The following is a 55,291-nucleotide window of genomic DNA, read 5'->3' on the forward strand; positions in this document are numbered from 1 at the left end:
CTTCTCCTGCAGCCACGTCCAACCTCTCTTTGCGCGCATGAATCGGCGCACTCAGGCCAGGCAGGGTGACTGCCCGGCGTACATACGCCGTGTGCGACGTATCGGTTACAACAGCCCGGGCATGTGTGCCGGGCAGCTTCCTAGCGCTCCTATGTCTGCATGGAGTCACAAGGTTGTCGTCCTGCAGGCATAGTTGTCACCAGCCACTCTAGCCCTGACCGCAAGACGATGCGTAGCTGCGGCCGGGTCCTGCGGTTGTATTTCGTTCGTCATACTGATTGTGTGACGAAAAGCCCCTGCGACGGGCCGTCCGCAGTGCGGTGTGACGCAGAATATGCGCAATACCGGGGGCGGCAGCTTGAAGCGCAGGCACAAAGGGTGTTGGCTTGGGAGTAATGGAAATCACTATGCGCACCGCATATATGAGGTATTGGAGGAACACGTGAGCGAGGCCGACGCCGCCACTTCGGTAAATGTGGCGGAAAAATTGGGTTTCAAGAACGGGGATCTGATTCAGGAGTTCGGTTACGACGATGATGTCGATTTCGACTTGCGTGACGATATTGAGGACCTCACCGGTTCCGAATTGCTGGACGAGGACGACCATGAGGTAGCGGATGCCGTGATCCTCTGGTGGCGCGACGGCGACGGGGACCTGGTGGACAGCCTTGTTGATTCCCTCACCACCCTTGGCGAAAACGGCGTCGTATGGGTCCTCACCCCCAAGTCGGGTCGTGATGGCTACGTTTCGCCCGCGGACATCCAGGAAGCGGCACCCACGGCCGGCCTGCACGTCACCACTTCCGCCGGGGTATCCAAGGACTGGAGCGCCACCCGCCTGGTCAGCAGGAAGAACAAATGACGGCAGCGGTCGAGGCCGCGTCCGCCGCTGTTCCCGGGCTGGGTTCGCTGGCGCCCGATTTCGAGCTGGCCAACCAGTACGGCGAGCCGGTGAAGCTGTCATCCTTCCGCGGCCGGAACGTGGCGCTGGTCTTCTACCCGTTCGCATTCTCGGGAATCTGCACGGGTGAGCTCTGCGAGATCCGGGACAACCTGGGCATGTTCGAGGATTCCAATGCGGTGGTCCTGGCCGTGTCCGTGGACAGCAAGTTCAGCCTTCGCGCCTATGCGGAACAGGAAGGCTACGGCTTCGACCTCCTTGCGGACTTCTGGCCGCACGGGGCCGTTGCCGACTCCTACGGCGTGTTCGATGCCGGCAGCGGCATGGCAAAGCGGGCCACCTTCATCATTGATGCCGGTGGAAGGGTCCGTTACAGCGTGGTCAATCCGCGGGGGCAGGCGCGGGACTTCAACGAATACCGCAGCGTCCTGGCGGAGCTGGGACGGGCCTGAAGCACCATGGCTGAGCAGCGGCGGGGGACGGGTCTTACCGGCTTCGCCAGCATGCCGCCGGTGGCCCCGGCCCCGCTGTCGCCGCACGAGCTGGAAGTACTGGCCCGGATCCGTGACCTGCTCGCCGGTGGCCGCTTTGCGCTGTTGACAGGAGCCGGCCTGAGCACGGATTCGGGGATACCGGATTACCGCGGTCCGGACTCGCCGCCCCGGTCGCCCATGACCTACCAGGAATTCGTCAGGAACGCGGCCAACCGGCAGCGCTACTGGGCCAGGAACCACATTGGCTGGTCGCATATGCGGCACGCCGATCCCAATCCGGGGCATTTCTCCGCCGCCGAACTTGAGCGCCGGGGCTACCTCACGGGGCTCATCACCCAGAATGTCGACAGGCTGCACCAGGATGCGGGCAGCTCAAACGTCGTTGATCTCCATGGCAGGTATGACCAGGTCATCTGCCTGGACTGTGGCCGCACCTACTCCCGCCGCCTGCTGGCAGGTGTTTTCGAGGAGCTCAATCCCGGGTTCCTGGAGCGGGCAGCAGCCAGCGGGCTGGTGGAGATGGCCCCGGATGCCGACGCCACCGTGGAGGACCAGGCCCTCATCGGCAGTTTCGTTGTGGCTGTTTGTCCTGCCTGCGGTGGCACCCTGAAGCCTGATTTTGTCTATTTCGGGGAAAACGTGCCAAAGGACCGGGTGGAGCGGTCATATGCAATGGTGGACCGGGCCGAAGCGCTGGTGGTTGCGGGCTCATCGCTGACCGTTATGAGCGGCCTTCGGTTTGTCAGGCACGCAGCCAAGGAGGCCAAGCCGGTGGTCATCATCAACCGTGGCGCCACCCGCGGCGACGACAAGGCAACCATCAAGCTTGAGGCAGGCGTCAGCCAGGCGCTGGCCTACCTCGCGGCCGAACTCCCGGCACTGTAGCGGACCTGCGTACCGTTCGTGGATTGGCGTTTACCGTCCTTGGTCGGGTAGAGTCTATGTTCGTTGGTTGCGGCGGATTGGCCGTCAACAGCGCACATCAGGGTCTTTAGCTCAGCTGGTAGAGCGCCACGTTTACACCGTGGATGTCATCGGTTCGATCCCGGTAGGACCCACGAACGGAAAACCCCGTTGCCCACGCCTCCTGGCCAGGGCAGCGGGGTTTTTGCGTTCCGCCACCAATGTCAGTGCCCTGCCATAGCCTGCCGGAATGGAACACGTCATAGTGCGCACGGACAGTGAGGGACGGCCGACGGCGGTCGTGGGCAAGGGCAGGGAATGGGCCGTGGGTGCGCCCCCGGTGCGCTGGTTCGAACGCATCAATTGGTGGGAAAGCAGCCGCCGCATGCCCAAGGGCAGGGGCGGCGTCGACGTCGAAGTTCTGCAGATCCAGGTCAGGCTTGGTGCCAACACCAGGTCCGCGCTGACCACCATGTACCTGGAACGCGACGGGGTGGGCGGCAGTTGGCGTCTTCGGGAGTCCGTGGCGGGTGCGGCCTGACAGCGTGGCGCCTGCTCCCGGCTCCGGGCTGCTCCGCCTGCTTCCTGGCCCGGCCACTTCACGGGCATTGGAAAACCCTCCACCGCGACTATTGGGGGATGCCGCGGTGGAGGGCCTGCGACGAATATACCGTGAACTTCCGGAAACAAAAAGTCATGCCGCGGCTGAGGCCTTCCGCTGTGGTCCCCCCGCGTAATGACCCGCAAAACAGCCATTATGATGGTTTGTGTTCAGCAGAATGGACAGCACAGCGACGAAGCGCAAGCGCCTTATTAAGGAGAATCATGGCCGATTCCCGTACCCCACGCTCCTCCGACGGACAGGGGAGCGCTTCGCCGGCGCCGGCGGTCACCCGCGCTGCGGCAGTGCTCGAAGCGCTGGCTGCCTCCCCAGGTGGAAGGCTCACGCTCAGCGACCTGGCGCGCGAACTGGGAATTCCGAAATCCTCAACGTCGAACCTGCTGCTGGCGCTGGAGGAAGCGCGCCTTATTAACCGGCAGGGCGCCGAATTCACGTTGGGGCGCAAGCTTGTCGAACTCGGCGCCGCCTACCTGAGCCGGATGGACGAGGTCCAGGAGTTCTATCGGTACTGTGAGCAGGCCCCCACCCTTTCCGGCGAGACGGTTCGGATCGCCATGCTGGACGGGACCAATGTCATCTATCTGGCCCGCTATGAAGGCCACCCCGCTGTCCGGTTGACGTCCAATATCGGCGACAAGATGCCGGTCTCGCTCTGCGCGGTAGGCAAGGCCCTGATCGCCAGGCTCCACGACCATGACATTGAAGACATGTTCCCGGACGACGCCGAACTGCCCGTCCTGACGCCCAAATCCCTACGGACGGGACGTGAGCTGAAGGACCAGCTCCAGGCCATCAGGGAACAGGGCTACGCCTTCGAAGATGAAGAATCAACCACCGGAGTGGTTTGCCTCGGGGTTGCCGTGCCCACCAGGGGCTCGCACGGGCCCAGCCTGGGATTGTCCGTGACGGCGCTCAAGGCCACCTATACGGAGGAGCAGGGCGCCCGGATGGTGAAGGAACTCCAGGAGCTTGCCCGGTCCCTCGGCAACCCCATGGGCTAGGAGGAGCTTCCAGGAAGACGGCCTTGGCGCATTTTCCGCAAAGTGCTATTGCCGGTTGTCCATTATGTTGTACTCTGTTCAACATGGTGATCGGCACTACTGGTGCTGTCGCTGACCCGCCAGGCCAACGGGGGCCTGGTGCGTGAAGAGGGAGTTCTTGTGACAACTCGTACTAATGCACCGCATGCCGCGGACGGCACCATCGTCGACGCGGACCAGTTGCGGAGGGCAACTCTTGCCAGTTCCGTCGGCTCCGCCCTGGAGTACTACGACTTCTATATCTACGGCCTGGCGTCGGCCCTGATTTTCGGACCGCTGTTCTTCGCGCCACTGGGCGAGAGCGGCGCCGTCATCGCTTCCTTTGCCACCTACGGAGTGGGCTTTGCCGCCCGGCCCTTCGGCGGCGTGGTCTTTGGCCACATCGGTGACCGGTTTGGCCGCAAGATGGTCCTGATCCTCACCATCGGCCTGATGGGCATGTCCAGCTTCGCCATCGGCCTCCTGCCCACATTCGAACAGGCCGGAATGCTGGGAGCAGTCCTGCTGGTCACCCTCCGCATCCTCCAGGGCCTCGGCGCCGGAGCCGAGCAGGCGGGCGCTACAACCCTTATCTCCGAGGTGGCACCGCGCCGCCGTCGTGGTTTCTTCGCCTCCCTGCCGTTCGTCGGCATCCAGCTGGGCACCCTGCTCGGAGCCGGTACGTTCGCGCTCATGGCGCTGGCGGACAAGGCCGTCCTGCAGGGCTGGTTGTGGCGCGTGCCCTTCCTGGCCAGCGTCATCCTGATCGCCATCGCGGTCTTTATCCGCCTGCGCCTGAAGGAGACCCCGGTCTTCCAGGAACTGGAAAAGCACAAGGCGGTTGTGAAGAATCCCGTAGGCCAGATTTGGAAGCATTCCCGGAAAAACGTCCTGGTGGGCATCGGGCTGCGCATGGGCGAGAACGGAAATTCCTCCATCTACTCGGCCCTGCTGGTCTCCTTCATCAGCCTGCCTGCCGGCGTCTTTGCCGGTGACAAGTTCGTTGGCCCCACCGGGCTGCTCATTGCTGCCGCCTTCGCCGCCGTCATGGTGGTCGCCTTCGGTGCCCTTTCCGACCGCTACGGACGCGTTCCGGTCTACCGCTACGGAGCCCTGTTCCAGGCGGTCATCGCGCTGCCGGCCTTCTACCTGGTGACCCTCGGCAACGCCACGCTCGTGTGGGTGGTCATGGTGGTCGGTATTGCCCTGGGTGTGCAGGCCATGCTTGGGCCCCAGTGTGCCCTCCTGCCTGAACTGTTCGGGTCCCAGCACCGCTTCACCGGCGTCGCCCTGAGCCGGGAGATCTCCGCGGTCTTCGCCGGTGGGTTCGCGCCGATGATCGGTGTGGCGCTGCTGGCTGCCACCAACCACTCCTGGCTGGTTCCGGCGATCTACTCGCTGGTGCTCGCGTTGATTTCGTTCGTCACCACCTTCTTCACCCCGGAAACCGTAGGGCGTGACCTCGTCCTCATCGAGGACGCCAGCTAGCCTTACGCCCAAGGCCCGGCCGGTCCATCCGGCCGGGCCTTTGCCATGCCCAGGGACTGTCCCCCGGCCCGCCTCGGGCCGGGCTGCCGGAATGCCGGAATGCCGCCGGCAGGGCCCTGGCAACGGCGGCGTTAAAGCAAAGGACGGCCGCGGCCCCTGCAGGGGGAGCCGCGGCCGTCCGGTGCCGGGCCGGCGGGCCCGGAACGGCAGGCGTTGCTTAGTAGAAGTGGACGGTGTCCACCAGGTGCGGCAGCTCGCCACCGTCAAGGAAGGTGCGCAGGTTGCTGCAGAACCGCTCGGCGATGAGCCGGTTCTCCGCGGCGCTGAGCGCCGACGTGTGCGGTGAGACCAGGACCCGGGGGTGGCTCCACAGTGGGCTGTCGAGGGGGAGCGGCTCCACCGCGAACACGTCCAGGCAGGCGTAGGATACCTGGCCGTTGTCCAGGGCCTCCAGCAGCGCCTCCTCGTCCACCACGGTGCCACGTCCGACGTTGACGAATACCGTTCCCGGCTTCATGGCTGCGAAGACGGCGCGGTTGAAGAGCTTGTCGGTGTATGGCGTGCCGGGCAGGGTGTTCACCACCGCGTCGGCGCTCGCCAGGAGCCCGGCGAGGCCGTCATTGTCCGTCACTGCTTCGATTCCCGCCAAAGGCTCCACGGTCCGTTTGGTTCCGCTCACTGTCATGCCGAGGGCGCGGGCAAGGCGGGCCGTCTCCAGGCCAATCTCCCCGAGGCCGGCCACCACCAGCTTTGAGCCGCTGACCAGCCGGGTGAGGGTGCGCAGTTCCGGCCAGGATTTTGCCTGCTGGTCGCGCACCAGTTCGCCGGTCCGCTTGAAACCATTGAGTATTCCCATGGCGGCGAACTCTGCCAGCGGGAGGGCGTGGACACCGGCGGAGGTTGTGATCTGGAATTTCTGCAGGGTCTTCCGGTCCAGGCCCGATGCCTTCACGGCACCTCCCGCCCCGGCAGCCATGGCATGGACCCACTGCAGGTGCCCGTTCTCTTTTGCGACCCGGGCCAGGCCTGCCGGGCTTTCATTGGGGAAGCCGTACAGTACCTGGGCGCTGTTGAGCATGTGCCAATAGCGCTCCTCCTGTTCGGGGGTCCGTTGGAATCCGGGATCCCCTGCGTGGTCGGCCGGAAAACGTTCCGGCGGCAGCAGGTCCGGCTGGTACAGGACGGTTACGGACGGGTCGACGGCCCGGATCTGGTCCACAAGCTCTGCTTCGAGCGGGACAGCGATGGCCACGGTAAGTGCAGATGTCATAGTGTTCATCATACTGAATGACGGCTAGGATATTGAACAGCTCGGATGAATTACGACGACGTGAGGCTGGACATGGAGGACAAGCAGGCGGGCTTTGCAGGCCTGGGGCTGATGGGGAGCCTGATGGCGGAAAATGCCGTCAGGCAGGGATGGCGCATCACCGGCTGGAACCGGTCCCCGGGCGCCGTGGCCCGGCTGCTGGATCAGGGTGGTACTGCGGCCGCCACCGTGGCGGACATGCGCGACCTGCCTGTCATCATCTTCATGCTGCCGGACCTGCCCCACATCGAGGAAGCGGCGGCAGGCCTTCTGCTCAGCTGGCAGCAGCGGCTCCCGGCTCCCGGCACCGTCCTGCTGGTAATGAGCAGTGTCTCGCCAACGGGCATTCGGGATTTTGGGCAGCATGTCCGTCTCGCCAGCGGCGGCAACGCGCAGGTGGTCGATGCCCCGGTCAGCGGCGGCACCAAGGGCGCTGCCGACGGCACCCTGGCAATCATGGCCGGCGCCGACGACGCGGCAGCGTTCCAGCATGTTGAGCCCCTCCTTGGGACCATGGGCACCACAGTCCGCCACCTCGGCCCCCTGGGGGCAGGGTCGCTGGCCAAGGCGTGCAACCAGCTGGTGGTGGGAACCACGACGGCGGCCCTCGCCGAAGCTGCCGAACTCGCCGAGTGTTCCGGGCTCGATCCCGCAGCCTTGTTTGACGTGCTGGCCGGTGGCCTGGCGGGAAGCCGGGTCCTGGACATCGTCGGGCCCCGGCTGGCCCGCAAGGACTACACCCCCACCGGCCCGGCCAAGTTCATGCACAAAGACCTGTCCTTCGTGCTGGACGCCGCCAACGCGGCAGGAACAGCGACACCCATGGCGGCAGCCGCCGTCGAACTGTACGCAGAACTGAAGCGGCAGGGCCTGGGCGACCGGGACCTCGCCGTGGTACGCGAAACCATTGCCAACCTCAGCCAGCAAGCCGCTGCAGCGGCGGAAGGAACAGTTGCACCATGACATCGCTTTTTGATTTGACCGGCCGGGTTGCGTTGGTAACTGGGTCGAGCCGGGGGATTGGTTCTTCCCTGGCGCGGGCGTTGGCGGACGCTGGCGCCACGGTGGTGCTGAACGGGGTGAACGTGGAACGGCTCAAGGAAGCAGCCGCTGCGATGGCGGCGGATTTCCCGCCGGGCCGGGTGCACTGCGTGGCGTTCGATGTCACCGATGGCGGGGCCGCGGCGCGCAGCATTGCGTGGATCGAAGAGAACGTGGGTTCGCTGGAGATCCTGGTGAACAACGCCGGGATACAGCACCGCGTGCCGATGCTGGACCTGGACGTCGCTGACTGGGAACGGGTGCTCTCCACGGACCTGACCAGCGCGTTCCTGGTTGGCCGCGAGGCCGCCCGGCGCATGATTCCCCGGGGCCGGGGCAAGATCATTAATATCTGCTCGGTGCAGGCGGACCTGGCCCGGCCAACGATCGCCCCTTATGTGGCGGCGAAGGGCGGTCTGCGGAACCTGACCCGGGCCATGACCGCGGAGTGGGCGGCCTCCGGGCTGCAGGTCAACGCGATCGCGCCGGGCTATATCCATACCGAGATGACGCAGAACCTGGTGGACGACGGGGAGTTCAACTCCTGGATCCTGGGCCGGACCCCGGCGCACCGGTGGGGCACCGTCCAGGACCTCGCGGGCCCTGTGGTGTGGCTGGCATCTGAGGGGTCAAACTTCGTGAACGGGCAAACCATCTTTATCGATGGCGGAATGACGGTGGTGGTCTGATGCTTGCAACCACAGGAGAACTCCCCGCAACCGGGCCGGCCCTGGTGGCGCACGCCGCCGGGGACCTGCGCATCGACGAGGTCCCGCTGCCCCAGCCCGCACCGAACGAAGCCGTGGTGGAGGTCGCGTTCGGCGGGATCTGCGGCTCGGACCTGCACTACTGGCTGCACGGGGCTGCGGGGGAGTCGATCCTGAAGGCCCCGCTGGTCCTGGGCCACGAAATCTCCGGCGTGGTGGTCCGCGCGGCAGCGGACGGGTCAGGGCCGGAGGCCGGGACCGCCGTCGCCGTCCACCCGGCAACCCCGGGCCCGGGCGCCGCCCGGTATCCGGCGGACCGGCCGAACCTGTCCCCGGGCTGCACCTACCTGGGCAGCGCGGCCCGCTACCCGCACACGGACGGGGCGTTCAGCCGGTACGTCACCCTGCCGGTGCGGATGCTCCGGCCCCTCCCGGTAGGCATGAGCCTTCGGACTGCGGCACTGATCGAACCGGCGTCCGTCGCCTGGCATGCCGTCGCACGCGCCGGTGACGTCCACGGAAAGACTGCGCTGGTCATCGGTTCCGGGCCCATCGGAGCCCTCGCCGTCGCCGCCCTGAAGCATGCCGGCGCCGCCCGCATCACCGCCGTCGACCTGCACCCCAGGCCCCTGGAGATCGCCAAGGCCGTAGGGGCAGACCAAGTGATCAACGCGGCCGACGCCGCAGCGATCGCCGCCGTCGAGGCCGACGTCGTGATCGAATCCTCCGGCAACCACCACGGCCTCGCCTCCGCCATCAACGGCGCGGTCCGCGGCGGCACCGTGGTGATGGTGGGCCTGCTGCCCACCGGCGCCCAGCCGGTCCCCATCTCGCTGGCCATCACCCGCGAACTGGACCTCAAAGGCTCCTTCCGCTTCAACGACGAGATCGACCAGGTCATCGCCGCCCTCGCGGACGGCTCCCTGCACATCGACCCCGTCATCACCCACGAATACGCCCTCGCAGACGCATTGCACGCCTTCGAAACCGCCAAAGACTCCACCACCTCCGGCAAAGTCCTCCTCAGCTTCGGGGCTGGGGCCTGACGGTTACTGCCTCACGGGGATGAAGACGCGGGGCTGCTCGGTCCACGTGTCGGCCATCTGGGACATGGTGCGGCGCATGATCCGGTCGGAGGCCTCGCGGGCGGACGCGGCGTCACCCCTGGCAATTGCCTCGGCCACGTCCTGGTGCCACTGCAGGGCGGCCTGGTGCGGGTGGTCGGGCATCAGGCCGTGGACGGTTCGGCCGGTCAGGGTTTCGGCCACCTGTCCCATCAGGTTGGCGAACATTTCGTTGCCGGAGCCGGAAAGCAGCAGCGAGTGGAAACGGATGTCCAGTTCCAGGAAGCGTGCAACTTCGCCGTTGTTGCCGGCTTCCCGCATGGCCCGGGCCACGTCCACCAGTTCCATCCGCAGCGGCGCCGGCGCGTTTTGCGCTGCCAGCTCCGCGGCTGCGGGCTCGACGGCGGCACGCAGCTCGGCAAGGGACCGCAGCTGGGCGCCGCGGGCGTCACTGGCCAGCCGCCAGCGGATCACCTGCGGATCGAAGGGGTTCCAGCGGCTGGCGGGAAGGACCCGGATGCCCACCCGTTTGGTGGTTTCCACCAGTCCCAGGGACTGCAGGACGCGCACCGCCTCGCGGATCACCGACCGTGACACCTGGAGTTCGTCCTCCAGCTGTTCGGCGAGCATCACGTGGCCCGCGGGGAGGTCCCCCGAGATGATCCGGGTGCCCAGGTTGTCGATGGCACGGTGATGCAGGCTGCTGGTCATGCTGCTAAGCCTAGTTGTTGCCAAACCCCAGATTGAGCGTGTGTCCTCCGCGGCTGGGTGCGGCAGGGGTCGCGGCGCGGGGCCCCGGACCGACACAATGGGTTCCATTACGCGGCCGTTACTTTCGCGTCACCGCCAGAATATATATGCTTTATTCCGACCCCTGAATGACCCGGCGCCTTCCCACCCTGCGGAAACGGGCGCCCGGGGCAAACTACGAATTGGAGTTATTGATGTCTGCACACATCGGTGTCACCGGCCTGGCCGTCATGGGCGCCAACCTCGCCCGCAACCTCGCCCGTAACGGCTTCACGGTTGCCCTGCACAACAGGTCGGTGGAGAAGACGGACGCACTGCTGGAAAAGCACGGCTCGGAGGGTGACTTCATCCGGACCGAAACCCTGCAGGAACTGGTTGATTCGCTGGAGAAGCCGCGCCGTGTCCTGATCATGGTCAAGGCCGGCAAGCCCGTGGACTCGGTCATCGAACAGCTCGAGCCGCTGCTGGAGCCGGGCGACATCATCATCGACGCCGGCAACTCGCACTACGAGGACACCCGCCGCCGGGAGGCCGCGCTGGCCAAGAAGGACCTGCACTTCGTGGGCGTCGGTGTGTCCGGCGGCGAAGAGGGCGCCCTGAATGGCCCCTCCATCATGCCCGGCGGCTCCAAGGAGTCCTACAAGGCCCTTGGCCCGCTGCTGGAAAAGATCTCCGCAAAGGTCGACGGCGAACCCTGCTGCGCCTGGATCGGCACCGACGGCGCGGGCCACTTCGTCAAGATGGTCCACAACGGCATCGAGTATGCGGACATGCAGGTCATCGGCGAGGCCTTCGACCTGCTGCGCTCCGGTGCGGGCATCGAGCCTGCCGAGCAGGCAAAGATCTTCTCCGAGTGGAACCAGGGCGACCTTTCGTCCTTCCTCATCGAAATCTCCGCCGAGGTCCTGGGCCACGTTGACGCCAAGACCGGCAAGCCGTTCGTCGACGTCGTCGTTGACGCTGCCGGCCAGAAGGGCACCGGCCGCTGGACCGTCATCTCCGCACTGGAACTGGGCTCGCCGGTTTCCGGCATCGCAGAATCCGTCTTCGCCCGTGCTCTCTCTTCCCAGGCCGGGCAGCGCAAGCTGGGCCAGGAACTGCTGGCGGGCAACGAAGCCACCGTGGAAATCCCGGAAACCTTCGTCGAGGACGTCCGACAGGCCCTCTACGCCTCCAAGCTGGTGTCCTACGCACAGGGCCTGGACATGCTCACGTCCGCCGCCAAGGAATACGGCTGGGACCTGAAGCTGGACGAAATCGCCTCGCTGTGGCGGGCAGGCTGCATCATCCGCGCTGAGCTGCTCAAGGACATCACCAAGGCCTACGCCGCGGACCAGAAGCCGGCGAACCTGCTGTTCGCTCCGGCGTTCACCAAGGCCATCGCCGACGCCCTCCCCGCATGGCGCCGCGTGGTTGCCACCGCCGTCCAGCTGGGTATCCCGGTGCCGGTGTTCTCCTCGTCGCTGGCCTACTACGACGGGCTGCGCCGCAAGCGCGTGGCCGCCGCCCTCATCCAGGGCCAGCGCGACCTCTTCGGTGCGCACACGTACGGCCGCGTCGACGCCGAAGGTACCTTCCACACCCTGTGGGGCGAGGACAAGTCCGAGGTTGAAGCGGTGGACACGCACTAGCACCTGCTGACGGCAAAGGCGGGCCATTTCCCGGTAATCCGGGGAATGGCCCGCCTTTTGCTGTTGCTGCCGGAAGATCAGATCCGGTATTCGATGTCGTATTCGGCCGGGTCCACGGCGGGCTTGGTTTCCCGCTGGGCATCCCGGTGCCGCCACTTGGCAGGAACGCCGGTGACGATGGATTCCGGCGGCGCGTCCTTGACCACAACGGCATTGGCGCCCACGGCGCTGTCCCGCCCGATGGTGATAGGTCCCAGGATCTTGGCGCCGGCGCCGATGGTGACGCGGTCACCGATCGTGGGGTGGCGCTTGATCCTGGCCAGCGAGCGGCCGCCGAGCGTCACACCGTGGTAGATCATCACGTCCTCGCCGATCTCGGCGGTCTCCCCAATCACCACACCCATTCCGTGGTCAATGAAGAACCGCCGGCCGATCGTGGCGCCCGGATGGATTTCGATGCCGGTCCAGGAGCGGCCGAGCTGTGACAGGAGCCGGGCCGGAAAGCGCAGCGAGGGGTTCTGCCACATGCGGTGCGTCAGCCGGTGGATCCAGATCGCATGCAGGCCGGAATAGGCGAAAAAGTTCTCGAAAGAACCTCGAGCCGCCGGGTCGTGGGACCGGGCGGCGTCGAGGTCTTCCTTTAATCTTGCGAAAAAGCCCACAAAGTTCTTTCTACAGGAAACGGGCGGATGGCGGTTTGATCAGCCGCGGATGTCGTCATAGAGGACGGTGGAGATGTAACGCTCACCGAAGTCGCAGACCACGGCAACGATCAGCTTGCCGGCATTTTCCGGCCGCTTCGCCAGCTCAAGGGCGGCCCAGACGATGGCGCCCGAGGAGATGCCGCCCAGGATGCCTTCCTTCACGCCGAGTTCACGTGCAACGCGGACAGACTCCTCGAGGGGAGCGTCGATGACCTCGTCATAGACGTTGGTGTCCAGCAGTTCGGGGATGAAATTGGCACCCAGGCCCTGGATCTTGTGCGGTCCGGGGGCACCGCCGTTCAGGATGGGGGAGTCCTTCGGTTCCACGGCCACGATCTGTACGCCGGGCTTGCGCTCCTTCAGGACCTGGCCCACGCCGGTAATGGTTCCGCCGGTGCCCACGCCTGCCACGAAGATGTCCACGGCACCGTCGGTGTCCGCCCAGACCTCCTCGGCAGTGGTCTTGCGGTGGATCTCCGGGTTGGCCTCGTTGGCGAACTGCTGGGCCCAGATGGAGTTTTCCGTGTTGGCCACGATTTCCTGGGCCTTCTCCACGGCGCCGCGCATGCCTTCGGATCCGGGGGTCAGCACGATATCGGCACCGAAGGCGCGCAGCATGACCCGGCGTTCGGTGGACATGGTTTCGGGCATGGTGAGGATGACCTTGTAACCGCGGGCCGCGCCCACCATGGCCAGGGCGATGCCCGTGTTGCCGGAGGTGCCCTCGACGATGGTGCCGCCGGGCTTCAGGGCACCGGACTTTTCCGCGGCGTCGATGATGGCAACACCGATGCGGTCCTTGACGCTGTTGGCCGGGTTGTAGAACTCCAGCTTCACGGCAACGGTGGCGTCCAGTCCCTCGCTGAGCCGGTTCAACCGAACCAGCGGGGTCCCGCCGACCAGCTGCGTTACATCGTCATAGATCCGTGCCATGTACATACGCCTATCTCTAAGGGGTGAATACTGAGGTCAGCCTAACGAGGCCGCGTAACGCTGGCTAAGCGTTAAGCCATGCAGAGTAATATTTCCGGGCCTTGGCCAGCTTGGGGTTGATGATCACCTGGCAGTACCCCTGTTCGGGATGCTTGGCGTAGTAGTCCTGGTGGAATTCCTCTGCCACGTGGAACCGGGGCAGCCGGCTCACCTCGGTGACGATCGGATGCGGCCACAGCGCCTGGTTGCGTTCGATGGCTTCCTCAAACAGGATCTTTTCCTCAGTGGTCTCGTAGAACATCGCGGAGCGGTACTGGGTGCCCACGTCGTACCCTTGGCGGTTCAGCGTGGTGGGGTCGTGCAGGGCGAAGAACATGTCCAGGATGACCTCGGCCGGGATGACCTCCTCATCGAAGGTCACCGCCACCACCTCGGCGTGCCCGGTGGTTCCGCTGCAGACCGAGTAGTAATCCGGATGCGGGTCATGCCCCCCGGTGTAGCCCGACACCACCGAGGTGACGCCCCTGGTCTTCTGGTAAACGGCGTCGAGGCACCAAAAGCAGCCCCCGCCCAGAACAAAAGTTTTCATGACCTCTTCAATGGTTGACGGCGCCGGATCATTCCCCGCCGGCATTCCCGGCAGCCCGTTCCCGGCCGCAATCTGCGGCCGGGAACCTGCCATGGGGTAAAACTAAGACTATGGAACCTGTGGACACCGACGTTACCGGCCAGGAAGATCACGACGGCGGAACCTCCTCCGGCACGCCGGCTCCGGCCGGGTCCGTGGACGCCCCCACCCTGGCGGAACTGCTCCTTGCCGTCGAGGAACTGTGGCCCGAGTCCCTGGCGGAGAACTGGGACGAGGTGGGCCTCGTGGCCGGCCACCCATCCGCGCCCGTCAGCAAAGTGATGTTTGCGGTGGATCCCACCCTGGAGGTCATCGACGAAGCCGTTGAGTGGGGCGCCGAACTGCTCATCACCCACCACCCCCTCCTGCTCAAGGGTGTGACGTCCGTCGCGGCCACCACGGCGAAAGGCCGGGCGGTCCACCGGCTCATCGAGGCGGGGACGGCACTGCTGACGGTGCACACCAACGGCGACTCCGCCGTCGGCGGTGTTTCCGATGTCCTGGCCGATGCCCTGGGGCTCCAGGACGTCGCGCCGCTGTCCATGGCAGCCAACGGGCTGCCTGAGGAAGGCATCGGGCGCGTCGGCGACCTTACCGACGCCATGAGCCTGGGCGACTTTGCCGCACGGGTGTTCGGGATCCTGCCGTCGGTTGCCGGGGGAGTGCGGGTGTCCGGCGACAAGGACGGACTGGTGCGGCGCATTGCAGTGTGCGGCGGTGCCGGCGACTCCCTTTTTGACCAGGTGCGGGCCAGTAACGCCGATGTCTACGTCACCGCCGACCTCCGCCACCACCCTGCCTCCGAGGCGCGAGAGGCGGCACTTAATGGGCGGCCCTACTTGGTGGACGTCTCGCATTTCGCGAGCGAATGGCTCTGGCTTCCAGCCGCGGCAGGGGCGCTGGGCAACGTGCTGGCGGACCAGGGGCACGAGGTGGAGATCCGGGTCAGCACCACCAACAGCGATCCGTGGGACTTCATCCTGACTCCGGGGTGACTCGCCGCCGGTCAGCGCAAGCTTCCGGTCCGGACATTTCATCCGCCCGGGCACGGCCGGCAGGGCCAGGCGCTAGAGTCTAGGAAGCGCCGGTTCGGTGCCCGGCCCACAGCCGGTAGGAATCAAGCGGAGGTAGAAGTGGCCAAGGCAGCACCGGCGGAACAGTTGAAATTGCTCGAACTGCAGGGCTTTGACGCCAAGCTCAAAGCCCTGGCCACCCGCCGCCGCTCGCTGGAAAACGATCCCCGGATCAAGGACCTCGAGGCCGCGCTCTCCGTTGCGAACGGGGAACTGGGCGCGGCGAAGGTGGCCGTGCACGACGCCGAAGCCGCGCTCAAGCGGGCGGAGGCCGACGTCGAACAGGTCGCCTCACGGATCGAACGCGACGAAGCCCGGCTCAACAGCGGCACCGGACTGTCCAAGGACCTGGTGGCCCTGCAGAAGGACATCGCCTCGCTCAACAAGCGCCGCTCGGACCTGGAGGACGTGGAGCTCGAAGTCCTGGAGCAGCTGGACACGCTGCGGGCGCGGCAGGCGGCGCAGCAGCAGATCGTTGACGACATCCAGGGCTCCTTCGGCGCCATCAGGGCCGAACTCGATGCAGCCCTGGCAGAGGTTGAAACGGAAGCCTCCGGGCTGCGGGCGCAGCGCAGCGAATTCGCCGCAGGGCTCGACGGCGGGCTGCTCGGCGTCTACGAAAAGACCCTGGCCCGGCGGGGGGTGGGCGCGGCACGGCTCTTCCACGGCACTTCCGAAGCCTCCGGCATGAAGCTCAGCCCGGGCGACCTCGCTGAAATCAAAGCCGCGGCGCCCGAGGACATTGTCTTTTGCCCCGATTCCGGCGCCATCCTGGTCCGCTCCGACGAGTGGTCCTGACGGCCGGGGACATCAGCCCGGAAGGATGATGTTCAGGGCATGCGGCTTCCGGGCCGTGGCCGGCACCAGCTCGGCGTCCCACTTTTCGCGGACGGCCTTCAGCAGGTCCGACGGCGTCCCGGGAGCTTTTCCGCGGCGCACCAGCAGGTGCCGCGCCAGTTCGCCCCGGGTGTGCTTGGCGAAATGGCTTACCACCTTCCGGACGCCGGCTGCCTCCGTGAAGACATTGACCGAGACGGTCTGCTCCGGCGGCGGCGCCCAGGCGGCGGCGTAGGTGCTGGACCGGCAGTCCACCAGCAGGTGTCCCTCTGCCGCGGCCCCCAGCGTGTCGCCGAGCTGCGCCTTCCAGAACGGAGCCAGCCGGCCGACGTCGGGCAGTGCCGCAGCCATGGACAGCCGGTAGGCAGGGACGCGGTCGGCGAAGCGCAGGGCGCCCCACAACGCCGAGATGACCAGCACCGATTCGTCCGCCTTCCGGCGCTGGGCCGGGGTGAGGCTTCGGTAGCCCAGGGCGTCGTACAGGACGCCCGAGTAAATGCTGTGTGCCGGCGCGGCAGGCTCGGCGTGCAGCCGGGTATTGCGTTCAACGTCACCGCGCAGCGAAGCGCCGACTCCCAGCAAGGCGAGGGCGTCCTGGTGGGCGCTGGCCGTTCCCAGCGCCTCCAGGACCTTGGCCCGGTATGGATTGAGTTCCGGAAAGCCCAGGGAGGACCAGTCGACGGCGGGACCGCGGAGGGCGGGTGTCTTGCCTTCGGAGGGGGGAAGCAGAATCAGCACCGTCCGATCCTACCGGCGACAAAAGCGGCGGCCTGCGCCGGTAGACTTGACGCGGATGGGACAGCCAGACGGCCGCGCGCCACGCAAGTGGCTCGAGGAACGTCCGGGCTCCGCAGGGCAGGGTGGTGGGTAACGCCCACTCGGGGTAACCCGCAGGCCAGTGCCACAGAAAACAGACCGCCTGCAGTTCCGGCTCCGGCCGGGGCGGCAGGTAAGGGTGAAACGGTGGTGTAAGAGACCACCAGCTTCCCGGGTGACCGGGAAGGCTAGGTAAACCCCACCCGGAGCAAGGCCAGACAGGACACGTTTGAGGGCTGCCCGCCCGAGTGTCCGGGTAGGCCGCTGGAGGGTGCCGGCAACGGTACTCGTAGATGGATGGCCGTCGCTCCCATGGCCGGCAACGGCAGGGAGAACAGAACCCGGCGTACCGGCTGTCCCATCCACCACCCCCGTTTGACCTTGGGCTTTGTGTTCGCGATGCTGTACCGTGCCCGTAATTCCTGACACGCATCCAGCAGCCCCCAACGGCTTCCCCGGTTTCCGTTCCCAGATCATCGCCCTCGCCGGATTCCTGGCGCTGTCCGCCGCGGCCTGGACCCTCGCCTCGGTTCCCATCATCCTGAATTCGAACGGCTGGTACGCCGGCTCCGTGAAAGCGCCGTGGATGCCGCCGTCGTGGATGTTCCGGACCACCTGGATGCTTCTCTACGCCGGGGTGGCCGCAGCGGCCTGGCTGGTGTGGCGCAAAGGCGGACTGACGGGTGGCGCCCGTGCCGGGTACGTGGTCCAGCTGCTGCTGAACACTGCCTGGCCGGTGGCCTTCTTCGCCATGTACCCCATGCTCGGCACGGCAGCCCTCTGGACTGCGTTCCTGGTGATCTGCGTCCTCACGGCAACCCTGGCATTCCTCATTCTGCGGTTCGGGCCCGTGGACGCCGCCGCCGGGATCCTGGTGCTGCCCTACTTCTCCTGGCTCGTTTTCTCCGGAAGCCTGAATCTCTATTCAGCCCTTCATAACTGACGAACGACCGCCCACCGGCCCAGGCGCCCGTGTGAGTGATTTCACGCAGCGCAAGCGTGTTCCCTGCACCTGGCCAAATTAGAATGGATTCCGGACGCAGGAGTTCTACCGCCGAAAGTTGCGTTCGCAACCGGCGGTTTTTCTTTGCACGCGATCCAGGTGCCTGGGGGCCATCCCTGCAGGCGCCGGTGCCCCTGGACATCATCAGGTGGCCTACATCTGTGTACGAGGACGTACACGGCTGAACCGAGGAAGGTATTTCTGTGAGCCAGACGTCTGATTCTTGTCTTGATACGTGGATGGGCCGGGAGGCCCTCGCCGAGGCCATGATCCCGGTGATCGGCAGGCTGTACCGCGAAAACAACGTGGTGACCAGCATCCACGGCCGGAGCCTGATCAACAAGTCCACCATGAACATCCTCAAGGCGCACCGTTTTGCACGCCGCATGAGCAAGGATGAACTGCTCCTGGAGGAAACCGCGCCCCTGCTGAACACCCTGGCCGGACTCGAACTCGGTGCAGCCGCGATCGACATCGCCCGCCTGAACCAGAAGTTCAAGGAAGAAGGCAACGGCGCCACCCTGGAGGAGTTCCTCCGCGAAGAACTCGCCGACATCGTGGGCAAGCGCGGCGGCGACGACCGCACCAGCACCGACGTCGTGCTCTACGGCTTTGGCCGCATCGGCCGGCTCCTGGCCCGCCTCCTCATCGAAAAGGCCGGTGGCGGCCACGGCCTGCGCCTGCGCGCCATCGTGGTGCGCCGCGGCTCCGACAACGACCTCTCCAAGCGCGCCAGCCTGCTGCGCCGCGACTCCGTCCACGGCTCCTTCGAGGGCACCATCCGCATCGACGAGGCCGCCAACACCATCACGGCCAACGGCGTCCAGATCCAGGTCATCTACTCCAACGACCCCGCCACCATCGACTACACCGCCTACGGCATCAACGACGCCCTCGTGGTGGACAACACCGGCCGCTGGCGCGATGCCGAAGGCCTGTCCCAGCACCTGCAGAGCAAGGGCGTGGCACGGGTCCTGCTGACCGCACCGGGCAAGGGCGAGCTGAAGAACATCGTCCACGGCATCAACCACCGGGACATCACCGACTCGGACCGCATCGTCTCCGCCGCGTCCTGCACCACGAACGCCATCACCCCGGTCCTGAAGGCCATCAACGACAAGTTCGGCGTGGTGCACGGCCACGTGGAAACCGTCCACTCCTTCACCAACGACCAGAACCTGATCGACAACTTCCACAAGGGTGACCGCCGCGGCCGGTCCGCTGCCCTGAACATGGTCATCACCGAAACCGGTGCCGCCAAGGCAGTGGCGAAGGCCCTGCCCGAACTCCTGGGCAAGCTCACCGGCAGCTCCATCCGCGTCCCCACCCCGGACGTGTCGCTGGCCATCCTGAACCTCAGCCTGGAAAACGGCACCACCAAGGACGAGGTGAACAACTACCTGCGCGAGATGTCGCTGCACTCGGACCTGCGCAAGCAGATCGATTACATCGATTCACCCGAGGTCGTTTCCACCGACTTCGTGGGCTCCCGCCGCGCCGGCATCGTTGACGGCCTCGCCACGGTCTCCACCGACAAGAACCTGGTCCTGTACGTCTGGTACGACAACGAATTCGGCTACAGCTGCCAGGTGGTGCGCGTGATGGAGGAGATGGCCGGCGTGAACCCGCCGTCCTTCCCTGCCAAGGAAAGTGCCGCGGCACTCGCCGCAATTGCCGTCTGACCGGTTCCGACACGTTCGGCGAATTCCCGGCTGGTTCTCTGGAATCAGCCGGGAATCGGTACCACACTGGTGGCATGGACAACGAATCGACACTTCAGCACGAAACAACCCTCGAACACGCCCTGGACGTGGCGAAAGCCAACCACAAGGAAGCGGTGCGTCTGCTTGAGCACGCCCGCGCGGCACAGAAGACCGGAGACGTCAGCGAGGACCGCGTGCGCCAGCTTGAGGGGCTGCTGGCCATCGCCGAGGAAGACCTCCGGCGGGTCACCAGGGAGCAATAAGCCAGGATGCAGCCCCGGCCGTGTGACCCATCACTCGTCCTCAACAGTGTGGATATCAGCGGCCGGGGCATCGCTTTGTCCTAGGCTCTTGGGGTGCCCGACATTCCCCATCCGGCGTCAGCGCCATGAGCATCAAATGGTCCGCCTACCGCCGCACCCGGCGACGTTCCCGGCAGGCCTGGGCATTCCTCGGCACCGCTGCTGCCGGTATCCTTGCCGTTCTCTTCTGGTTCTTTACCTCCGGCCAGTTCGGCGCAGCGGGCGCCCGGCCTGACGGGCCAACGGAGGCCCCCGTCTTCGACAGTGCGTGGATGAAACCGGTCCAGGAGCCCCGCCCGGTGCCGGAGGGCAGCGCCCTCGCGGCCCTGGACGGCCTGGCAGTGAAGGGCAGAGCCCCGAACACCGGCTACAGCCGGGAGGCCTTTGGCCAGGCCTGGCTCGACGTGGACCGGAACGGCTGCGACACCCGCAATGACATCCTCCGCCGCGACCTGGCCGGCGTGGTCTTTTCCGAGGGCTCCACCTGCAAGGTTACGGCCGGGCACTTCCGCGAACCTTATACCGGCCGGGACATCGACTTCCGCCGTGGCCAGGACAGCAGCCGTGAGGTCCAGATCGATCATGTGGTGGCTTTGGGCGACGCCTGGCAAAAAGGGGCGCAGGGCCTGGACCCAGTGCAACGGCAGAGCCTCGCGAACGACCCCCTGAACCTCATCGCGGCGGACGGTGCAGCGAACCAGCAAAAAAGTGCCGGAGATGCTGCCACCTGGCTGCCGAAGAATACGGCCCTGCGCTGCCACTACGTGGCCCGCCAGATCTCGGTGAAGTCCGCCTACGGGCTGTGGGTCACGGCAGCCGAAAAGGACGCCATGAAGAAGGTCCTCTCCACCTGCCCCCAGCAGCCGACCATCAGAGTCCAGCCCGCCCACGCCGCCGGCTGACCCGCGGAGATCCGGGGAAAGGCTCGTCCGGGAGGTCGCGGTCAGTGCCCGAACGGGTCCGGATCAACGCCGGGCATCCAGGTCAGCCCGGGCACACCCCATCCGTTCTTCTTTGCCTGCTTCATGGCCTTGCGGGAGTAGCGGTCAATCAGCCGGTTGACGTACAACTTGCCGTCCAGGTGGTCGTACTCGTGCTGGATCACCCGCGCAAACCAGCCCGTTGCCTCGAACTTCACGGGATGGCCGAACCCGTCAAAACCCTCAACGCGTGCCCATTCCGCACGCTTCAGCGGATACTGCTCGCCTGGAAAGGACAGGCAGCCCTCTTCCTCCTCATCGGGGTCCGGAGCGGCGCCGGAGACCTTTGACAGGGTCAGGACGGGATTCACCAGGACCCCGGCGGGGGGAGCGCCATCATCATTGGCGTACTTGTAGACAAAGATCCGCTTGCCCACGCCAACCTGCGGGGCGGCGAGTCCCACACCGTTCGCGGCTTCGTTGGTTTCGAACATGTCGGCAATCAGGGTGCGGAGTTCGTCGTCGAAAACTTCCACCTCGGCGGCACGCCGGTGGAGGACGGGCTCACCCCAAATGGTGATCGGCAGAACAGTCATATCAGTAGTCCTTCGGCTTTCGCGGTGTCCCCGGCTCGTGTGGACGTGCCCCGTGGGGCACAACAAAGGAGGCCGCACCGGATATCCGGTGCGGCCTCCTTTGTTGACGGCTGCATGTGCCGCCCCGTGAGGGTGAGCGACGGGGGTTGAACCCGCGACCTCCTGGACCACAACCAGGCGCTCTGCCAACTGAGCTACGCCCACCATGTGCCTCAGGGGATTTCCGCCTTAGCGGCTCCCCGGAAACGCAACTCAAATAGCTTACCTGCTCAACAGGGGTGCTTTGTCCACTTTTGGTGATTTGCGGGAAAAATTTGTGCAAACGTGGCGCAGATTACTCGCCGGGCTGCCCGCCGGGTCCGGCGCCGGTGATTCCCTTCGCGATTTTCTGCGCCGTGGCACTGTCCGGGCCGGGGGAGGGGACAAACACCGCTTCACGGTAGTAACGCAGTTCGTCGATCGAGTCCTTGATGTCGCCCAGGGCCCGGTGGCCGCCCTTCTTGGCGGGCGACTGGAAGTATGCCCGCGCGTACCAGCGGCGGGACAGTTCCTTGATGGTGCTGACGTCGATGACCCGGTAGTGGAGGTGCTCCACCACGGCGGGCATGTCGCGGGACAGGAAGACGCGGTCCGTCCCCACCGAGTTTCCGCCCAGGGGTGCCTTGCGGGGATCCGGAACCCAGGTCGAGATGTACTCCATGACGGCTGCTTCCGCCTCCGCCATGGTCTTGCCGTGCGGAAGTTCCGCCAGCAGCCCGGATTTTGTGTGCATGTCGCGGACGAAGTCGGACATCTGGGCCACGGCTGCATCATCGGGTTTGATGACCACGTCCACACCGTCGCCGAGGATGTTCAGTTCTGAATCGGTGACCAGGGCTGCCACTTCGATGAGGGCGTCGTTCTTGATGTCCAGGCCGGTCATTTCGCAGTCGATCCAGACGATTCGTTCGTTAGATATAGGCACCGGTCCAGCCTACCGTTACACTCCCGGGCGCCCGGCCGATGCTAGGATTTCGGATACGCGGCGGGTCGCACTTCCGCCCTGAACCATGCCCCGGCCGGGCCGCGTGTCCCGCCGGGCAAACCGCGGAGACGCAAGACGATTGGACGTTCCTGAAATGACGGCGCCTCGGCCCGCAACGGGCGAACTGGCGGCGGCGGGCATCGCCGGGGCAGGCAGTGCCGAGGTGGACAATCCGCGGTCATCCCTGCTGGCCGGTTTCCTGGGCTCCGTATTCATGCTCATTGGATCCTTCGGGGTGGGCTGGCTGGCCCCGGTCTCGGAACTGCGGCGGATGCCGCTCTTCATCTGGATGCGCACCGAGGCCCCGGGTGTCGCCCTGTCCATTGTCCTGGTGGCTGTCGGCGGCATGCTGCTGGTGCGTGCCTGGCTTCGGCTGGGCCAGAAGGTGAGGGTGTGGGGGCTGGAGGCGCGCAGGGCAACACTGGCGGCCCTGGCGGCGTGGGGGCTGCCCATGATGTTCAGCGTGCCGCTGTTCAGCCGTGACGTCTATGCCTATATCGGGCAGGGACGCCTGATGGTGGAGGGCTTCAATCCCTACGAAAACGGCATCTCCGCCCTCTCCAACTACTTCCAGCTCGGGGCCGACAAGATGTGGACCGAGGCCCCGGTTCCCTATGGGCAGCTGTTCCTCTGGATCGAGCAGTTCGTCGTCTGGATCACCAACGTCCAGCCGGAGGCCTGTGTCATGCTCTTCCGGCTGGTGGCAGTGGCCGGCGTGGTGCTCTGCGTCATCTACGTTCCCCGGCTCGCGGAACTCCATGGCGTCAACCCGCACCGGGCCCTCTGGCTGACGGTGGCCAACCCGCTCTTCCTGACCAATTTCATCGCCAGCGTCCACAACGACTCCCTGATGATTGGACTGGCCCTGGCCGGGCTTTACTACTCCGCCACCAGGCGCGAGGTGCGCGGCATCGTGCTGGTGGCACTCTCCATCGCGGTTAAGCCCATCACCATCGTCTTCCTGCCGTTCATCGGCCTTCTGTGGGCAGGAAAGGGGGCGGGGTGGCTGCGGAAGGGTGCGTTCTGGGCCCTGACGGCCGGGCTTTGCCTGGGAGTCCTGACGGCGATGAGCATGGTGAACGGCTTCGGCTTCGGCTGGATCAACGGGCTTTCCGCTCCCGGCAGCATCTCGATCTGGTACGCCCCGGTTGGCCTGATCGGCATGGTGGTGGACTCCCTCGCCAGCGCCTTCGGGCTGGACGGTTCCATCCCCGCGGGCTGGGTGTTCGACGCCGGGAAGCTGCTTGCCGTGGGCATGGTCGCCTGGCAGATCTTCAAGGGTGACTACGACCGGCTCATGCGCCGGCTTACGCTGGCCCTGGCGGCCGTGGTCCTGCTGGCCCCCATCATCCAGGCCTGGTACGTCGTGTGGCTCATACCGCTCTTTGCCGTGACCGGCATCAGGAATGACTGGCAGGTCAAAGCCCTGTACTTCGTGGTGTCCTTCTTCATGATCTATGCCATCTCGGACCAGCTGGATGTCTTCCCCTACCTGCAGACGCAGGACCTCGGCTTCGCCCTTGCCCTTGCCCGCGTGGCCGCCGCCCTGACGGCCCTCCTCTTCGCCCTGTACCTGATCTTCTGGGATCCGGGCACCCGGCGGCTGTTCCGCAAGACCCACCAGCCCGTCGTCGAACGCCCGGTCATCTAGTTCGCAGCTGCTGCCCCACGCCGGCGATCCTGCGCAGGGCTTCCTTTGTGGACAGGGGACTCAGTTCGCCGGAATGCCGCGCCACGAACACACTGACCCACTCCGGATCCGTCTTGGCGTATTCACGCAGCGCCCAGCCGATCGCCTTGCGGATGAAGAACTCCGGATCTGCCATGTTCGGCTCGATGACGGCTGCAAGCAGGGCCGTGTCGGTCGCCTTCTTCGCCTTGAGCTGCGAGGTGATGGCAGCCCTGCGGATCCACAGCTGCGGATCCCTGCTCCAGCGCCGAAGCACCGCCGACATCTCCCGGGGGTGCGCCAGCAGCAGGCCGCACAAACGGCCAGCCACCCCGTCGGCATAATCCCACCAGGCGCCCGTGCGGATGATTTCCTCGTATACCGGCAGCATTGCAAGGTCGCCGGCGACGAGACGGTGCGCCGTCAGGTCGATGGCGGCGTACCGCTCCTCGCGGAAGCCGGAGCTGCGCCACAGCTCCAGTACCGTGGCCTGCAGCTGCCCGGCGGATGCGGGCGGAAAGTCCCGGGCCGCTGACGCGGCGATGTGCCGGACCTCGGGAACCCGGACGCCCAGCGATGGCAGGGAAGACTTCATGTACGCCTGGGCTCCCGCCGCGCGCACCGGATCGGCGCGCTTCCCCAGGGCTTCCCTCAGGGCACTGATCAGGGCGTGATCGGCGGAGTCTTCCATGGGGTTACTCTAGCCAGCAGTGCCATCCGGTGAGGTACGCTGATGAGCGCTAACACCGCAATAGTCAAAGGGGACCCATGTCCGGAACCGATATCCAGCTTGCCCGCGGATCCTACAACGCCACCGTCACCCCCCGCGGCGGGGCGCTGCGCGAACTGCGCTACGGAAACAGGGACCTGGTGGTGGGTTTTGGCCCGGACGGTCCGGTCCCCGATTACCGGGGCGTCATCTGCGCACCGTGGCCCAACCGGCTTGCCGACGGCACCTACACCTATCTCGGCACGTCCTATGCTGCCGCAGTCAACGAACCGGAACGGGCCGCAGCACTGCACGGACTGGCCATCCACCAGGCCTGGGAGGTGCTGGAGGCAGGCTCCAGCCACGCTGTCCTGGGGTGCCGCATCCCTGCCGGCCCGGACTACCCCACCGACCTGGAACTCACGGTCAGCTACCGGCTCTCCGACGACGGCTTCCACGGCACGGTCCAGGCGGTGAACGCCGGCCCCTCGTCCGCACCCTACGGCGTGTGCCCCCATCCCTATCTGGTGGCCGGCCCGTCCCCGCTCGACGAATGGTCGCTGGAGCTGCCGGCCGAGGCCTACCTGGAGGTCACGCCGGACCGGCTGCTACCGGTGGGTATGCGGCCGGTGGACGGGGACCCGTTCGACTTCCGGGCCCCCCGGCGGCTGGGTGCAGTCAGGATCGACCACGCGTTCACGGACCTCCGCCGGGACAGCGGCGGGACGGCACGGGTGCGGGTGCTGGATCCGTCGGGAACGGGTGTTGAGCTGGAGTGGGGAAAGAAATGGCCCTGGGTCCAGGTGCACACCGGGGACAAGCCTGTGGGCCCGGACCGGCTGGGCCTGGCCGTTGAGCCGATGACCTGCCCGCCGGACGCCCTGAACTCAGGCACGGACGTGGTCCACCTGCAGCCGGGTGGCTCCCACTCCGCCTCCTGGACCATCAGGGCCGTGCGCTAGCCGATGCGTCCTGTGGCCGCCTGCGTAACTGCGGGGGAGTCCGCCCATCCCGCACGGTGCAACCATGCGGCGCAGAGCCCGGTCCATTGCGCGGGGCCGGGTTCGTCCGCTGCCAGGCCCAGGCCGTGCCGCCCTTCCGGGAAGATGTGCAGTTCGGCCGGCACACCGGCGGCGATGAGTGCCCTGGCGTAGTTCAGGCTGTTGCCCACCGGTACGGCGTCGTCGTCCGCGGTGTGCCACACGAACGCCGGCGGCGTCCGGGGCGTGACGTTCAGTTCCGCTGAGAGGGCCTGGACAAGGTCCGGCGACGGCGCGTCGCCGAGGAGGTTCGCGAGCGATGCCTGGTGCGTTTCATGCGTCAGGGACGCCACGGGGTAGCACAGTACCGAAAGGTCCGGAACGGCCCCGGGCACGTCCAGGTCCGCGTTGCCGGTGGCTGCTGCCGTCGCCAGGGTCGCCGCCAGATGGCCGCCCGCCGAGAAGCCCAGAACGCCGACGCGATCCCGGTCCACCTCGAGACCGTGCTGCCCGCCGCGGATGTGGAGCATGGCTTCCTTGGCATCCGTCAACGGGGCCGGGTGCCGGTCCGGGGCCACCCGGTAGCGGAGCACGAAAGCATGGATGCCCAGCGAGGCGAGCCATTCGGCCACCGGTTCCGCTTCATGGTCCGCCTGGCGGGCGTAGCCTCCACCCGGAAGGACCAGGACAGCAGGGCGCCGCCCGGGCGCCCCGCCGTCTTGGCGGGCCGGAACAGCGGTAAGTCCACGCGGGCCCGTCATGCCGCCTGCTCCGTGCTGCGCCGCAGCGTGACCTCACCGGAGATCCCGCCAGGGGACGCTCCGTCGTCGTCGCCGTTGTCCTGGTGCCGGCCGGTGGCCCGGGTGGCCAGCCGGCCGATGTCCTCCAGGGGCAGGCGGACCGTGGACAGGGCCGGGCGGAAATCGCGGAGGGTCTCGATGTCGTCAAAGCCGGCAATTGCGGCGTCGCGGGGGATGCGCAGCCCTTCCGACCGCAGCGCCGCTGCGGCCCCAATGGCCATCACGTCGTTGACGGCGAAAATGCACAGCTTCGGCGCGGCCGCGCCCCCGGAGGCCGCCGCCGTGATCCGTGCAGCCAGCTGCAGGCCTGCATCGTAGCCGCCGGACCTGTTGAAGGTGGTCCGCAGCACCTCTGCCGCCCGGTGCCCGGCCTGCTCCAGGCCTTCCTGGAAGCCGCGGACGCGGTCATCGGAGGTCAGCAGCCCCTCGGGCCCGGCCACGATCACGAATTCTCCATCCCAACCGGCGGCAAGTTCGGTGGCGAGCTGCCCGGCCAGCTCCTGGTTGGGAACCTTCAGTACGTGGTAGCCCTCCTGCGCGGCGGCCCCCACCACCGGATGCCCCACAACGGCGACTTGGCCTCCGTTGCGGCAGTACCGGTCCAGTTCGGCCGCGAGTTCGGCGTTGCCCTCGGCGTCTTCATCCCGGCACGAACGCGAGCCGGCAATCACAATGGAGTCGGCGCGGCGGGCCGCGAATGCGGCCACCGCTTCCTTTTCCTCGGCAGGGCCGCCGCCGGTGGTGGCGAGCAGCACCATCTTGCGCTGCTCCCGGGCAGCCTCCTGCACGCCCCTGGCAATCGCTGCGAAGTAGGGGTCGGCGATGTCATGGACGATCAGGCCGATCAGGCCGGAGCTGGATTTCGCCAGCCCCTGGGCCTGGGCATTGGGAATGTAACCCAGGGAGTCCGCTGCCTGCCGGACCCGCTCGGCAATGTCCTTGCCAGGCTTGCGCGCTGACCCGTTCAGCACGCGCGACGCGGTAGCGGGGGAGACGCCGGCCAGGCGGGCCACCTCGGTAAGGGTACTTGCAGCCACTTCATCTCCTGCGGTTCGGGGGAACTCAAGGCCTCTGCACATTATGTCAGTTCAAACTACTTCCGGAAAGCGCTTGCCAACCGCAAGCGCGCCGTGCATCATAGAAGCAGTGGGAATGCGCTTTCCCAGTTAGCTTGAGTTACTTGCTCACTCACCGTGGAGGACACATGGGCTTCGAAACGAAAACAATCCGCATTGCCATGAACGGCATCACCGGCCGGATGGGCTACCGCCAGCACCTGCTGCGTTCCATCCTGCCCATCCGCGATGCCGGCGGCTTCACGCTCGAGGACGGGACCCGCGTCCAGGTCGAGCCCATCCTGGTGGGCCGCAACGAGGCCAAGATCCGCGAGCTCGCCGAAAAGCACAAGGTCGCCGAATGGACCACCGACCTGGACGCCGTGATCAACGACCCCACAGTCGATGTCGTGTTCGATGCTTCCATGACCAGCCTCCGCGCCGCCACGCTGAAGAAGGCCATGCAGGCCGGCAAGCACATCTTCACCGAGAAGCCCACGGCGGAAACGCTGGAGGAGGCCATCGAGCTGGCCCGCATCGGCAAGCAAGCCGGCGTCACGGCGGGCGTCGTGCACGACAAGCTCTACCTCCCCGGCCTGGTCAAGCTGCGGCGCCTGGTGGATGAAGGCTTCTTCGGCCGTATCCTGTCCATTCGGGGAGAGTTCGGCTACTGGGTCTTCGAGGGCGACGTGCAGGCTGCGCAGCGGCCGTCGTGGAACTACCGCAAGGAAGACGGCGGCGGAATGACCACCGACATGTTCTGCCACTGGAACTACGTCCTGGAAGGCATCATCGGCAAGGTCAAGAGCGTCAACGCCAAGACCGCCACGCACATCCCCACCCGCTGGGACGAGGCAGGCAAGGAATACAAGGCCACCGCGGACGACGCCTCCTACGGCATCTTCGAGCTCGAGACCCCCGGCGGCGACGAGGTCATCGGCCAGATCAACTCCTCCTGGGCCGTGCGCGTGTACCGGGACGAGCTGGTGGAATTCCAGGTGGACGGCACCCTCGGCTCCGCCGTGGCAGGCCTGAACAAGTGCGTCGCCCAGCAGCGCGCCCACACCCCCAAGCCCGTTTGGAACCCCGACCTGCCCGTCACCGAATCCTTCCGCGACCAGTGGCAGGACGTTCCCGCCAACGCCGAACTCGACAACGGTTTCAAGCTGCAGTGGGAGGAATTCCTCCGCGACGTCGTGGCAGGCCGGGAACACCGTTTCGGCCTGCTTTCCGCGGCCCGCGGGGTCCAGCTCGCCGAACTTGGCCTGCAGTCCAGCGCCGAACGCCGCACCCTCGACATCCCGGAGATCACGCTCTAATGACTTCCCTCATCCTTCCCTCCGAAGACGGCGGCACCAGGGAGTACCGCCTGCAGGGCGGCACCACCTGGGCCCGCCCCACGGCCCCGCTGACCGCGCGCCGCGCCTACGCGGCCGCCCACGTCATCCCCGAGGTGCTGGCCGACAACACACCCGGCGCCCCTGCCCGGCTGGACTGGGACGCCACCATGGCGTACCGGCACGAGCTGTGGTCCTACGGCCTGGGCGTTGCCGATGCCATGGACACCGCGCAGCGCGGCATGGGCCTGGACTGGGCCGCCACACAGCAGCTCATTAAGCGCACCGGTGTGGAAGCCGCCTCGGTGGTGTCCGCCGGCAACCCGGCCACCGCCGGAAAATCCGTCCGTGACCTCGTCTCCTGCGGCGCCGGCACCGACCAGCTCGACCTTGACACGGTGCCCACCGGCGAAGCCGGACTCAAGGCTGTGCTCGAGGCCTACCGCGAACAGATCGCCGTTATCAGCGAGGCCGGTCCCAAGGTCATCCTCATGGCATCCCGGGCCCTCGCCAAGGCAGCCCGCGTGCCCGAGGACTACCTGGCGGTGTACTCCACCCTGCTGCAGGAAGTGGACCAGCCCGTCATCCTGCACTGGCTGGGCACCATGTTCGATCCCGCGCTGGCCGGTTACTGGGGCTCCGACGACGTTGCCGCCGCCACCGACACCTTCCTCGGCCTCATCCGGGACAACGCGGACAAGGTGGACGGCGTCAAGGTCTCGCTGTTGGATGCCGGCCACGAGGTTGCGCTGCGTGCGGCACTGCCCGAAGGGGTCCGCCTCTACACCGGTGACGACTTCAACTACCCGGAGCTCATCGACGGCGACGGCACGCACCACTCCGACGCCCTGCTGGGTATCTTCGCGGCCATCTACCCTGCAGCCTCCGTGGCCCTGCAGAACTACGACGCCGGAAACGCCGCCAAGGCGCGGGAAATCCTTGACTCCACCCGGGAACTGGGCAAGCACATCTTCAGCGCCCCCACGTTCTACTACAAGACCGGCATCGCCTTCATGTCGTGGCTCAACGGCAAGCAGCCCGGCTTCCAGATGGTGGGCGGCCTGCATTCCGGGCGTTCGGTGTGCCACCTGGCCCGGACCTTCGAACTGGCAGACAAGGCAGGCCTGCTCAAGGATCCCGCATTGGCCGCCTTCCGGATGTCCGACTACCTGCGCATCAACGGGGTGGGAGTATGAGCGACTTTTCCCGCCTGTCCATCAACAGCGCCACCACCAAGAAGTGGACCCTCGCCGAAGTGGTGGAGGGCTGCGTCAAAGCCGGCATTCCTGCCATCGGCCCATGGCGCGACCGCGTCGAGGAGGCCGGGCTGGACAAGGCAGCACGCCTGATCAAGGACGCGGGATTGCGCGTTTCCTCGCTGTGCCGGGGCGGCTTCCTCACCGCCGCCGACGCCGACGGCCAGGCCGCCGCGCTCGCCGACAACCGCGCCGCCATCCTTGAGGCCGTGGCCCTGGACACCCGGGAACTCTTCCTGGTGGTGGGCGGGCTGGCCCCGGGTGAGAAGGACGTGGTGGCCGCCCGGCAGCGCGTGGCTGACCGTCTTGCCGACCTCGTCCCGTTTGCGGAGGAAAACGGGGTCCGCCTGGTCCTTGAGCCGCTGCACCCGATGTACGCCGCGGACCGTGCGCTGATCTCCACCCTTGGCCAGGCCCTGGACCTCGCCGCACCGTTCGACGCCGCAACGGTTGGCGTCGCCGTCGACACCTTCCACGTCTGGTGGGACCCGGAACTGAAGGGGCAGATCGAACGCGCCGGCCGGGAACACCGGATCGCCTCCTACCAGGTGTGCGACTTCACCATGCCCATCGCCGCCGATCCCCTGCTCTCCCGCGGATACATGGGCGACGGCGTGGTGGACTTCGCCACGATCAGCACCTGGGTGCGCGACGCCGGCTACACGGGCGATATCGAAGTGGAGATCTTCAACCAGGAGATCTGGGACACGGACGGCAACACTGTCCTGGCAACGGTCAAGGAACGCTACGCGGAGCTCGTCCTCCCGTACGCCTGAGTGGCCCGGACCCAACAGACCCGCGGGTTCCCGCTACGTCACGGCAGGAGCCCGCGCACCACATGGAAGGACCCGCCCCGGCGGTGGTGACCACCGCCGGGCCGGGTCCTTTCTTTGCGCTCTCTCTTCCTCGTACTGCTTGTCCCCGTCCCTAGGCGTACAGCGCGGCGAACCGGCGGTACCTCGCCAGCACGCCGGCGTCGTCCTTCCCCTCTGGAAGGTCGACGGCGTCTGCCGCCCAGGCAGGGAAGCGTCCGGTGAGTGCCGCGGCGGCCTGCCGGGCCGCACCGTCGGCCACGTATTCCCCGGGCTGGGGAACGGTAACGGGGGCTGACAGCAGGGCTGCCGCAACTTCCTGGACGGCGGTGGACTGGGCGCCCCCGCCCACCAGCAGGATCCGCCGGGCGGCAACCCCCTGCGCCTGTAGTGCCGCCAGGCCGTCCGCCAGGGAACAGACCACGCCTTCGACGGCGGCACGCGCCAGGTTGGCGGGGGTGTAGTTGGCGCGGGTGATGCCTTGCAGCGATCCCGTGGCGTCCGGCAGGTTGGGCGTGCGCTCGCCGTCGAAGTATGGGACCAGAGTCAGGCCGCCCGCTCCGGGTGCTGCCGACAGGGCCAGCCGGTTGAACTCCGGCAGGTCCACGCCCAGCAGCCCGGCTGTGGCATCGAAAATCAAGGTGGCATTCAGGGTGCAGACCAGGGGCAGGTAATGCCCTGCTGCGTCGGCAAATCCGGCCACCAGTCCCGAGGCATCCGCCGCCGGCGTCTCCGAAACGGCAAACACGGTCCCGGAGGTACCCAGCGACACCACGACGTCACCTAATCCTGCGCCGGCACCCAGGGCGGCGGCCGCATTGTCACCGGCACCGGCGGCCAGGAGGCTGCCCGCGGGCGTCCGTCCTGCCGCTTCAAGGGGGCCCAGCACCCTCGGCAGGACCGGGACATGCCCCAGGGCCGCGGACACGGCGTCGTTGAGGTAAGCACCCTCCGCTGCCGAGTAGTACCCGGTTCCCGAGGCGTCTGAGCGGTCAGTGGCAAGCGCGGCCAGGCCGTCCTTGCCGCTGCCGGGGCCGTAACCGGCAAGCCGCCAGGTCAGCCAGTCGTGGGGAAGGCACACGGCGGCTACTTTTGCCGCGTTGTCCGGTTCGTTGGCCGCGAGCCAGTGGAGCTTGGTCAGGGTCAGCGAGGCCACTGGGACCGTGCCCGTGGCGCCGGCCCAGTAGCGGGCGCCGGCGGCGGGATCGCCACCGCCCGCGCTCTCAATCAGCTGCGCCGCTGCGCCGGCGCTGCGGGTGTCATTCCACAGCAGCGCCGGCCGGACCACGGCACCGTCCGCATCAAGGCAGACCATGCCGTGCTGCTGGCCCCCGACGGAGACCGCGGCGACGTCATCCAGCCCACCGGCGTCGGCCGCCGCTTTTTGCAGCGCCGTCCACCAGTGGTCCGGATGGACTTCCGTGCCTTCAGGATGGCTGGCACGGCCCTGCCGCGCCAGTGCTCCCGTGCCCGCGTCACGGATGACGACTTTGCAGGACTGGGTGGAGCTGTCGATGCCTGCAACGAGCACCATGGCCTAGCGGGATCCCAGCAGGTGTTCGATGGCGAGCTGGTTGAGCCGGACGAAGGCAAAGGAGCGTTCGGCGGCCTTGTCGGCGTCGAAGTCCTCGAACGAGGCGGCATCCGCGAGCAGGTCGGCGGTGGTCTCGCCCGCGGTGAGGGTGGGCTCACCGAGTTCGAAGACGCCGGATGCCTTGAGTGCTTCCTGGACCTCGGGGTCTGCGCGGAAGGCCAGTGCGCGTTCCTTGAGGAGCAGGTACATCGCCATGTTGGCCTTGGCGGATTCCCAGACACCGTCGTAGCCGTCGGTGCGGGAGGGCTTGTAGTCGAAGTGGCGCGGGCCGTCGTACTTCGGGCCACCGCCCGGGAAGCCGTTTTCGAGCAGGTCCACAGTGAAGAAGGCGCTGGTCAGATCGCCATGGCCGAAGACCAGGTCCTGGTCGTACTTGATGCCGCGCTGGCCGTTGAGGTCGATGTGGAAGAGCTTGCCCGCCCAGAGGGCCTGGGCGATGCCGTGGGTGAAGTTCAGTCCTGCCATCTGCTCGTGCCCGGTTTCCGGGTTGAGGCCCACGATGTCGCCGTGCTCAAGCTGGGCGATGAAGGCCAGGCCATGGCCCACGGTGGGCAGGAAGATGTCGCCGCGGGGCTCGTTCGGCTTGGGCTCGAGGGCAATGCGCAGGTTGTAGCCCTTGTCCTTGATGTAGCCCGCCGCTGTGTCCACGCCTTCCTTCATCCGGTCCAGGGCAGCGGCGAGGTCCTTTGACCCGTCGTACTCGCTGCCTTCCCGGCCGCCCCACATGACGAACGTTTCGGCGCCGAGCTCGGCGGCAAGGTCGATGTTCCGCAGGACCTTGGACAGGGCGAAACGGCGGATGGAGCGGTCGTTGGACGTGAAGCCGCCGTCCTTGAAGACAGGGTGGCTGAACAGGTTGGTGGTGACCATCGGAACCTTCAGCCCGGTTTCCGCCAGCGCCGAGCGGAAGTTTTTCAGGATCAGCTCCCGCTCGGAGGCGGAGGCGTCGAACGGGACCAGGTCGTTGTCGTGGAAGGTGATGCCGTACGCGCCCAGTTCGCTGAGCTTGTGCACGGCTTCCACGGGGTCAAGGGCCTTGCGGGTGGCCACACCGAACGGGTCGGCGCCGGTCCAGCCGACCGTCCAGAGGCCAAACGTGAACTTGTCGTCGGGAGTGGGGGAGAGAGTCATGATGCGTCCTTGCGATCAGCGCTCCGCGGGATTGCGAAGCTTTAGTTCATTGCCTGAACTTTATGAGCCGACGTAGGGTGGGGTCAAGGGTCAGCTCGAAACAACCCGAAAATTGAGGGATGTCCAGCCGGGAGGTTTGTGATGGTAATGCCGGTGCCCGCAGCGCCCATGCCCGGAGGCGCCCCCGGGAACGTGGGCGATGTGCGCCGCAGCAACCTCGCCCTGGTCCTTGGTGCCATCGCCGAATTCCCTCCCGGCCTCAATCCCAGCCGCGCGCAGGTGGCGGCCGCCACGGGACTGACCAAGGCGTCGGTGTCCAGCCTGGTCCTCGACCTGCTGGACACCGGGATCATCCGCGAAATCGGCCTGAACCCGCAAGGCCGCGGCCGTCCCGGGGTGGGGCTGGAGCTCAGCCCCAGCCGTGCCGTCATGGGAATGGAGATCAACGTCGACTACATTTCGGCCGCTGCGGTCGGCCTGGCAGGCACCGTCCTTATCCGGGAAGTGCAGGAACGCGACAACCGCAACAGCCCGGACGGGCCGGTGCTGGCGGCGCTCGCGGTCCTCGCCGCCAAGGTGCGGAGCGCTGCGGGGGAGCGGGGTATCGAGGTCCTGGGCGGAGGCCTGGCCGTGCCCGGACTCGTAGACCCCGCACGGTCGCGGGTGCTGACTGCCCCCAACCTGGGCTGGGCCAACGTGGACCTCGATCCCGACGCCCTGCTGCCCGAATCACCTTTGGGCGTCGCACTCTTCAACGAAGCCAACGCCGCCGCGCTGGCAGAACTGCGTCACCGGCCGGACGGCGCCTCCACCTTCCTCTTCGTCTCCGGTGAGGTGGGTGTCGGCGGTGGCATTGTCATCGGCTCCGAACTCTTCACCGGACCCGGCGGGCATGCGGGCGAGGTGGGCCATATCGTGGTGGACCCCGACGGCGGCCGCTGTTCATGCGGGGGAACAGGCTGCCTGGAAACCGTGGCCGGCCAGGACGCCATTGTCGCCGCCGCCGGCCTGGCCCCCGGCGGTCTTTCGCGCTCTGCGGCCGTGTCCCTGCTCCTGCAGGCGTTGGAAGCGGGCGAGCCCCAGGCTGTCGCCGCCGTCGAGCGCGCCGGCCGCTGCCTGGGCATTGCGCTCGCCTCCACGGCGCGCGTGGTCAATGTCGAATCAGTGGTCCTGGGCGGCCACTTCGCCGTCCTGGAACCCTGGCTCCGCGTCCCGCTGCTGAAGAGCCTGCAGAAATATGCGCCGGGGAAGTTCGGGCCCGACCAGGTGACGGTGTCGGCTGTGGGTGAACCAGGCGCCCTGCTGGGAGCCGCCGGCAGCGTTGTCAGATCCCTCATCGACGCGCCGCACCGGTTGCAGGCCTAGCAGGCAACAAAAGACGCCCCGGTGCAAAGACCGGGGCGTCCTCCGCACGTGCCCCAGGAGGGAATCGAACCCCCGACCGGCGGATTAGAAGGCCGCTGCTCTATCCCCTGAGCTACTGAGGCATGGGTTTCCGGCCTTCCGGCCGGCGCCTCAAAAAGTCTACATTGCCCGGGCTGCCGGCGGCGTCATCCGGCCCCACTGCCCCTCCACAGGCTTTGCCTGCACCGGCGTTGTCCACATAGGGAGAACCGGGACTCCTGCCCCCTGCCGTCCCGGCGCCATGCTGGTCATGCCTGCTAAGGGCGCCACCATCCAGACAGGACGTAGACATGAGCGACACGACCATTACCATCCGGGGCTTCGTGGCCACGGAGATAACAAGTTCCACCACGCCGGGGGGAGTGGCAACAGCCTCCTTCCGGCTCGGTTCCACCGCCCGCCGTTTCGACCAGGCATCCAAGACCTGGGGCGACGGACACACCAACTGGTTCACGGTCCAGGGCTACCGCAACCTTGCCGGAACCCTCGGCTGCAGCATCAGGAAGGGGCAACCCGTCATTGTGGTGGGCAAGCTGAAGATCCGGACCTGGGAAAAGGAAGGGCGGGTGTACCACTCCACCATCATTGACGCTGAGGCCGTCGGACACGATCTCACTTTCGGGTCGGCCAACTTCATCCGTACTGCTGCCAGGCCCGCGCTCTCCCTGGTGGAGCAGCCGCCTGCCCCGGATGCGGCTGCAATGGATCAGTTCCCGGACGATGAACCGGAGGACCGGGACAACGAACATCCGGACGATCCGGGCCAACCCGCCGTCATCATCGAAGACAGCGACGGCAGCCCCGCCTCGCTGGACCTGGAGACAGGGGAGCTCGCCGAGGTCTGAGGGAAGCACCTGCCAGACAGCAGCGTCCCGGTCAGTCCCGTTCAGTCCCGTTCAGTCCCGGGCGGACGGAGGGCGGCACCCCCGGCCGTCCTCCGTCCGCCCGCCAATTCCGGAACCACTGCATGCCCCACGGGACCGTGGCAGAGCGCCCGTCCTGGACCGGGCTGTCCCGGCCGGCATGGCACAATGGCACCATGCTTCCCACCCCCAACAGCCGGCAGGGCAGTGCTGCAGGAGCAGTGCTGGCATGCGGTGTCCTTTTTGTTCTCCTGGCCGGCTGTGGTGCCGGCGGGTCAGCAAACCAGCCGGCATCCGGAAACACGAACGGGTCTTCGGCAGCACCGGAATCCCCTGCCGCCCCACAAGGCCAGGCGGCCGCGGTATCCGGAGCGTCCCCGCAGGCGACGGGCTCAACAGGAGATCCACTGGGCGCAACGCCGGCCGGTGCGTCGGCGGCTACTGCCACCGACACGGTGAAGCGGACGGTTACAGACACCCTGTCCACCCTGGCGGCGGGAACCCCGAAGCCGGCCACCGCGCAGGTCACTGACGCGTTGACCGGGGCGGGCATCGCCCCGGCCGCCCTGCAGGTCTCGCAAAGCCGCACGCCCACAGGGCTGGAGGCGGACGCCATCGAAGCCGCAGTACTGCAGGGCAGCGACTGCGTGATCGGGCAGGTGCGGGAAGGTGCCGTGACTGTCACCGTCCTCCCGGTTCTGGCCAGCGGCAAGTGCTTCGTAGGGTCCTGAACCCGCCGGTCTTCCCGCAGCAAATGTGAGATCTGCCCGCCAACCCACTAGATTTGAGACCATGGCGGAATTTATCTACACAATGACCAAGGCCCGCAAGGCCGTTGGCGAAAAACTCATTCTTGATGACGTAAGCATGTCTTTCTTCCCGGGCGCCAAGATTGGTGTTGTGGGCCCGAACGGTGCCGGTAAGTCCACCATCCTCAAGATCATGGCCGGGCTGGATACCCCCTCCAACGGTGAAGCCAGGCTGAGCCCCGGCTACAGCGTGGGCATCCTGCTCCAGGAGCCGCCCCTCAACGAGGAAAAGACCGTGCTGGGCAACGTCCAGGAAGGCGTTGGCGAGATCTACGGCAAGATCCAGCGCTTCAACGAGATTTCCGAGGAAATGGCCAGCCCGGACGCCGATTACGACACCCTCCTCGAGGAAATGGGCAAGCTCCAGGAAGCCATCGACGCTGCCGATGCGTGGGATCTCGATTCCCAGCTCGAACAGGCCATGGACGCGCTCCGCTGTCCGCCGGCGGATGCCGATGTCACCAACCTCTCCGGTGGTGAGCGCCGCCGCGTCGCCCTGTGCAAGCTCCTCCTGCAGAAGCCGGACCTGCTGCTCCTCGACGAGCCCACCAACCACCTGGACGCCGAAAGCGTGCTGTGGCTGGAGCAGCACCTCTCCAGCTACCCCGGCGCCGTGCTGGCCGTTACCCACGACCGGTACTTCCTGGACCACGTGGCGGAATGGATCGCCGAGGTGGACCGCGGACACCTGTACCCGTACGAGGGCAACTACTCCACTTACCTGGAGAAGAAGCGTGCCCGCCTCGAGATCCAGGGCAAGAAGGACGCCAAGCAGGCCAAGCGCCTCGCCGAGGAACTCGATTGGGTCCGCTCCAACGCCAAGGGCCGCCAGACCAAGTCGAAGGCCCGCCTGGCCCGGTACGAGGAAATGGCTGCGGAAGCAGACCGGACCCGCAAGCTGGACTTCGAGGAAATCCAGATCCCGCCGGGACCGCGCCTGGGTGGCCTGGTCCTGGAGGCCAAGAACCTCCAGAAGGGTTTTGACGACCGCGTCCTGATCGACGGCCTGTCCTTCAGCCTTCCCCGGAACGGCATCGTCGGCGTCATCGGCCCCAACGGCGTGGGCAAGTCCACCCTGTTCAAGACCATCGTGGGCCTGGAACCGCTCGACGGCGGCGAACTGAAGATCGGCGACTCCGTCAAGATCTCCTACGCCGACCAGAGCCGCGGCGGCATCGACCCCAACAAGACCCTCTGGGAAGTGGTGTCCGACGGACTCGACTTCATCCAGGTGGGCAACGTCGAAATGCCGTCCCGCGCCTACGTGGCAGCCTTCGGCTTCAAGGGCCCGGACCAGCAGAAGAAAGCCGGCGTGCTCTCCGGTGGTGAGCGGAACCGGCTGAACCTGGCCCTGACCCTGAAGCAGGGCGGAAACCTGCTGCTCCTCGACGAGCCCACCAACGACCTCGACGTCGAAACCCTCAGCAGCCTGGAAAACGCCCTGCTTGAATTCCCCGGCTGCGCCGTGGTGGTTTCGCACGACCGGTGGTTCCTGGACCGTGTGGCCACCCACATCCTTGCCTACGAAGGTGACGACGAGAACCCCTCCAAGTGGTACTGGTTCGAGGGCAACTTCGAATCCTACGAGGAAAACAAGGTTCAGCGCCTCGGTCCCGATGCCGCCAAGCCGCACCGGGTCACGCACCGCCGCCTGACCCGCGACTAGCGGCAGGCCGCTTCGGCATAAGCAGGCACTGGGAGGCCGGCAGCGTGCGTGATCACATCACGTACGCTGCCGGCCTCCCGTGTTTAAGCAGGCCATGCGGCAGCCACCTCCGGGCCGCCCCCTCCCGCACTGCCCCTCTCCCTGACCGCCCGACCAGCCGTCCGTGCAGTCAGGGAAAGCGGCAGGAATACAGGCCTTAAGGCCCCAGCCGGTACCGGCGGACACGCCTAACGTCAGAGGTGTTGGCACCGCATGACCCGAGCAGACAGCTGTCCGCGCGGCGCCGCTGTTGATGGAATCGAGCCCGCCGTGGCCACCACCCCACAAACTCCTGCACCCATGGAACAACCGGCCGGCAACGGCCGCAGTGTGGGCCGCCCACGGCCCGGGGGACGCATCGGCTGGATAGTCGGCGTCTCCCTGGCCGCAGGGTTCCTGGCAGCCCTCCTGCTTGCGCTTGCGCCCTTCATCCGGAACCAGGAAAGCGAAGTCACCGGGGCCGTCCTCTGCGGCTTCGCCCTCGGGTGGGCCCTGCTGGCTTTCCTCTCCGTTCGTTTCACCGCGCAGCCGCAACTCTGGGCGGTGGTCCCGGCGCTCTTCATGGGCGTGTGAGGCCTCCTCCTGGTGCTGTTCGGTTCTCCAGCGGACCAAGTCCTCGGCTGGGTATGGCCCCCGGCCCTTTTGGTGTTGGCGGCCTGGATGGTCATCCAGGCCAGAAGGAGGCTGCACAGCCGGAGCCGCTGGCTGCTCTACCCGGTGATCGGGGTATTGGCCCTCGCCTGCCTGGGCGGTGCGTACCAGACCATTGGTGCCCAGGCGGATGCAGCGGCCTTCCCCGTGCCTGGCCGGCTGGTCAATGTCGGCGGATACAGCCTGCACCTGAACTGCACAGGCTCGGGCAGCCCCACCGTGGTGCTCCAGCCGGGCGCCGGCGAGATCTCCTCGAACCATGGATGGATTGCGGCGGCTGTGGCCAGGGACACGAGGGTGTGCGTGTATGACCGTGCGGGCCGGGGGTGGAGCGGCCAGCCGGACACCGACCAGGACGCAACGCAGATAGCCACCGACCTTCACACCCTGCTGCAGGCAGCGGATGTCCCCGGACCCTACGTCCTGGCAGGCCATTCGTTCGGCGGCCTCTACGTCCTTACCTACGCCGCCCGCTATCCCGGGGAGGTCGCGGGAATGGTCCTCGTGGACTCCACCGCACCCGCAGGCGGCCCCATCCAGCCGCCGGCGCCACGCGCCGCCCCAGGCTCCTACGACCCGGTGGACCGCCTCTGCGTCCTGCTCTCGACACCGGCCCGGCTCGGTCTCGCCCGGCTCTATGCGCCGCTCGAGGTCGGCACCCTCCCGCCGCGGTCACGCGACGAGGTCCGCGCCAACATTTCCACACCAAGGAACCTGCGCAGCACACTGGAGGAGTACGTCCGGGCGAACGACTCGATGAAGGAAGCAGCATCGCTGCGCGGCTTTGGTGACAAGCCCCTGGTCGTCCTGACCGCCGGATCAGGCAGCGACGGCAAACACCTGGCAGACCAGGAAGAACTCGCCACGCTGTCCACGAACAGTCAGCACCGAACCATCAGCGAAGCATCCCACGAATCACTCGTTGCAGTAGAAAAAGACGCAGCGGGCACCACGCAGGCCGTCCTCGACGTCGTCTCCTCAGTGCGCACGGGCGCACCGTTGCCGCGGTAGGCGCAGGGACGCCGGCTACGGCGCCTGCTGGAGGTCCGGGCCCGAAGGGATCCGCACCATGCCTTCCTGGGCCACCGACGCCACATGCTGCCCGTCACGGCTGAAGATCCTGCCGGTGGCCAGGCCCCGGGCTCCCTGCGCACTGGGGGACTCCTGGACGTACAGAAGCCATTCGTCCACCCGGGCCGGACGGTGCCACCACATGGCGTGGTCAAGGCTGGCAACATTCATGCCGGGGGTGATCCAGCTGAGGCCGTGCCGCCGGAGGATCGATTCGAGGAGGGTGTAGTCACTGGCGTAGGCCAGGGCGGCGCGGTGCAGGTTGGGGTTGTCCGGCATCGGTCCGAACGTTTTCATCCACACGGCGTTGCGGGCCTCCCGGGGCCCGTTCGCCGACACGTACAGCGGCGGGTCGACATGCCGAATGTCGAAGGGGCGCTCGTAGGCCCAGTGCCGGGCCACCGGATGGTCGAACTTGCCCAGCAGGTCTGCGGTGCTGGGCAGCGATTCGGGGTCGGGGATGCCGGCCGGCATGGCCGCGGAGTGCTCGATTCCTTCGTCCTCACCTTGGAACGAGGCAATCATGGACAGGATGGGCACGCCGTCCTGGTACGCGTGGACGCGCCTGGCGGAAAATGACCTGCCGTCACGCAGCCGCTGCACCCCGAAAGTGATGGGCTTGTTGGCGTCGCCGGGCCGCAGGAAATAACCGTGCATGGAATGGACGAACCGTTCCGGATCAACGGTCCGGATGGACGCTACCAGCGACTGGGCCAGCACCTGGCCGCCGAACACGCGGTGGTGCGGCTGCTGCTGCGAGGGACCCAGGAAGATGTCCTCGTCCGTCCGCGCGCCCTCGAGTTCGCCAAGGTCCAACAGTTCGATCAGCGACGCGGTGGGGTCTCCGCTGGGCGGCGCCAGCAATCCGGCTTCGGCTTCAGTCATGGTCCGACTCTAGACGGCGCCCGGGGAACCACTCAACCGCGGCGCAGCCGGTAGTGTTTTAGGTGTGTCAGATCTTCTCACCTCGTCCTTCCGCTTCGCCGATCCCCGGGATCTCGCCGACCTGAAGACGTTCGCCACCCGGGCCAAAGCCATCGACGACGGCGCCATTCGCCTGCAGGCCGCGGGGCCGGTCCTGGCCGCCTACGTGTGTGTCCTGCGGCCCCGGCTCCTTGGGGAATCGACGCCCACTATCCTGGGCCTTCGCACCATGGCCCTTGCAGAACCGTCCGCCACGGACGTCACCGTGTCCTTGTCCGCCGTCCTGGACCGGCTGGCACGGTCGGGAGAGCACGACGTCGAACTGCCAGTGCCGCCCACCAGGGTCACCGAGTCCTGGACCGGCGTGGGAGCACCCCGCGGCGGCTGGGAACTGCTGGGCGCGGTCAGCGACGCCGGCCTGAAAGCGGCGGCGGAAGCAGGGATCGCGGAAGTGGCCGGCATCGTGCCGGACAAGCCGGGGGCCCTGATCGTCAACAACGCCCGGGCAGCGGTGTGGGGGCGGGCACTGGACGACGCCGGCCTGCCCGCCGGCGCTGCCTTCGCCGCCTTCGCGCTGGGCTTCCTGGCCGACGGCGACCAGAAGCTTTACCGTGCCGGCCGCTGGTTCCGGCTTACCGGTCCGCGCGGACACGTCCTGGCGCGGACCGGCAGCGCATTGCTCTAGCAGCCGTCTTCCGCGCGGAAGAAACGCTGGTCCTGGCCGGCCTCAGGCTCCGGAGGGGCTGTTCACCATGGACAGCGCCGCCCGCTCCATGTATTCCCACAAGGTGCCCTCGTAAAGCGGCGGTAACTCGAGCGCATCCACGGCGGTCCGCATGTGGAACAGCCAGCGGTCCTTGGCCTCGGGCGTGACCTTGAAGGGCATGTGCCTCATGCGGAGGCGCGGATGTCCCCGTTCCTCGCCGTACGTGGTGGGGCCGCCCCAGTATTGCTCGAGGAACATCAGGAACCGGCGCTTCGCAGGCGCCAGGTCCTCCTCCGGGTACATGGGCCGCAGGACGGGGTCGGTGGCCACGCCGTCGTAGAAAACGTCGATCAGCTTGACGAAGGTGTCGTGGCCGCCCACGGCGTCGTAGAAGCTGTCCGTGTAGGCCGGCTTGCTGAAGGGATCGTTCTGCATCAGCTGGGGCCGCTGCCCGGGGCGCGGTTCGATGGGAAGCGACATGCTAGTCTCCGGCTTTCTGGTCTGTCTTCTTGTCGTCGGCGTGGGCCGAGCCCTGGTCGGTAGTGCCGTCTTCGGATTCGTGCAGCGGGACGTACCGCCCCTGGGACCGGTTGCCCACGCGCAGGATCTCCCCGTTGCGCAGGTACCAGATGGCGCCGTCGTCCGATCGGACCCGCGTGATGCGCAGCCCCATGGACTCCACGACACCCACCACTTCGCTGGTCTCGATCACATCACCGATGCCGTACTGGTCCTCAATGGTAATGAAGATGCCGGCCAGGAAGTCCCGGATCAGCTGCTGTGCACCGAAACCGATGGCGACACCGAGGATACCGACGCTGGTCAGCAGCGGGGCAATGTTGATGTCCAGGTTCTGCAGCACGTACATGCCGGTGATGATGACCACCAGCACGCCGACCACGCTGTTGAGGAGCGAACCGATGGTTTCGGCGCGCTGGACGCGCCGTTCGTGGTCCAGCGCGCGGAAGGCCGGTGCCACCCACTTAAACGTGGGCTTCTTGAAGAAGTTGCTTCCCGAGGCCACCCGCTTGGTGATGCGGGAGATGATGAACGTCGCCACGAGCCAGACGGCGACCCCGACGCCAAGGCTGATTACGATGCCGGGAATGCTCACGCCGCTTGGCTGGCTGGTGGCAGGGGGAAGGATGGACAACATACTGACCATGAATGGATATAGCTCCTTGGAATATTGCTCTGTTCCCTTTCAACCCTAGCGCCGTAGCGTGGAGCAATGCGCATCCTCATCCTCGGCGGAACAGCCTTCCTTTCCCGCGAAATTGCCAGGCAGGCGGTCGCCGCCGGCCATGAAGTGACCTGCCTGGCCCGGGGGACAACGGCTGAACCGCCGCCCGGCGCGGCATGGGTGCGGGCGGACCGCTCCATCGGGGCTGCGGCGTATGACCAGGTGAAGGGGGAGTGGGATGCCGCCGTCGAGGTGGCGCGCGACCCCGGACCCGCCCGGGACGCCCTCGGAGAACTGGCCGGCAGGTCGGCGCACTGGACCTTCGTGTCGAGCTGCTCCGTCTACGCCGACCACTCCGTTCCTGACGCCGCGGAAGATGCCGCCCTCCTTCCGGCGCTTCCCCCGGGGACGCCTTCCACCCCCGAGACCTATGGCGAATCCAAGGCGGCCATCGAGGAAGCAACCCTGGCGGCGGCCGGGGAACGGGCACACCTGTGCCGGGCGGGGCTGGTCGGCGGTCCCGGCGACCCCACCGACCGCTACGGCTACTGGCCGGCGCGCTTCGCCAGGACCTCCGGGCCGGTGCTGGTTCCGGACACCGGCCACCAGCCCACCCAGGTCATCGACGTGCGGGACCTCGCGGCCTGGATCCTGCTCGCGGCCGAACGCGCTATCACCGGTGCGCTGAACGCGGGCGGGGACCAGGTGTCCTTTGCCGATCTCCTCACCGCCTGCCGCGCATCATCCTCCGGCAGCCCCGCCACTGTAGTTGCCGGTGAAGACTGGCTGGTGGAGCAGGGGGTGGGTTACTGGTCCGGGCCCGATTCGCTGCCGCTCTGGCTTCCGCCCCGCCACGAGGGCTTCATGGCCCGCAGCAACCGGGCCGCCAGGGCCGCAGGCATGGTGCTGCGGCCCTGGCAGGAGACCGTGGCGGATACCCTGGCTGATGAACGCGCCCGCGGACTGGACCGGCCGCGCAAGGCCGGCCTTTCGCCCGGAACCGAGGAACGGCTCGTGGACCTGCTCCGGACCGGCGGACCGGCCTAGGCCGCCACCGTCACCGGCCGGTGCTCCACCGGGAAGTTCACGCTGCGGGCAATGAAGCACACCTGGTTCGCCTCGTGGTGCAGGGAGGCCGCCAGGTCCGCCTGGCCGGAATCGGCCACCGTCACGCGCGGATTCAGGACCACACGCTCGAACTGCCCGCTGCCGTCCCGGTTGAGCCGCATCATCCCCGTGGCCTCGTCCCGGTAATCCGTCACCACCACGCCATGTTTCACCGCCACGTGCAGGTAGGACAGCATGTGGCACTGTGCCAGCGCAGCCAGGAGCAGCTGCTCGGGGTTGTAGCGTTCACGGTCCCCATGGAAGGTGGGGTCCGCCGACCCCTTCAGGGGCGGCAGGCCCGGAATCAGCACGTCATGGTCCCGGGAATAGCTCCGGTACGACGACGTGCCGTCACCCCGGTTGCCCGTCCACTGGACCGTCAGCGCATAGCGGTGTTCCGAAAGGTTCACTCCGGGCCGCCCTTCCCAACAACGTCGGCGGCCCGGGCACGCAGGGCGCGCGCCACGCCGTCGCGGTTCTCCAGCATCATGCGCCGCAGTGCGGCGCTCTCCGCCGGCAGCGAGGCAAGGAACCCGTCGGTCCGGTCGATGGTGGCCTGCGTGGTCAGCAGCGCAGGGTACAGCCCGACGACGATCTGCTGGGCCAGTGCGTGCGTCCGGGTTGCCACGATGCCCGGCACGGCCGCGAAATACTTCTCCGCGTACGGTTCCAGCAGCGAACGGTCCAGCACCCGCATGAATCCGGCCACGGCCGATCCCTGCAGCGCATTGGACAGCTCGCCCTTGACCACGATCGATTCCCAGGCCGCCGCCTTCGCCTCCGCGGTGGGAATCGCAGCCTTCGCCAGGGCGGCGGCGTTCTGGCCGCTGGAGGTGTTGTCGCGCTGCAGCTCGGCGTCGATGCCGTCCTGCCCCATCCTGCCGCCGGCAACCAGCGACGCCACCAGTTCCCAACGCAGGTCCTGGTCAACGGTGAGCCCCTCGAGGACGGCGGAGCCGTCCAACAGTCCGGCCACCCTGTCCAGCTGCGGGGCGCTGCGGGCCAGGAGGGCGAAGGACTTGATGAACTGCAGCTGCGCGTCCGATCCACCCGGCACTGTGGACGCCAGCTCCCACAGCCGGTCCACGGCCGAAACCGTGGTGGCTTCGCGGTGCTCCTCCGCCACATAGAAGTTCAGGGTGGTGGCCAGCTGGCGGAGCTGGACCAGGATCACGGAGGAGTCCGTTTCCGCGGCCACGTTGGACAGGATCAGCTCAACGTACTTGCGCGCCGGCGTCTCACCGTCCCGCGCAGCGTCCCACGCGGAGTTCCATACCAGGGTCCGCGGCAGGCTGTCGGCGAAGTCCTTCAGGTGGGCGGTGGCGGTGGCCAGCGACGTCGGATCGAGCCGTACCTTGGCGTAGGCGAGGTCGTCGTCATTGATGAGGATCAGGTCCGGCTGGTCCAGGCCGGCCAGTGCCGGCACTTCGGTGCGTTCGCCGTCGACATCCAGCTCCTCACGGTGCACCCGGGTGAGCCTGCCGCCGTCCAGGTTGTAGAAGCCCACGGCGAGGCGGTGCGGCCGGATGGTGGGCCACTCCGGAACAGCGGACTGCAGGATGGCAAAGGAGCGCAGCTTCCCGTCAGAATCCACGTCCAGCTCGGGGGCCAGGGTGTTGACGCCCGCCGTCTCCAGCCACTGCCGGCCCCAGCGGTCCAGGTCGCGGCCGCTGGCCTTCTCCAGCTCCACCAGCAGGTCGCGCAGCTCGGTGTTGTGCCAGGAGTGCTTGGCGAAGTACTCCCGGACCCCGGCCATGAACTGTTCCGGCCCCACCCAGGCCACCAGCTGCCGGAGCACCGAGGCGCCCTTGGCATAGGTGATGCCGTCGAAGTTGACCTCCACGTCCTGCAGGTCGTTGATCTCAGCGAAGATGGGGTGCGTGGTGGGCAGCTGGTCCTGCCGGTACGCCCAGGACTTCTCCACCGAAGCGAAGGTGGTCCAGGCACTGGTGAACGAGGTGGCTTCCACCGCAGCCAGGTGGGACATGTACTCCGCGAAGGATTCGTTGAGCCACAGGTCGTTCCACCACCGCATGGTCACCAGGTCGCCGAACCACATGTGCGCCAGTTCGTGCAGCACGGTGATGGCGCGGCGCTCGATCTGGGCGCCGGTGACCTTGCTGCGGAAGACATAGCCCTCCAGGATGGTTACCGCCCCGGCGTTCTCCATGGCCCCCGCGTTGAACTCGGGGACGAACAGCTGGTCATACTTTTCGAAGGGGTAGGGGCAGCCGAACTGCGCCTCGAAGAAACCGAAGCCCTGCCGCGTCAGTTCGAAGATGTTGTCCGCGTCCAGGTACTGCATCAGCGACTTCCGGGCAAAGACGCCCAGTGGAATGACGCGGCCGTCCGAGCTGGTGACCTCGCTGCGGACCGACTGGTACGGCCCTGCGATCAGCGCGGTGACGTAGGAAGACAGCCGCGGCGTCGGGGCAAACGTCCACACCGACCTGGCGCTGCCGTCCTCTGCGGCCCCGGCCTCCACGGGGACGGGGGTGGGCGAGTTGGAAATGACGTCCCAGTGGGACGGCGCCGTGACGGTGAAGGCGAAGGTTGCCTTCAGGTCCGGCTGCTCGAAGACCGTGAACATCCGGCGGGAGTCGGGGACTTCGAACTGGGTGTAGAGGTAGACCTCGTTGTCCACCGGGTCAACGAACCGGTGCAGGCCCTCACCGGTGTTCATGTACGGCATCTCCGCCACCACGGTCAGCTCGTTGTGCTCCGCCAGGTCAGGCAGCTGGATCCGCACGCCGTCGGCAACCGTTCCGGGGTCCAGGCTGCGTCCGTTGAGGGTGACGCTGTGCACGGTGCGGGTCACGGCATCGATGAAGCTGGCCGATCCGGGCGCTGCGGTGAATTTCACGGTGGTGGTACTGCCAAAGACCTCTCCGCCGCGGGTCAGGTCCAGGCTGACATCGTAGGACTCGACGGTGATCAGTTCGGCGCGCTCACGGGCTTCGGCGCGCGTCAGGTTCATGCCTGGCAAAGGAGGTCCTCCAGAGAAGTTTCGGCTGCCGTCCGGTGGTCCCGGTACGGGCACTGTGTTGCATTCTTTCATCCTTGAGGTCCTTGGCAAGTTGCGCAGCTCACAGCGGCCCCGCGCGCCGGGGAGGGGGTTGGACGGGCCGCCGCAGGGGTAGCGTTAAATGCATGGGAAAGCTGTTGGATTCGGTGGACACCAAGGCCCTGCGCTTCGCCGTCGGGTTCCCCGTCGTCCTGGCCGCTGCCTTCATATACTGCGCCACGCTGCTGCGCCCGGACCTTCCGGAGCCAGTCGCCTTCATGTGGACGAACGACGGCGGGACCGCCTTTGCGCCGTTCGGCGCCTACGTCGGCGTTGGGGCGGCCGGGCTCATCGCCGCCGGCTGGCTGGTGCTGCTGCAGGCCGTCCCGCTGGGCAGGCCCGTGCTGATGCGCAGGATCATGATGGGCGCAGGCCTGTTCCTGAGCCTCTTCCTCACGTCGGCCCTGGCCGCCGGCCTCATCGGCCAGACCGGCCTGGCCGACGCCCGGCAGTCCCACGTGGACATGACCGTCCTTGCGCTCGGCAGCGGAGCCGCAGTATCACTCGGCGTCGCCATGGCCATGGTCTACAAGGCAGACCGGCAATGGTCACCTGACGACGACCGGGCGCTGCAGGCCGCGATCGCCAGGGAACTGGACCCCGACCTCACCCGGGACAGCATCCGGCTGTGGGTCCACGCACGGAGCTCAGTCTTTGTCATGATCGCCATCGCCTCGCTGTTCCCGGCGGCCCTCATCGCCGTCGTGGTCCCATGGCTGGGCATCCTGCTCGTGGTGCTGGCCCTCGTGGGCGCCGCCTTCCTGTTCGCCCGGATCAGGGCGGACCGGCGCGGACTGAAGGTCCTGCTGGCCGGGTTGGTACCGGTCATGGACGTGCCCGCCGGGGCCATCTCGAACGCCAGCGCCGAGGATGTCAGGGCCGCCGACTATGGCGGGTGGGGCTACCGGCACCACGGCGGCACTGCCGCCATGCTCGTCAGCAGCGGGCCCGCCGTCGTCGTCAGCAGGACGGACGGCCAGCGCCTGGCCGTCAGCGGCGGCAGCCAGGACTCCGCTGCCCGGCTCGCCGAAGTCCTCACCCGGGTCGCCGCCCGGGCCCGCAAAAGCGGCGGAGCGCCGCCTGCGGCCCAGGATTCCTGACCGCGGCAGTCCTATATCCTTATCCGTGTCGTTCCGGCCTGCACCCGGCGGGCCGCCAGCTCCCCACAACCGAACGGACTTTGCACGTGACAACAACCCCTGCCTTCCCTCGGGTCCACATCGCCACCGACCACGCAGGCATGGAACTCAGCGCCCACCTCGTGACCCACCTGACCGGGAAGGGGTATGAGGTGGTGGACCACGGTCCCAAGTCCTACGACCCCCAGGACGACTACCCCTCCTTCTGCATCAACGCCGCGCTCGCCGTGGTGGCCGACCAGCAGGCGGGCATCCACGCCCTGGGCATCGTGCTGGGCGGATCGGGCAACGGGGAGCAGATTGCGGCCAACAAGGTCAAGGGCGTGCGCGCTGCCCTCGCCTGGAACCTGTCCACCGCCACCCTGGCGCGGGAGCACAACGACGCCAACGTGGTGGCCGTGGGCGGCCGCCAGCACTCGGTGGAGGAAGCCACGGAACTGATCGAGGCGTTCCTGAACGAACCCTTCAGCAACGACGAACGCCACGTCCGCAGGATCGGCAAGATCGCTGCCTACGAAACCACCGGCGAGGTCATCGAGTAGTGCCTGAGGGCCATTCCGTCCGGCGGCTCGCGCGCCAGTTCGGCGACGTGTTCCTCGGCGAGACGCTTGCTGTGTCCAGCCCCCAGGGCAGGTTCAGCGGGGGAGCGTCGCTGCTCGACGGGCACGTCCTGGCCGCAGCCGAAGCCCACGGCAAGCACCTCTTCCTGCACTTCGACAACAGCCTGGTGCTGCACGTGCACCTCGGCCTGTACGGCGCGTGGAGCTTCGGCGGCGACAGCACGTTCGCCGGCGCGTCGAGCATCGGTGCCCCGCGGCGGGTAGGGGAGCAGGAGGCTTTTGCGGAGGACGGCGACGGCGGTGCCGCCTACGCCGGGCCGCCGGCCCCGGTGGGAGCCGTCCGGGTCAGGCTCGCCGGCAGCCACGGCTGGGCCGACCTCCGCGGTGCCACCACCTGCGAGACCATCACCGCGGCGGAGATCGACGCGGTGCTGGCCCGGCTGGGACCGGATCCGCTGCGCAACCTCCGCGGCGATGCCGCGCGTTTCGCTGCCAACGTCCAGGCCAGGAAGACCCCGCTCGCGGCGCTGCTCATGGACCAGAAGGTGATTGCCGGCGTCGGCAACGTGTACCGCGCCGAAGTCCTCTTCCGGCGCCGCCTTGACCCGTGGCTTCCCGGCACGGCACTCGCCGACGGCGACGCCCGGAAGCTCTGGCGCGACATCGTGGCCGTCATGGCCGACGGCGTGGCGGACGGCAGGATCATCACCACCCCGCCGAAATACTGGACCCTTGACGGCACCACCGCTGCCCGGGCCGCCAGGGCAGGTATCGAGGTGCCGCCAAAGAGTGCCCGGTTTCCGCACCGCGAGGACGTGCACTTCGTCTACAAACGCCACGGGCTGCCGTGCCGGGTGTGCCGGACCATGGTGCTCATGGCCGACCTGGCCGGACGCAACCTCTACTGGTGCCCGTTGTGCCAGCAGCCGCAGGACTAGGAACGGCCTGGCGCGCGGCGAAAACGGGGCACTTCGACACTGACACGCCGTGTGCTGTCCCGTATCCCGGCTGCCGCCCCGTCAAAGTGCCCCGCGACAGGGGGGGGGCGGCACGGTTAAAACCAAAAGGACCCCTCTGCTGAGGGGTCCTTCGCGGTGGAGGGGACGACGGGAATCGAACCCGCGTAATCAGTTTGGAAGACTGAGGCTTTACCATTAAGCTACGTCCCCGAAGGAAGATCCGTTATTCGCGGAAACTCCGGGCTGGCTGTTCAAGCCGGATACAACTAAACCTAATCCATGGCCTACGTGTCAAATGTGCATTCGCGACGCGTATCACCGTAGACTTGCCTGTGCACTTACGGGGTGTAGCTCAGCTTGGCTAGAGCGCCTGCTTTGGGAGCAGGAAGTCGCAGGTTCAAATCCTGTCACCCCGACTCTGCGGCCAGGACCAGTCGGCCTGGACACATATGCGTTGCAGAAACCCATCCCACAACCCAGGAGTACTTAGACCGTGAAGAGCGCTGTCGAGAACCTCACCCCCACGCGGGTCAAGCTCAATGTTGAGGTCCCCTTTGAGGAACTGAAGCCCAGCATCGACTCGGCCTACAAGACCGTCGCTTCGCAGATCCAGGTCCCCGGGTTCCGCAAGGGCAAGGTTCCCGCCCGGATCATCGACCAGCGCGTCGGCCGCGGCTACGTCCTGGAGACCGCCATCAACGACGGCCTCAACGGCTGGTACCAGGCTGCCGTGCAGGAATCCGGCATCCGTCCCCTGAGCCGTCCCGAGGTCGAGATCACCGAGGTCCCCGACCCCTCCGCAACCGATGGCGGCCTGAAGTTCGCCGCCGAGGTTGACGTCCGCCCCGAAATCGAACTCCCGGACTACGCCGGCATCGAGGTCCAGGTTGCCGCAGCGGAATCCTCCGAGGCCGACGTCGACAAGGCCCTGGATGAACTGCGCGGCCGCTTCGGCACCCTGAAGTCCGTTGACCGCCCCGCTGCCGATGGCGACTTCCTCACCATCGACATCACGGCCAGCATCGACGGCGAAGAAGTCGACTCCGCGTCCGGCCTGTCCTACCAGGTTGGCGCCGGCACCATGCTCGAGGGCATGGACGAGGCCGTGACCGGGCTCAGCGTCGACGAGGACGCCATCTTCGACACCACCCTGGTGGGCGGTGACCACGCCGGCGAAGCCGCGCAGGTCAAGGTTGTCGTCAAGGCCGTCAAGGAACGCGAACTGCCCGAAGCGAACGATGACTTCGCCCAGCTCGCCTCCGAGTTCGACACCCTCGCCGAACTGCGCGAGGACCTGGCCAAGCAGGCCGCCGACTCCAAGATCGTGGAGCAGGGCGTCGAAGCCCGCGACAAGGTCCTGGACAAGCTGGTTGAACTGGTCGAGGTTCCGGTTCCGGACTCGGTGGTCGAAGAGCAGCTCGAAGCCCACTTCCAGGAGGGCAACGGCCACGGCGACGGCGAGCACGACACCGAGGAACACCGCGAAGAGGTCCGCGCCAACACGGCCCGCGCCTTCCAGAACGAGATCATCCTCGACGCCATTGCGGAGAAGGAAGAAGTCAACGTCAGCCAGAGCGAGCTGATCGACTACATCGTGAGCACTGCCAGCCAGTACGGCATGGACCCCAACCAGTTCGCCCAGATCATCGACCAGAGCGGCCAGGTCCCCATGATGGTCTCCGAGGTACGCCGCCGGAAGGCCCTGGCCGTTGTCCTGGGCCAGGCGACCGTCACCGACACCGAGGGCAACGCCGTTGACCTGAGCGACTTCGTGCGCCCCGCCGGTGAGGAAGCGCCCGCCGCCGACGCAGCAGACACCGAAGCAGCCGACGCCGCCGAGGCTGAGGCTCCCGGGACCGAGGCTGTCGAAGCCGAGGACACCAAGGAAGACGCCAAGGCCTAGTCCCCACAGGCCCGATGCAACGGCCCCCGGATCAATTGAGATCCGGGGGCCGTTCGCGTTGCAGCGCAGCCATGGGCCGGAGATTCGGGGATCGTGCGCCGTCAGCGAACAGCCGTCAGTGCGCGAACAAAACACCGTGGAAACCGGTTAGTGTCCAAGTAGTGATTTTCAGTGATGTCACCGTCACCAGTGAGAGGTAAGTAAACATGTCACAGCACTCAGAGGCCCCCCGGATGGCGACCGTCGATCCTGCAGCCCAGGACAACTACATTTACAACCGCCTTCTCAAGGAGCGGATCATCTGGCTGGGCTCGGAGGTGCGTGATGACAACGCCAACGCGATCTGCTCGCAGCTGCTCCTGCTCTCGGCCGAGAACCCGGAAAAGGACATCTACCTCTACATCAACTCGCCCGGCGGCTCCGTCACCGCAGGCATGGCCATCTACGACACCATGCAGTTCATCCCCAACGACGTCGTCACCGTCGCCACCGGCCTGGCAGCATCGATGGGGCAGTTCCTGCTCTCCTCGGGCACCAAGGGCAAGCGCTACGCCACCCCGAACGCCCGCGTCCTGATGCACCAGCCCTCCGGCGGCATCGGCGGCACCGCGTCCGACATCAAGATCCAGGCCGAACTCATCCTGCACATGAAGAAGGTCATGGCGGAACTGACCGCCGAGCAGACCGGCCAGACCGTTGAGACCATCCTCAAGGACAACGACCGCGACAAGTGGTTCACTGCCACCGAGGCGCTCGAGTACGGCTTCTTCGACAAGATCGCCGCCCACGCCGGCTCCGTCTCCGGCGGCGGCGGAACGTCCAACGGATCCTCCGGCGAATCAGCCTCCCAGAACTAACCGGCACTCAGAACCCCTTCGATCAGGAGCAAACACAATGAACTACAACTTCGGGTGGTCAGCCGGCAATCTTCCGTCCAGCCGCTACGTCCTGCCGCAGTTCGAGGAACGGACCCCCTACGGCTTCAAGCGCCAGGACCCCTACACCAAGCTCTTCGAGGACCGCATCATCTTCCTCGGCGTCCAGGTTGACGACGCTTCCGCTGACGACATCATGGCCCAGCTGCTGGTCCTGGAATCAACGGACCCGGACCGCGACATCACCCTGTACATCAACTCGCCCGGCGGCTCCTTCACGGCCATGACGGCGATCTACGACACCATGCAGTACATCCGCCCCGAGATCCAGACCGTCTGCCTGGGCCAGGCCGCCAGCGCGGCCGCCGTCCTGCTGGCCGCCGGTACCCCCGGCAAGCGGCTGGCACTGCCCAACGCCCGCGTCCTGATCCACCAGCCGGCACTGTCCGGCGGCCAGGGCGGGCAGGCCTCCGACCTGGAAATCCAGGCCGCAGAGGTCATGCGCATGCGCTCCTGGCTGGAGGACACGCTGGCCCACCACTCGGGACGCACGTCCGAGCAGGTCAACAACGACATCGAGCGTGACAAGATCCTCACCGCCGAAGAGGCCCAGGCATACGGCCTCATCGACCAGGTCCTCGATTCACGCAAGATCAAGCCGCAGGCAATTACGCGGTAGCAGTACGGAAAGCCGGTGCGGCCCAGTTCATTTGGCCGCACCGGCCTTTTCTTTCCACCCTTGGCGGCGAATGTGACCTAGAGTGGATGTTGTCACAATCCGGTCTGCGATGGCCGGGAAGATTTCAGCAATGGTGCAGAGCTGCCTGGCAGCAGGATACTAAGGGGTTCACATATGGCTCGGATTGGCGAGAGCACGGATCTGCTGAAGTGCTCTTTCTGCGGAAAGAGCCAGAAGCAGGTGCGCAAGCTCATTGCCGGGCCCGGTGTCTACATCTGTGATGAATGCATCGAGTTGTGCAACGAAATCATCGAAGAGGAGCTCGCGGAGGTCGCGGATCTCGGCAGCTTCGAACTGCCCAAGCCGCGTGAAATCTTCGACTTCCTGCAGGAATACGTCATTGGCCAGGAACCTGCCAAGCGCTCCCTCGCCGTCGCGGTCTACAACCATTACAAGCGCATCCAGGCCGGCCACGCGCCCAAGTCCGGAAGCCTTGGCGACGGCGGACACCATGACGACGTCGAAATCGCCAAGTCGAACATCCTCCTCATCGGCCCCACCGGCTGTGGAAAGACCTACCTCGCGCAGACCCTCGCCCGGCGCCTGAACGTACCGTTCGCAGTCGCCGACGCCACGGCTTTGACCGAGGCCGGCTACGTGGGCGAAGACGTGGAAAATATCCTCCTCAAGCTCATCCAGGCCGCGGACTACGACGTCAAGAAGGCCGAACAGGGCATCATCTACATCGACGAGATCGACAAGATCTCCCGCAAGAGCGAGAACCCCTCCATCACCCGGGACGTCTCCGGTGAAGGCGTGCAGCAGGCGCTCCTGAAAATCCTGGAAGGCACCGTCGCCTCTGTGCCGCCGCAGGGCGGACGCAAGCACCCGCACCAGGAATTCATCCAGATCGACACCACCAACGTCCTGTTCATCGTCGCCGGCGCGTTCGCCGGCCTTGAGGAGATCATCGGCTCCCGCTCCGGCCGGAAGGGCATCGGCTTCGGTGCTCCGCTCAACGAGGCCAGCAAGAAAGTGGATTCCTACGGCGAGGTCATGCCTGAAGACCTGCTCAAATTCGGCCTGATCCCCGAATTCATCGGCAGGCTCCCGGTGATTACCACCGTCTCCAACCTGGACCGCGACGCCCTGATCCAGATCCTCTCCACCCCCAAGAACGCCCTGGTGAAGCAGTACCAGAAGATGTTCCAGATCGACGGCGTGGAACTCGTGTTCGACGACACCGCCCTGGAAGCCATCGCGGACCAGGCACTGGAACGCGGCACGGGGGCACGCGGCCTCCGCGCCATCCTCGAAGAGGTCCTGCTTCCCGTGATGTTCGACCTGCCGAGCCGCGAGGACGTGGCCAGCGTGGTGATCACCGAGGACGTGGTCCTGCGGGGGGCTGAGCCCACCATGATTCCGCACGTGGCCAAGCGCCGTAAGTCTGCCTGACCTGGAGGAAAACCCTTGACTTCACCTGCCAAGAACAAAGCCGATTTCTGGTTCGACCCCCTGTGCCCGTTCGCGTGGGTCACCTCCCGCTGGATCGGTGAGGTGGAGGCCGTTCGCGACATCGAGACGGAGTGGCACGTCATGAGCCTGGCCGTCCTGAATGAGGGACGCGACCTTGAACCCGGCTACCGCGAATCCATGGATAACGCCTGGGGGATGGTGCGCGTCATCATCGCCGCCCGGGAGGAGCACGGGCCGCAGGTCATCAAGCCGCTGTATGACGCCATGGGCACGCTCATCCACAACCAGGGTGAAAAGGACCGCACGCAGGTGATCACCAAGGCCCTGGCCGAGTGCGGGCTGCCCGCCTCCCTGGCCGAGGCCGCCACCACAGACGCCTACGACCCCCAGCTCCGTGCCAGC

The 55,291-nt window shown here is 66.8% G+C and carries 55 protein-coding genes, 5 tRNA genes and 1 other RNA gene (1 of these 61 cut by a window edge); 40 read left to right on the forward strand and 21 right to left on the reverse strand.

Features of this window, described 5'->3' with window-relative positions:
- The first annotated feature begins 442 nt into the window (after positions 1-442).
- The 7 genes from RM50_RS06010 to RM50_RS06040 all read left to right on the forward strand — a co-directional run bounded on the left by RM50_RS06010 (position 443) and on the right by RM50_RS06040 (position 5,427).
- On the forward strand, positions 443-862 hold the full coding sequence (locus RM50_RS06010) for a DUF3052 domain-containing protein (RefSeq protein WP_043451133.1): 420 nt from the start codon (positions 443-445) through the stop codon (positions 860-862).
- Positions 859-1,353, forward strand: a complete 495-nt coding sequence (locus RM50_RS06015; RefSeq protein ID WP_043450936.1) for a peroxiredoxin — start codon at positions 859-861, stop codon at positions 1,351-1,353. The genes RM50_RS06010 and RM50_RS06015 overlap by 4 nt, the downstream gene beginning before the upstream one ends.
- Before the next feature lie 6 nt (positions 1,354-1,359).
- Complete coding sequence (locus tag RM50_RS06020; protein WP_043450938.1) at positions 1,360-2,280, forward strand: NAD-dependent protein deacetylase; 921 nt, start codon at positions 1,360-1,362, stop codon at positions 2,278-2,280.
- A gap of 100 nt (positions 2,281-2,380) precedes the next feature.
- Positions 2,381-2,453: transfer RNA gene (locus tag RM50_RS06025), tRNA-Val, on the forward strand.
- Between the two features lie 95 nt (positions 2,454-2,548).
- On the forward strand, positions 2,549-2,839 hold the full coding sequence (locus RM50_RS06030; protein WP_043450939.1) for a hypothetical protein: 291 nt from the start codon (positions 2,549-2,551) through the stop codon (positions 2,837-2,839).
- Between the two features lie 284 nt (positions 2,840-3,123).
- Positions 3,124-3,921: an IclR family transcriptional regulator gene (locus RM50_RS06035; protein WP_043450941.1), complete on the forward strand. Its 798-nt coding sequence runs from the start codon at positions 3,124-3,126 to the stop codon at positions 3,919-3,921.
- A 159-nt stretch (positions 3,922-4,080) separates the two neighbouring features.
- Entirely contained in the window at positions 4,081-5,427 is a 1,347-nt protein-coding gene (locus RM50_RS06040) for an MFS transporter (RefSeq protein WP_043451134.1), read from the forward strand.
- A gap of 217 nt (positions 5,428-5,644) precedes the next feature.
- On the opposite strand, the gene RM50_RS06045 is transcribed toward RM50_RS06040, so the two are convergent.
- Positions 5,645-6,709 (reverse strand): D-2-hydroxyacid dehydrogenase, encoded by a 1,065-nt coding sequence (locus tag RM50_RS06045; RefSeq protein ID WP_043450942.1) that lies wholly within the window; start codon positions 6,707-6,709, stop codon positions 5,645-5,647.
- A gap of 60 nt (positions 6,710-6,769) precedes the next feature.
- Here RM50_RS06045 and RM50_RS06050 point away from each other — a divergent pair, with 60 nt between their 5' ends.
- The 3 genes from RM50_RS06050 to RM50_RS06060 are packed head-to-tail and all read left to right on the forward strand — an operon-like array spanning position 6,770 to position 9,530.
- A complete protein-coding gene (locus tag RM50_RS06050; protein WP_043451136.1) occupies positions 6,770-7,699 on the forward strand; it encodes an NAD(P)-dependent oxidoreductase in 930 nt (309 codons plus the stop codon).
- Positions 7,696-8,466 (forward strand): SDR family oxidoreductase, encoded by a 771-nt coding sequence (locus RM50_RS06055; RefSeq protein ID WP_043450943.1) that lies wholly within the window; start codon positions 7,696-7,698, stop codon positions 8,464-8,466. The genes RM50_RS06050 and RM50_RS06055 overlap by 4 nt, the downstream gene beginning before the upstream one ends.
- Positions 8,466-9,530, forward strand: a complete 1,065-nt coding sequence (locus RM50_RS06060) for an L-idonate 5-dehydrogenase (protein WP_043450944.1) — start codon at positions 8,466-8,468, stop codon at positions 9,528-9,530. Before RM50_RS06055 ends, RM50_RS06060 begins: the two co-directional genes overlap by 1 nt.
- 3 nt (positions 9,531-9,533) lie before the next feature.
- On the opposite strand, the gene RM50_RS06065 is transcribed toward RM50_RS06060, so the two are convergent.
- Positions 9,534-10,259, reverse strand: a complete 726-nt coding sequence (locus RM50_RS06065; RefSeq protein WP_043450945.1) for a FadR/GntR family transcriptional regulator — start codon at positions 10,257-10,259, stop codon at positions 9,534-9,536.
- 233 nt (positions 10,260-10,492) lie between these two features.
- Here RM50_RS06065 and gndA point away from each other — a divergent pair, with 233 nt between their 5' ends.
- The gene (gene gndA, locus RM50_RS06070; RefSeq protein WP_043450946.1) at positions 10,493-11,929 is read left to right on the forward strand and encodes an NADP-dependent phosphogluconate dehydrogenase; all 1,437 of its coding nucleotides are present in this window, start codon (positions 10,493-10,495) and stop codon (positions 11,927-11,929) included.
- A 77-nt stretch (positions 11,930-12,006) separates the two neighbouring features.
- Here gndA and epsC read toward each other — a convergent pair whose 3' ends face one another.
- From epsC to msrA, 3 genes are all read right to left on the reverse strand, one after another.
- Positions 12,007-12,591, reverse strand: coding sequence for a serine O-acetyltransferase EpsC (gene epsC, locus RM50_RS06075; RefSeq protein WP_018769514.1), 585 nt, complete (start codon positions 12,589-12,591; stop codon positions 12,007-12,009).
- Between the two features lie 39 nt (positions 12,592-12,630).
- Positions 12,631-13,566 carry a cysteine synthase A gene (cysK, locus tag RM50_RS06080; protein WP_043451138.1) on the reverse strand — a complete coding sequence of 312 codons (936 nt, stop codon included), beginning with the start codon at positions 13,564-13,566 and terminating at the stop codon, positions 12,631-12,633.
- 64 nt (positions 13,567-13,630) lie between these two features.
- On the reverse strand, positions 13,631-14,155 hold the full coding sequence (gene msrA / locus RM50_RS06085) for a peptide-methionine (S)-S-oxide reductase MsrA (RefSeq protein WP_043451140.1): 525 nt from the start codon (positions 14,153-14,155) through the stop codon (positions 13,631-13,633).
- Between the two features lie 110 nt (positions 14,156-14,265).
- On the opposite strand from msrA, the gene RM50_RS06090 reads away from it, so the two are divergent.
- Together RM50_RS06090 and RM50_RS06095 are read left to right on the forward strand one after the other, a co-directional pair.
- Positions 14,266-15,189, forward strand: a complete 924-nt coding sequence (locus RM50_RS06090; protein ID WP_430929390.1) for a Nif3-like dinuclear metal center hexameric protein — start codon at positions 14,266-14,268, stop codon at positions 15,187-15,189.
- Between the two features lie 138 nt (positions 15,190-15,327).
- Positions 15,328-16,065, forward strand: a complete 738-nt coding sequence (locus RM50_RS06095) for a zinc ribbon domain-containing protein (RefSeq protein WP_043450948.1) — start codon at positions 15,328-15,330, stop codon at positions 16,063-16,065.
- Positions 16,066-16,077: 12 nt separating this feature from the next.
- Here the strand turns inward: RM50_RS06095 and RM50_RS06100 are convergent, their stop codons facing one another.
- Positions 16,078-16,842 (reverse strand): YaaA family protein, encoded by a 765-nt coding sequence (locus RM50_RS06100; protein WP_043450949.1) that lies wholly within the window; start codon positions 16,840-16,842, stop codon positions 16,078-16,080.
- A gap of 56 nt (positions 16,843-16,898) precedes the next feature.
- Between RM50_RS06100 and rnpB the strand changes: the two genes are divergently transcribed.
- The 5 genes from rnpB to RM50_RS06120 all read left to right on the forward strand — a co-directional run bounded on the left by rnpB (position 16,899) and on the right by RM50_RS06120 (position 20,830).
- An RNA gene (gene rnpB / locus RM50_RS20185) (RNase P RNA component class A) lies at positions 16,899-17,285 on the forward strand.
- Between the two features lie 44 nt (positions 17,286-17,329).
- Positions 17,330-17,863, forward strand: coding sequence for a TspO/MBR family protein (locus tag RM50_RS06105; protein WP_043450950.1), 534 nt, complete (start codon positions 17,330-17,332; stop codon positions 17,861-17,863).
- A 263-nt stretch (positions 17,864-18,126) separates the two neighbouring features.
- Complete coding sequence (locus RM50_RS06110) at positions 18,127-19,605, forward strand: glyceraldehyde-3-phosphate dehydrogenase (protein WP_082006998.1); 1,479 nt, start codon at positions 18,127-18,129, stop codon at positions 19,603-19,605.
- Positions 19,606-19,679: 74 nt separating this feature from the next.
- A complete protein-coding gene (locus RM50_RS06115) occupies positions 19,680-19,889 on the forward strand; it encodes a hypothetical protein (RefSeq protein WP_043450952.1) in 210 nt (69 codons plus the stop codon).
- A gap of 125 nt (positions 19,890-20,014) precedes the next feature.
- The gene (locus RM50_RS06120; protein ID WP_043450954.1) at positions 20,015-20,830 is read left to right on the forward strand and encodes an HNH endonuclease family protein; all 816 of its coding nucleotides are present in this window, start codon (positions 20,015-20,017) and stop codon (positions 20,828-20,830) included.
- A 41-nt stretch (positions 20,831-20,871) separates the two neighbouring features.
- Here the strand turns inward: RM50_RS06120 and def are convergent, their stop codons facing one another.
- From def to orn, 3 genes are all read right to left on the reverse strand, one after another.
- On the reverse strand, positions 20,872-21,444 hold the full coding sequence (def, locus tag RM50_RS06125; protein ID WP_043450955.1) for a peptide deformylase: 573 nt from the start codon (positions 21,442-21,444) through the stop codon (positions 20,872-20,874).
- A 131-nt stretch (positions 21,445-21,575) separates the two neighbouring features.
- Positions 21,576-21,648, reverse strand: a tRNA-His gene (locus tag RM50_RS06130).
- A gap of 130 nt (positions 21,649-21,778) precedes the next feature.
- Positions 21,779-22,408 carry an oligoribonuclease gene (orn, locus tag RM50_RS06135; protein ID WP_082006999.1) on the reverse strand — a complete coding sequence of 210 codons (630 nt, stop codon included), beginning with the start codon at positions 22,406-22,408 and terminating at the stop codon, positions 21,779-21,781.
- Positions 22,409-22,562: 154 nt separating this feature from the next.
- On the opposite strand from orn, the gene mptB reads away from it, so the two are divergent.
- Positions 22,563-24,119, forward strand: a complete 1,557-nt coding sequence (mptB, locus tag RM50_RS06140) for a polyprenol phosphomannose-dependent alpha 1,6 mannosyltransferase MptB (RefSeq protein ID WP_205622233.1) — start codon at positions 22,563-22,565, stop codon at positions 24,117-24,119.
- On the opposite strand, the gene RM50_RS06145 is transcribed toward mptB, so the two are convergent.
- Entirely contained in the window at positions 24,112-24,828 is a 717-nt protein-coding gene (locus RM50_RS06145; protein WP_043450957.1) for a DNA alkylation repair protein, read from the reverse strand. The two genes, mptB and RM50_RS06145, sit on opposite strands and share 8 nt — an antisense overlap.
- A 77-nt stretch (positions 24,829-24,905) precedes the next feature.
- Here RM50_RS06145 and RM50_RS06150 point away from each other — a divergent pair, with 77 nt between their 5' ends.
- The gene (locus tag RM50_RS06150) at positions 24,906-25,808 is read left to right on the forward strand and encodes an aldose 1-epimerase family protein (RefSeq protein WP_043450959.1); all 903 of its coding nucleotides are present in this window, start codon (positions 24,906-24,908) and stop codon (positions 25,806-25,808) included.
- On the opposite strand, the gene RM50_RS06155 is transcribed toward RM50_RS06150, so the two are convergent.
- Positions 25,805-26,587, reverse strand: coding sequence for an alpha/beta hydrolase (locus RM50_RS06155; RefSeq protein WP_043450960.1), 783 nt, complete (start codon positions 26,585-26,587; stop codon positions 25,805-25,807). The genes RM50_RS06150 and RM50_RS06155 overlap by 4 nt on opposite strands.
- On the reverse strand, positions 26,584-27,663 hold the full coding sequence (locus RM50_RS06160) for a LacI family DNA-binding transcriptional regulator (protein ID WP_043450961.1): 1,080 nt from the start codon (positions 27,661-27,663) through the stop codon (positions 26,584-26,586). The genes RM50_RS06155 and RM50_RS06160 overlap by 4 nt, the downstream gene beginning before the upstream one ends.
- Before the next feature lie 167 nt (positions 27,664-27,830).
- On the opposite strand from RM50_RS06160, the gene RM50_RS06165 reads away from it, so the two are divergent.
- From RM50_RS06165 to RM50_RS06175, 3 genes are read left to right on the forward strand one after another with little or no spacing between them, the layout of a single operon-like run.
- A complete protein-coding gene (locus RM50_RS06165) occupies positions 27,831-29,000 on the forward strand; it encodes a Gfo/Idh/MocA family protein (protein ID WP_043450963.1) in 1,170 nt (389 codons plus the stop codon).
- The gene (locus RM50_RS06170; RefSeq protein ID WP_043450964.1) at positions 29,000-30,214 is read left to right on the forward strand and encodes a dihydrodipicolinate synthase family protein; all 1,215 of its coding nucleotides are present in this window, start codon (positions 29,000-29,002) and stop codon (positions 30,212-30,214) included. The genes RM50_RS06165 and RM50_RS06170 overlap by 1 nt, the downstream gene beginning before the upstream one ends.
- Positions 30,211-31,050, forward strand: coding sequence for a sugar phosphate isomerase/epimerase family protein (locus RM50_RS06175; RefSeq protein ID WP_043450965.1), 840 nt, complete (start codon positions 30,211-30,213; stop codon positions 31,048-31,050). Before RM50_RS06170 ends, RM50_RS06175 begins: the two co-directional genes overlap by 4 nt.
- A 151-nt stretch (positions 31,051-31,201) precedes the next feature.
- On the opposite strand, the gene RM50_RS06180 is transcribed toward RM50_RS06175, so the two are convergent.
- Positions 31,202-32,620 carry an FGGY family carbohydrate kinase gene (locus tag RM50_RS06180; RefSeq protein ID WP_043450966.1) on the reverse strand — a complete coding sequence of 473 codons (1,419 nt, stop codon included), beginning with the start codon at positions 32,618-32,620 and terminating at the stop codon, positions 31,202-31,204.
- A gap of 3 nt (positions 32,621-32,623) precedes the next feature.
- Positions 32,624-33,811, reverse strand: a complete 1,188-nt coding sequence (gene xylA / locus RM50_RS06185) for a xylose isomerase (protein WP_043450968.1) — start codon at positions 33,809-33,811, stop codon at positions 32,624-32,626.
- 141 nt (positions 33,812-33,952) lie between these two features.
- Between xylA and RM50_RS06190 the strand changes: the two genes are divergently transcribed.
- On the forward strand, positions 33,953-35,176 hold the full coding sequence (locus tag RM50_RS06190) for an ROK family protein (protein ID WP_043450970.1): 1,224 nt from the start codon (positions 33,953-33,955) through the stop codon (positions 35,174-35,176).
- 49 nt (positions 35,177-35,225) lie between these two features.
- Here RM50_RS06190 and RM50_RS06195 read toward each other — a convergent pair.
- A tRNA-Arg gene (locus tag RM50_RS06195) sits at positions 35,226-35,298 on the reverse strand.
- Between the two features lie 207 nt (positions 35,299-35,505).
- Between RM50_RS06195 and RM50_RS06200 the strand changes: the two genes are divergently transcribed.
- From RM50_RS06200 to RM50_RS06215, 5 genes are all read left to right on the forward strand, one after another.
- A complete protein-coding gene (locus RM50_RS06200) occupies positions 35,506-36,060 on the forward strand; it encodes a single-stranded DNA-binding protein (protein WP_043450971.1) in 555 nt (184 codons plus the stop codon).
- 194 nt (positions 36,061-36,254) lie between these two features.
- Positions 36,255-36,809, forward strand: a complete 555-nt coding sequence (locus tag RM50_RS06205) for a DUF6993 domain-containing protein (RefSeq protein ID WP_043451143.1) — start codon at positions 36,255-36,257, stop codon at positions 36,807-36,809.
- A 61-nt stretch (positions 36,810-36,870) separates the two neighbouring features.
- Positions 36,871-38,553, forward strand: coding sequence for an energy-dependent translational throttle protein EttA (ettA, locus tag RM50_RS06210; RefSeq protein ID WP_043450973.1), 1,683 nt, complete (start codon positions 36,871-36,873; stop codon positions 38,551-38,553).
- 252 nt (positions 38,554-38,805) lie between these two features.
- Complete coding sequence (locus RM50_RS20975) at positions 38,806-39,165, forward strand: hypothetical protein (protein WP_205622234.1); 360 nt, start codon at positions 38,806-38,808, stop codon at positions 39,163-39,165.
- A gap of 87 nt (positions 39,166-39,252) precedes the next feature.
- Positions 39,253-40,254 (forward strand): alpha/beta hydrolase, encoded by a 1,002-nt coding sequence (locus RM50_RS06215; RefSeq protein WP_052260001.1) that lies wholly within the window; start codon positions 39,253-39,255, stop codon positions 40,252-40,254.
- Between the two features lie 15 nt (positions 40,255-40,269).
- Here the strand turns inward: RM50_RS06215 and RM50_RS06220 are convergent, their stop codons facing one another.
- Entirely contained in the window at positions 40,270-41,199 is a 930-nt protein-coding gene (locus tag RM50_RS06220; RefSeq protein ID WP_043450974.1) for an acyl-CoA thioesterase, read from the reverse strand.
- A 64-nt stretch (positions 41,200-41,263) separates the two neighbouring features.
- Between RM50_RS06220 and RM50_RS06225 the strand changes: the two genes are divergently transcribed.
- Positions 41,264-41,923 (forward strand): hypothetical protein, encoded by a 660-nt coding sequence (locus RM50_RS06225; RefSeq protein WP_043450975.1) that lies wholly within the window; start codon positions 41,264-41,266, stop codon positions 41,921-41,923.
- A 42-nt stretch (positions 41,924-41,965) separates the two neighbouring features.
- Here the strand turns inward: RM50_RS06225 and RM50_RS06230 are convergent, their stop codons facing one another.
- Positions 41,966-42,424, reverse strand: coding sequence for a globin (locus tag RM50_RS06230; RefSeq protein WP_043450976.1), 459 nt, complete (start codon positions 42,422-42,424; stop codon positions 41,966-41,968).
- A gap of 1 nt (position 42,425) precedes the next feature.
- Complete coding sequence (locus RM50_RS06235; protein ID WP_043450978.1) at positions 42,426-43,109, reverse strand: mechanosensitive ion channel family protein; 684 nt, start codon at positions 43,107-43,109, stop codon at positions 42,426-42,428.
- Positions 43,110-43,175: 66 nt separating this feature from the next.
- Here RM50_RS06235 and RM50_RS06240 point away from each other — a divergent pair, with 66 nt between their 5' ends.
- On the forward strand, positions 43,176-44,174 hold the full coding sequence (locus RM50_RS06240; RefSeq protein WP_043450980.1) for an NAD-dependent epimerase/dehydratase family protein: 999 nt from the start codon (positions 43,176-43,178) through the stop codon (positions 44,172-44,174).
- On the opposite strand, the gene RM50_RS06245 is transcribed toward RM50_RS06240, so the two are convergent.
- Both RM50_RS06245 and pepN read right to left on the reverse strand, forming a co-directional pair.
- Positions 44,171-44,644, reverse strand: coding sequence for an OsmC family protein (locus RM50_RS06245; protein ID WP_043450982.1), 474 nt, complete (start codon positions 44,642-44,644; stop codon positions 44,171-44,173). The genes RM50_RS06240 and RM50_RS06245 overlap by 4 nt on opposite strands.
- Positions 44,641-47,211: an aminopeptidase N gene (pepN, locus tag RM50_RS06250; protein ID WP_043450983.1), complete on the reverse strand. Its 2,571-nt coding sequence runs from the start codon at positions 47,209-47,211 to the stop codon at positions 44,641-44,643. Before pepN ends, RM50_RS06245 begins: the two co-directional genes overlap by 4 nt.
- Before the next feature lie 173 nt (positions 47,212-47,384).
- Between pepN and RM50_RS06255 the strand changes: the two genes are divergently transcribed.
- The 3 genes from RM50_RS06255 (at position 47,385) to RM50_RS06265 (ending at position 49,935) form a co-directional block, all read left to right on the forward strand.
- On the forward strand, positions 47,385-48,398 hold the full coding sequence (locus tag RM50_RS06255) for a hypothetical protein (RefSeq protein WP_043450985.1): 1,014 nt from the start codon (positions 47,385-47,387) through the stop codon (positions 48,396-48,398).
- Between the two features lie 86 nt (positions 48,399-48,484).
- Positions 48,485-48,979, forward strand: a complete 495-nt coding sequence (locus RM50_RS06260) for a ribose-5-phosphate isomerase (protein WP_043450987.1) — start codon at positions 48,485-48,487, stop codon at positions 48,977-48,979.
- Complete coding sequence (locus tag RM50_RS06265) at positions 48,979-49,935, forward strand: Fpg/Nei family DNA glycosylase (protein ID WP_043450989.1); 957 nt, start codon at positions 48,979-48,981, stop codon at positions 49,933-49,935. The genes RM50_RS06260 and RM50_RS06265 overlap by 1 nt, the downstream gene beginning before the upstream one ends.
- 157 nt (positions 49,936-50,092) lie before the next feature.
- Here the strand turns inward: RM50_RS06265 and RM50_RS06270 are convergent.
- A tRNA-Gly gene (locus tag RM50_RS06270) sits at positions 50,093-50,166 on the reverse strand.
- 131 nt (positions 50,167-50,297) lie between these two features.
- Here RM50_RS06270 and RM50_RS06275 point away from each other — a divergent pair.
- The 6 genes from RM50_RS06275 to RM50_RS06300 form a co-directional block, all read left to right on the forward strand.
- Positions 50,298-50,372: transfer RNA gene (locus tag RM50_RS06275), tRNA-Pro, on the forward strand.
- 77 nt (positions 50,373-50,449) lie between these two features.
- Positions 50,450-51,859 carry a trigger factor gene (gene tig, locus RM50_RS06280; RefSeq protein WP_043450991.1) on the forward strand — a complete coding sequence of 470 codons (1,410 nt, stop codon included), beginning with the start codon at positions 50,450-50,452 and terminating at the stop codon, positions 51,857-51,859.
- Between the two features lie 233 nt (positions 51,860-52,092).
- Positions 52,093-52,716: an ATP-dependent Clp protease proteolytic subunit gene (locus tag RM50_RS06285; RefSeq protein ID WP_018761581.1), complete on the forward strand. Its 624-nt coding sequence runs from the start codon at positions 52,093-52,095 to the stop codon at positions 52,714-52,716.
- A gap of 37 nt (positions 52,717-52,753) precedes the next feature.
- Complete coding sequence (locus RM50_RS06290) at positions 52,754-53,413, forward strand: ATP-dependent Clp protease proteolytic subunit (RefSeq protein ID WP_018769476.1); 660 nt, start codon at positions 52,754-52,756, stop codon at positions 53,411-53,413.
- 174 nt (positions 53,414-53,587) lie between these two features.
- Complete coding sequence (gene clpX, locus RM50_RS06295; RefSeq protein WP_043450993.1) at positions 53,588-54,868, forward strand: ATP-dependent Clp protease ATP-binding subunit ClpX; 1,281 nt, start codon at positions 53,588-53,590, stop codon at positions 54,866-54,868.
- 15 nt (positions 54,869-54,883) lie between these two features.
- Positions 54,884-55,291 carry the 5' portion of a DsbA family protein gene (locus RM50_RS06300; protein ID WP_043450995.1) on the forward strand. Its footprint extends 207 nt past the window's final position, so only the first 408 of its 615 coding nucleotides appear in the window; its start codon is at positions 54,884-54,886; its stop codon lies beyond the right edge, outside the window.

The organism is Pseudarthrobacter phenanthrenivorans, from assembly GCF_000813845.1.
Taxonomy (GTDB): domain Bacteria; phylum Actinomycetota; class Actinomycetes; order Actinomycetales; family Micrococcaceae; genus Arthrobacter; species Arthrobacter phenanthrenivorans_B.

Excerpts from the sequence above, each read along its gene's own strand:
- RM50_RS06015 (WP_043450936.1), top strand. The coding sequence starts at position 859 with ATGACGGCAGCGGTCGAGGCCGCGTCCGCCGCTGTTCCCGGGCTGGGT.
- RM50_RS06020 (WP_043450938.1), top strand. The coding sequence starts at position 1,360 with ATGGCTGAGCAGCGGCGGGGGACGGGTCTTACCGGCTTCGCCAGCATG.
- RM50_RS06030 (WP_043450939.1), top strand. The coding sequence starts at position 2,549 with ATGGAACACGTCATAGTGCGCACGGACAGTGAGGGACGGCCGACGGCG.
- RM50_RS06035 (WP_043450941.1), top strand. The coding sequence starts at position 3,124 with ATGGCCGATTCCCGTACCCCACGCTCCTCCGACGGACAGGGGAGCGCT.
- RM50_RS06045 (WP_043450942.1), bottom strand. The coding sequence starts at position 6,709 with ATGATGAACACTATGACATCTGCACTTACCGTGGCCATCGCTGTCCCG.
- RM50_RS06050 (WP_043451136.1), top strand. The coding sequence starts at position 6,770 with ATGGAGGACAAGCAGGCGGGCTTTGCAGGCCTGGGGCTGATGGGGAGC.
- RM50_RS06055 (WP_043450943.1), top strand. The coding sequence starts at position 7,696 with ATGACATCGCTTTTTGATTTGACCGGCCGGGTTGCGTTGGTAACTGGG.
- RM50_RS06060 (WP_043450944.1), top strand. The coding sequence starts at position 8,466 with ATGCTTGCAACCACAGGAGAACTCCCCGCAACCGGGCCGGCCCTGGTG.
- RM50_RS06065 (WP_043450945.1), bottom strand. The coding sequence starts at position 10,259 with ATGACCAGCAGCCTGCATCACCGTGCCATCGACAACCTGGGCACCCGG.
- gndA (WP_043450946.1), top strand. The coding sequence starts at position 10,493 with ATGTCTGCACACATCGGTGTCACCGGCCTGGCCGTCATGGGCGCCAAC.
- cysK (WP_043451138.1), bottom strand. The coding sequence starts at position 13,566 with ATGGCACGGATCTATGACGATGTAACGCAGCTGGTCGGCGGGACCCCG.
- msrA (WP_043451140.1), bottom strand. The coding sequence starts at position 14,155 with ATGAAAACTTTTGTTCTGGGCGGGGGCTGCTTTTGGTGCCTCGACGCC.
- RM50_RS06090 (WP_430929390.1), top strand. The coding sequence starts at position 14,266 with ATGGAACCTGTGGACACCGACGTTACCGGCCAGGAAGATCACGACGGC.
- RM50_RS06115 (WP_043450952.1), top strand. The coding sequence starts at position 19,680 with ATGGACAACGAATCGACACTTCAGCACGAAACAACCCTCGAACACGCC.
- RM50_RS06120 (WP_043450954.1), top strand. The coding sequence starts at position 20,015 with ATGAGCATCAAATGGTCCGCCTACCGCCGCACCCGGCGACGTTCCCGG.
- def (WP_043450955.1), bottom strand. The coding sequence starts at position 21,444 with ATGACTGTTCTGCCGATCACCATTTGGGGTGAGCCCGTCCTCCACCGG.
- mptB (WP_205622233.1), top strand. The coding sequence starts at position 22,563 with ATGACGGCGCCTCGGCCCGCAACGGGCGAACTGGCGGCGGCGGGCATC.
- RM50_RS06145 (WP_043450957.1), bottom strand. The coding sequence starts at position 24,828 with ATGGAAGACTCCGCCGATCACGCCCTGATCAGTGCCCTGAGGGAAGCC.
- RM50_RS06150 (WP_043450959.1), top strand. The coding sequence starts at position 24,906 with ATGTCCGGAACCGATATCCAGCTTGCCCGCGGATCCTACAACGCCACC.
- RM50_RS06155 (WP_043450960.1), bottom strand. The coding sequence starts at position 26,587 with ATGACGGGCCCGCGTGGACTTACCGCTGTTCCGGCCCGCCAAGACGGC.
- RM50_RS06165 (WP_043450963.1), top strand. The coding sequence starts at position 27,831 with ATGGGCTTCGAAACGAAAACAATCCGCATTGCCATGAACGGCATCACC.
- RM50_RS06170 (WP_043450964.1), top strand. The coding sequence starts at position 29,000 with ATGACTTCCCTCATCCTTCCCTCCGAAGACGGCGGCACCAGGGAGTAC.
- RM50_RS06175 (WP_043450965.1), top strand. The coding sequence starts at position 30,211 with ATGAGCGACTTTTCCCGCCTGTCCATCAACAGCGCCACCACCAAGAAG.
- RM50_RS06180 (WP_043450966.1), bottom strand. The coding sequence starts at position 32,620 with ATGGTGCTCGTTGCAGGCATCGACAGCTCCACCCAGTCCTGCAAAGTC.
- xylA (WP_043450968.1), bottom strand. The coding sequence starts at position 33,811 with ATGACTCTCTCCCCCACTCCCGACGACAAGTTCACGTTTGGCCTCTGG.
- RM50_RS06190 (WP_043450970.1), top strand. The coding sequence starts at position 33,953 with ATGGTAATGCCGGTGCCCGCAGCGCCCATGCCCGGAGGCGCCCCCGGG.
- RM50_RS06200 (WP_043450971.1), top strand. The coding sequence starts at position 35,506 with ATGAGCGACACGACCATTACCATCCGGGGCTTCGTGGCCACGGAGATA.
- RM50_RS06205 (WP_043451143.1), top strand. The coding sequence starts at position 36,255 with ATGCTTCCCACCCCCAACAGCCGGCAGGGCAGTGCTGCAGGAGCAGTG.
- ettA (WP_043450973.1), top strand. The coding sequence starts at position 36,871 with ATGGCGGAATTTATCTACACAATGACCAAGGCCCGCAAGGCCGTTGGC.
- RM50_RS20975 (WP_205622234.1), top strand. The coding sequence starts at position 38,806 with ATGACCCGAGCAGACAGCTGTCCGCGCGGCGCCGCTGTTGATGGAATC.
- RM50_RS06215 (WP_052260001.1), top strand. The coding sequence starts at position 39,253 with ATGGTCATCCAGGCCAGAAGGAGGCTGCACAGCCGGAGCCGCTGGCTG.
- RM50_RS06220 (WP_043450974.1), bottom strand. The coding sequence starts at position 41,199 with ATGACTGAAGCCGAAGCCGGATTGCTGGCGCCGCCCAGCGGAGACCCC.
- RM50_RS06230 (WP_043450976.1), bottom strand. The coding sequence starts at position 42,424 with ATGTCGCTTCCCATCGAACCGCGCCCCGGGCAGCGGCCCCAGCTGATG.
- RM50_RS06235 (WP_043450978.1), bottom strand. The coding sequence starts at position 43,109 with ATGGTCAGTATGTTGTCCATCCTTCCCCCTGCCACCAGCCAGCCAAGC.
- RM50_RS06240 (WP_043450980.1), top strand. The coding sequence starts at position 43,176 with ATGCGCATCCTCATCCTCGGCGGAACAGCCTTCCTTTCCCGCGAAATT.
- pepN (WP_043450983.1), bottom strand. The coding sequence starts at position 47,211 with ATGAACCTGACGCGCGCCGAAGCCCGTGAGCGCGCCGAACTGATCACC.
- RM50_RS06255 (WP_043450985.1), top strand. The coding sequence starts at position 47,385 with ATGGGAAAGCTGTTGGATTCGGTGGACACCAAGGCCCTGCGCTTCGCC.
- RM50_RS06285 (WP_018761581.1), top strand. The coding sequence starts at position 52,093 with ATGGCGACCGTCGATCCTGCAGCCCAGGACAACTACATTTACAACCGC.
- RM50_RS06290 (WP_018769476.1), top strand. The coding sequence starts at position 52,754 with ATGAACTACAACTTCGGGTGGTCAGCCGGCAATCTTCCGTCCAGCCGC.
- clpX (WP_043450993.1), top strand. The coding sequence starts at position 53,588 with ATGGCTCGGATTGGCGAGAGCACGGATCTGCTGAAGTGCTCTTTCTGC.